Origin of the sequence: Kamptonema sp. PCC 6506, assembly GCF_000180455.1 — a bacterium.
Classification (GTDB): domain Bacteria; phylum Cyanobacteriota; class Cyanobacteriia; order Cyanobacteriales; family Microcoleaceae; genus Kamptonema; species Kamptonema formosum.
In genome coordinates this window covers 1-47,148 of record NZ_CACA01000326.1, presented here as the reverse complement: position 1 = coordinate 47,148, position 47,148 = coordinate 1, and the positions used below count along the sequence as shown (strand labels likewise).

38 protein-coding genes and 1 tRNA gene are annotated in these 47,148 nt (G+C 43.0%); 23 read left to right on the top strand and 16 right to left on the bottom strand.

Annotated features, from left to right (window positions below):
* On the bottom strand, positions 1–2,334 hold a 2,334-nt coding region (locus OSCI_RS21720; protein ID WP_157135582.1), incomplete at its 3' end, for a DUF4347 domain-containing protein.
* 969 nt (positions 2,335–3,303) lie between these two features.
* Complete coding sequence (locus OSCI_RS21710; RefSeq protein WP_234708793.1) at positions 3,304–3,504, bottom strand: hypothetical protein; 201 nt, start codon at positions 3,502–3,504, stop codon at positions 3,304–3,306.
* Positions 3,505–3,613: 109 nt separating this feature from the next.
* Here OSCI_RS21710 and OSCI_RS32110 point away from each other — a divergent pair, with 109 nt between their 5' ends.
* Together OSCI_RS32110 and OSCI_RS21705 are read left to right on the top strand one after the other, a co-directional pair.
* Positions 3,614–3,742: a hypothetical protein gene (locus OSCI_RS32110; protein ID WP_019486956.1), complete on the top strand. Its 129-nt coding sequence runs from the start codon at positions 3,614–3,616 to the stop codon at positions 3,740–3,742.
* 217 nt (positions 3,743–3,959) lie between these two features.
* A complete protein-coding gene (locus tag OSCI_RS21705) occupies positions 3,960–5,513 on the top strand; it encodes a Ycf66 family protein (protein WP_007357298.1) in 1,554 nt (517 codons plus the stop codon).
* Between the two features lie 121 nt (positions 5,514–5,634).
* On the opposite strand, the gene OSCI_RS21700 is transcribed toward OSCI_RS21705, so the two are convergent.
* Both OSCI_RS21700 and OSCI_RS21695 read right to left on the bottom strand, forming a co-directional pair.
* Positions 5,635–6,897 carry an ABC transporter permease gene (locus tag OSCI_RS21700; protein ID WP_007357297.1) on the bottom strand — a complete coding sequence of 421 codons (1,263 nt, stop codon included), beginning with the start codon at positions 6,895–6,897 and terminating at the stop codon, positions 5,635–5,637.
* 243 nt (positions 6,898–7,140) lie between these two features.
* Positions 7,141–8,793, bottom strand: a complete 1,653-nt coding sequence (locus OSCI_RS21695) for an efflux RND transporter periplasmic adaptor subunit (protein ID WP_007357296.1) — start codon at positions 8,791–8,793, stop codon at positions 7,141–7,143.
* Positions 8,794–9,051: 258 nt separating this feature from the next.
* On the opposite strand from OSCI_RS21695, the gene OSCI_RS21690 reads away from it, so the two are divergent.
* Positions 9,052–9,798 carry an SDR family oxidoreductase gene (locus OSCI_RS21690; RefSeq protein WP_007357295.1) on the top strand — a complete coding sequence of 249 codons (747 nt, stop codon included), beginning with the start codon at positions 9,052–9,054 and terminating at the stop codon, positions 9,796–9,798.
* A 67-nt stretch (positions 9,799–9,865) separates the two neighbouring features.
* The gene (locus tag OSCI_RS21685) at positions 9,866–10,513 is read left to right on the top strand and encodes a TMEM175 family protein (protein ID WP_007357294.1); all 648 of its coding nucleotides are present in this window, start codon (positions 9,866–9,868) and stop codon (positions 10,511–10,513) included.
* Between the two features lie 157 nt (positions 10,514–10,670).
* Here the strand turns inward: OSCI_RS21685 and OSCI_RS21680 are convergent, their stop codons facing one another.
* On the bottom strand, positions 10,671–12,695 hold the full coding sequence (locus OSCI_RS21680) for an ankyrin repeat domain-containing protein (protein WP_267879524.1): 2,025 nt from the start codon (positions 12,693–12,695) through the stop codon (positions 10,671–10,673).
* A gap of 54 nt (positions 12,696–12,749) precedes the next feature.
* Positions 12,750–13,022 (bottom strand): hypothetical protein, encoded by a 273-nt coding sequence (locus OSCI_RS21675; protein ID WP_007357292.1) that lies wholly within the window; start codon positions 13,020–13,022, stop codon positions 12,750–12,752.
* Between the two features lie 239 nt (positions 13,023–13,261).
* Here OSCI_RS21675 and ileS point away from each other — a divergent pair, with 239 nt between their 5' ends.
* Positions 13,262–16,813 carry an isoleucine--tRNA ligase gene (gene ileS, locus OSCI_RS21670; RefSeq protein WP_007357291.1) on the top strand — a complete coding sequence of 1,184 codons (3,552 nt, stop codon included), beginning with the start codon at positions 13,262–13,264 and terminating at the stop codon, positions 16,811–16,813.
* 131 nt (positions 16,814–16,944) lie between these two features.
* On the opposite strand, the gene OSCI_RS21665 is transcribed toward ileS, so the two are convergent.
* Genes OSCI_RS21665 through OSCI_RS21660 form a run of 3 tightly spaced genes read right to left on the bottom strand, consistent with a single transcriptional unit; the run spans position 16,945 to position 17,610 of the window.
* Positions 16,945–17,205, bottom strand: coding sequence for a DUF5615 family PIN-like protein (locus OSCI_RS21665; RefSeq protein WP_234708792.1), 261 nt, complete (start codon positions 17,203–17,205; stop codon positions 16,945–16,947).
* Positions 17,189–17,314: a hypothetical protein gene (locus OSCI_RS32105; protein WP_007357289.1), complete on the bottom strand. Its 126-nt coding sequence runs from the start codon at positions 17,312–17,314 to the stop codon at positions 17,189–17,191. The genes OSCI_RS21665 and OSCI_RS32105 overlap by 17 nt, the downstream gene beginning before the upstream one ends.
* 8 nt (positions 17,315–17,322) lie before the next feature.
* Positions 17,323–17,610 carry a DUF433 domain-containing protein gene (locus OSCI_RS21660; RefSeq protein WP_007357288.1) on the bottom strand — a complete coding sequence of 96 codons (288 nt, stop codon included), beginning with the start codon at positions 17,608–17,610 and terminating at the stop codon, positions 17,323–17,325.
* Between the two features lie 99 nt (positions 17,611–17,709).
* Here OSCI_RS21660 and OSCI_RS21655 point away from each other — a divergent pair, with 99 nt between their 5' ends.
* The 6 genes from OSCI_RS21655 to OSCI_RS21635 all read left to right on the top strand — a co-directional run bounded on the left by OSCI_RS21655 (position 17,710) and on the right by OSCI_RS21635 (position 24,913).
* Entirely contained in the window at positions 17,710–18,462 is a 753-nt protein-coding gene (locus OSCI_RS21655) for a Uma2 family endonuclease (protein WP_007357287.1), read from the top strand.
* A 122-nt stretch (positions 18,463–18,584) separates the two neighbouring features.
* Positions 18,585–18,803: a hypothetical protein gene (locus OSCI_RS21650; RefSeq protein WP_007357286.1), complete on the top strand. Its 219-nt coding sequence runs from the start codon at positions 18,585–18,587 to the stop codon at positions 18,801–18,803.
* Positions 18,804–18,805: 2 nt separating this feature from the next.
* Positions 18,806–18,928, top strand: coding sequence for a hypothetical protein (locus OSCI_RS32100; RefSeq protein WP_267879525.1), 123 nt, complete (start codon positions 18,806–18,808; stop codon positions 18,926–18,928).
* 76 nt (positions 18,929–19,004) lie between these two features.
* Positions 19,005–22,955, top strand: a complete 3,951-nt coding sequence (locus OSCI_RS21645) for a hypothetical protein (RefSeq protein WP_007357285.1) — start codon at positions 19,005–19,007, stop codon at positions 22,953–22,955.
* Between the two features lie 28 nt (positions 22,956–22,983).
* Positions 22,984–23,922: a nuclease A inhibitor family protein gene (locus OSCI_RS21640; protein WP_007357284.1), complete on the top strand. Its 939-nt coding sequence runs from the start codon at positions 22,984–22,986 to the stop codon at positions 23,920–23,922.
* Between the two features lie 67 nt (positions 23,923–23,989).
* Complete coding sequence (locus OSCI_RS21635; protein ID WP_007357283.1) at positions 23,990–24,913, top strand: hypothetical protein; 924 nt, start codon at positions 23,990–23,992, stop codon at positions 24,911–24,913.
* Between the two features lie 209 nt (positions 24,914–25,122).
* Here the strand turns inward: OSCI_RS21635 and OSCI_RS21630 are convergent.
* A tRNA-Leu gene (locus tag OSCI_RS21630) sits at positions 25,123–25,207 on the bottom strand.
* Positions 25,208–25,413: 206 nt separating this feature from the next.
* Between OSCI_RS21630 and ndhL the strand changes: the two genes are divergently transcribed.
* From ndhL to OSCI_RS21615, 4 genes are all read left to right on the top strand, one after another.
* Positions 25,414–25,629, top strand: coding sequence for an NAD(P)H-quinone oxidoreductase subunit L (gene ndhL, locus OSCI_RS28725; protein ID WP_007357281.1), 216 nt, complete (start codon positions 25,414–25,416; stop codon positions 25,627–25,629).
* Entirely contained in the window at positions 25,630–25,935 is a 306-nt protein-coding gene (locus tag OSCI_RS21625) for a DUF3007 family protein (RefSeq protein WP_007357280.1), read from the top strand.
* A 277-nt stretch (positions 25,936–26,212) separates the two neighbouring features.
* Entirely contained in the window at positions 26,213–27,010 is a 798-nt protein-coding gene (trpA, locus tag OSCI_RS21620; protein ID WP_007357279.1) for a tryptophan synthase subunit alpha, read from the top strand.
* 319 nt (positions 27,011–27,329) lie between these two features.
* Positions 27,330–27,938, top strand: a complete 609-nt coding sequence (locus OSCI_RS21615; RefSeq protein ID WP_007357278.1) for a DUF6658 family protein — start codon at positions 27,330–27,332, stop codon at positions 27,936–27,938.
* 89 nt (positions 27,939–28,027) lie between these two features.
* Here the strand turns inward: OSCI_RS21615 and larC are convergent, their stop codons facing one another.
* Complete coding sequence (gene larC, locus OSCI_RS21610) at positions 28,028–29,461, bottom strand: nickel pincer cofactor biosynthesis protein LarC (protein WP_007357277.1); 1,434 nt, start codon at positions 29,459–29,461, stop codon at positions 28,028–28,030.
* A 511-nt stretch (positions 29,462–29,972) separates the two neighbouring features.
* Here larC and OSCI_RS21605 point away from each other — a divergent pair.
* Positions 29,973–30,641: an L-threonylcarbamoyladenylate synthase gene (locus OSCI_RS21605; RefSeq protein ID WP_007357276.1), complete on the top strand. Its 669-nt coding sequence runs from the start codon at positions 29,973–29,975 to the stop codon at positions 30,639–30,641.
* Positions 30,642–30,711: 70 nt separating this feature from the next.
* Here OSCI_RS21605 and OSCI_RS21600 read toward each other — a convergent pair whose 3' ends face one another.
* Complete coding sequence (locus OSCI_RS21600; RefSeq protein ID WP_007357275.1) at positions 30,712–30,996, bottom strand: DUF427 domain-containing protein; 285 nt, start codon at positions 30,994–30,996, stop codon at positions 30,712–30,714.
* A gap of 98 nt (positions 30,997–31,094) precedes the next feature.
* On the opposite strand from OSCI_RS21600, the gene recQ reads away from it, so the two are divergent.
* The 4 genes from recQ (at position 31,095) to purU (ending at position 36,035) form a co-directional block, all read left to right on the top strand.
* The gene (gene recQ, locus OSCI_RS21595; RefSeq protein WP_007357274.1) at positions 31,095–33,275 is read left to right on the top strand and encodes a DNA helicase RecQ; all 2,181 of its coding nucleotides are present in this window, start codon (positions 31,095–31,097) and stop codon (positions 33,273–33,275) included.
* Positions 33,276–33,345: 70 nt separating this feature from the next.
* Complete coding sequence (locus OSCI_RS21590; protein ID WP_007357273.1) at positions 33,346–34,470, top strand: AAA family ATPase; 1,125 nt, start codon at positions 33,346–33,348, stop codon at positions 34,468–34,470.
* Between the two features lie 17 nt (positions 34,471–34,487).
* Positions 34,488–35,162, top strand: a complete 675-nt coding sequence (locus OSCI_RS21585) for a hypothetical protein (RefSeq protein WP_234708791.1) — start codon at positions 34,488–34,490, stop codon at positions 35,160–35,162.
* An 18-nt stretch (positions 35,163–35,180) separates the two neighbouring features.
* The gene (gene purU, locus OSCI_RS21580) at positions 35,181–36,035 is read left to right on the top strand and encodes a formyltetrahydrofolate deformylase (RefSeq protein WP_007357271.1); all 855 of its coding nucleotides are present in this window, start codon (positions 35,181–35,183) and stop codon (positions 36,033–36,035) included.
* A gap of 37 nt (positions 36,036–36,072) precedes the next feature.
* Here purU and OSCI_RS21575 read toward each other — a convergent pair whose 3' ends face one another.
* The 4 genes from OSCI_RS21575 to OSCI_RS21560 form a co-directional block, all read right to left on the bottom strand.
* Positions 36,073–36,879, bottom strand: a complete 807-nt coding sequence (locus tag OSCI_RS21575; RefSeq protein WP_007357270.1) for a hypothetical protein — start codon at positions 36,877–36,879, stop codon at positions 36,073–36,075.
* A 34-nt stretch (positions 36,880–36,913) separates the two neighbouring features.
* On the bottom strand, positions 36,914–38,467 hold the full coding sequence (locus OSCI_RS21570) for a hypothetical protein (RefSeq protein WP_007357269.1): 1,554 nt from the start codon (positions 38,465–38,467) through the stop codon (positions 36,914–36,916).
* Between the two features lie 68 nt (positions 38,468–38,535).
* Positions 38,536–41,787, bottom strand: a complete 3,252-nt coding sequence (locus OSCI_RS21565) for a tubulin-like doman-containing protein (RefSeq protein ID WP_007357268.1) — start codon at positions 41,785–41,787, stop codon at positions 38,536–38,538.
* A 22-nt stretch (positions 41,788–41,809) separates the two neighbouring features.
* A complete protein-coding gene (locus OSCI_RS21560; protein ID WP_234708790.1) occupies positions 41,810–42,895 on the bottom strand; it encodes a VWA domain-containing protein in 1,086 nt (361 codons plus the stop codon).
* Positions 42,896–43,126: 231 nt separating this feature from the next.
* Here OSCI_RS21560 and OSCI_RS21555 point away from each other — a divergent pair, with 231 nt between their 5' ends.
* From OSCI_RS21555 to OSCI_RS21545, 3 genes are all read left to right on the top strand, one after another.
* On the top strand, positions 43,127–45,082 hold the full coding sequence (locus tag OSCI_RS21555; RefSeq protein ID WP_007357266.1) for a long-chain fatty acid--CoA ligase: 1,956 nt from the start codon (positions 43,127–43,129) through the stop codon (positions 45,080–45,082).
* Between the two features lie 91 nt (positions 45,083–45,173).
* Positions 45,174–45,623: a YlqD family protein gene (locus tag OSCI_RS21550; protein WP_007357265.1), complete on the top strand. Its 450-nt coding sequence runs from the start codon at positions 45,174–45,176 to the stop codon at positions 45,621–45,623.
* Between the two features lie 178 nt (positions 45,624–45,801).
* Positions 45,802–47,094: a dihydrolipoamide acetyltransferase family protein gene (locus OSCI_RS21545; protein WP_007357264.1), complete on the top strand. Its 1,293-nt coding sequence runs from the start codon at positions 45,802–45,804 to the stop codon at positions 47,092–47,094.
* Positions 47,095–47,148: the final 54 nt, after the last annotated feature.

Here is a 47,148-nt window from a genome sequence, read left to right as displayed (position 1 = left end):
GGTAACACCTGTTTTGGTTGTGACTACATCGGCACTAGGTGTAATTGTTGTCGCTACAGTTGCATCCGTAGCAGTACCGTCATTATTACTAGAAGTCGGATCGCTTGTGGTAGAAGTGCTCTTGGCGGTATTACTAAGAGTGCCTGATGCTGGCAATGGTAAAGTTACTGTTCGCGTCGTATTTGCAGCATTTGCTAAGCTAATACTCGGCCAAGTAATGATACCTGTTGCTGAATTATAACTACCACCATCTGAGGGTACTACTCCTGTTAAACCTGTGGGTAAAGTATCAGTAATTACCACACCATCAGCCGTTGATGGCCCATTATTTGTGGTGGTGATTGTGTAGGTGACATTGGCTCCGGCTGTGCCTGCAGTAGCTCCTGTTTTGGTTGTGACTACATCGGCAACAGCAGACGAGATTGTAGTAGTAACTTGGGCATTAGCAGCCGTGCCATTATTATTCGCAGAAGTGGGGTCAAAAGTTGTCGCGGTACTGAATACCTTATTAAGGAACGGGCCACCAGCAGCAGGTGCAGTAGCAATTAAGTCGTAAGTGACACTCTGACCACTAGCTAAAGAGGCAATGCTAGGCCAAGTAACAACTTTTGTCGTAGCGTTAAAAGTGCCACCATCTGTCGCGCTACTGAAGGTTAACTCAGCCGGTAGCGGATCTTGAATTACGACGTTAGTAGCCGTGTTTGGCCCATTATTTGTAGCAGTAATTTTGTATGTAATAGTGCCGTTAGGTAATACAAAGGCAGGGCCAGTTTTGACAGTTTCAATGTCTGCCTGTTCCGTAGGCTCAGTTAAAGTCTCAACCTTTAAGTTTTTGATTTCATGTATGTTTGTAGCACCTCCAGTTGAACTGGCGAAACCAAATTTGAAGGTAGATGGCGCTGCTCCGTTAGCTGCGGTAACGTCGTAGTTAACAATAGCTGCCTCGCCTGTATCAAGAAAATCTCCATCTCCGTTTAAATCAACATTAACGGAGAGTAAGTTACCTGTTGTTAAGGTAATTTCGGCAGTTCTTTTCGCATCTGCGCGAACAGTACCCGTAGCAGGAACAGCTAAGCCAGGAGAAAGACTACCTGTTCCAGTTAAGTAGTTATATCCTTCTAAGTATTTATCTGCTAGATCTTTCTCTCCCCTTCCTCTAACTGCTATTGAGTTTGGTATCGGGTCATTTGTCGCTCCAAAGCCGCCATTACGCTCTCCACTATTTGGATTGGAAAAGTTGCCAAATTCATCGAATCCAACCCCCAGATAGCCTCCAACTATACCTGGTGTAGGGAGGTTGGTGATGGGGTCGGGATTTTTATTTTGAGCATAGCCCAGAGAACCAGCATATGCACCAGCGGCTGTTGGATTTGCACTTCCATCAATTAAAAAGAAACTAATGCCATCTCCGCCGCCAGGATAGCCACCGACATTGGCACCGCCGTATGAGAAGAAGTCAAAGGTAACTCTAATGCCGGAATTGGAAGGGATAGGGTTGTTATAAATGACAAAAGCTGACTGGTTCCCAGCAACGGAAGTTAAGTTCAAAGCACCGCTGCCAGGAGCATCGACTGTGCCGCCAGTAGTACGGGGAATAACACCAGACGAACCGACTGGTGATGCAGTCAAGTAAGGGTTATTACCACTTCCACCATTACCATAGATCCAAGGCCCAGTAACAGTCGCATCTTGAAATTTTTCTTCAACTAAAATAGCCAGGACAAAAGTATAAGCTTCTAAAGCTTCTTTTTCAAATGCTAAGGAAGATTGAACCTCTCCTGTCGCAAAGTCGAAATCCCAATTACCCCCAAGTGCTACACTCCCAACTAAACTCTCGGAAGCTGCAACTTCTGCTCCTGTCAATTCGCTTAGTTTTCTCACAAAAGCAACGCCTAAGTTTCCGGTCGCTACATTACACGAGACTAAGAGAATATCTCCTCTATTTGCTAGAGCATTTCCCCATTGCTGTAACTGTTTGCTATAGATTTCTAAGTTGCTAATATTCAGTTCTACTGACCCTAGCTCAACTTTGGATTCGCTACCATGAGCAACAATTTGAAGGCTGTCAACTAGGCTATAATCAGCTAAAATTCTAGTGATTTGTTCTATCCCATCCCTCATTGCGTCGAGGATGAATACTTTTGTGCCGAGTTTTACTCCCGCAGCAAGAGTCTGATAATCATCAACTCTTGAATCTATAAAAACAATATCTTTTGTTAGTGCTTTTAATGAGGTGGAATCTGGTTTAGTCAACACTGATTTACTAGCGATATTGTTGCTAAAGCGCTGAGGATTTTGGATGGCAAAGTTGACTTGGGTGGAGATGCTTTTCATGATTTTAATTATCTGGTAGATCCGCTGATGTTGACGCAAAATAACTATCGTAGTAGTTAACAGTAGCTATAAATAGCTGCTATTAAACAAGATTGCCTACGACAAATGACTGAGCGCGTTGCAAAGCAAACCATCGCTCAGTTGTAATAAACAACTCTCAATCTGGTTGATGAAAGTTACATTTTTGCGTGTAAATTCTGATGCTTTTAGAGCATTTATGAGCCTTTGTTTTACTCGCTGGATTTTGTGAACAATAGATCCTTGGTAATTGATAACTACTGTTACCAATTCCACTAATTTTGATGCAAAGGCAAACGTTAGAAAAGGGTAAATTAAGACGCTGTGGACTATGACAGCAGGAAACATAAAAATGGAATCCCGCAACCTGATGGAGTATTTCATTAGATAAATGATCGGCAGTAGATGCCCCAGCTTTAAGCTGGAGGTTTTCTGTTTAGTTTTTTTATAGTAAATGCCCCGATCGAACCCCTGGAAAAAGTTGTAGTAGATATAGCGACCTAATCTTTGCAGATAGCGATTAGCCTGCGATTGACTAGCTGACAAATAATTCTCAAACACCCAAGTAGCGCATCCTCTAAGGTTATTTGAACAAATGTCATCTGGTTTTAGGCTTAGAAGTTAGTCACTATTTTACGTAATCACAGGAGATGCTGAAACTACCAATCTAAATTGGTGCGCTTATTAAGAATAGAATCTAACACAAGCCATAAAACTTGTGCGATCTAGTAAATTTAGCTCAAATTGAAAGTTGAGTGCGTAATTTTCAAAGAGCTTTTACAGACAAGCTTACCCAAACACCCAACAAGTGCAAGCACACCTTAACAAATTTTTTCTCTAAGATTTCACTTCAAACCTGCACCCCACCTAAAATTATAACTTTATGGGATGATCGTCAATAGGTAACTGTTCGTAGGGGAAAGCCTTCAACACCTTGATTATGTACTTTTGTTATTCAAAGGCAGGATGGAAAGCGCTAGACGAGTTAGGAAGGGGAATTAGAGCATAGCGCGGCAAAGTCTTTGTGGGTGGAGCTGCACCTTCTGGCGATCGCAGTACATAGTTTTTAGAGGTTTTCCCCGAAGTACTTACTCCCACAAACAAATACAGTGAGATTGTAAGTGTAGCAGCTAATATTAATTTTTCACGCATTGCAGACTCCTCCTCCAACACCAGATGCTTTTGAGCACCACTCCTCATTTCAACTCCATCATAAGGAAGATGTGGGAATGCTTGACGCGATCGCAGTCAGTTAGGCATTGTGACAGTTATCACGGGCGGATGGGGAGCGGGGGAGATGGGGAGCAGGGGAGCGGGGGAGCAGGGGAGCGGGGGAGCAGGGGAGATGGTGGAGATGGTGGAGATGGTGGAGATGGAACAGGAAAGATAAAGATTTCCCCTCTGCTCCTCTGCCCCTCTGCTCCCCATCTCCTCTGCCCCTCTGCTCCTCTGCCCCTCTGCTCCCCATCTCCTCTGCCCCTCTGCTCCTCTGCCCCTCTGCTCCCCATCTCCCCAGGGAATTGTCCCAAGGAAAGAACAATTAAGCCTCGCAGAAAGGTAGAATTAGCCCGTAGTAGCTTATCTGACACAGTGAGGGTAGCGACAATATGCTTGCATACATTCTGGCCTTGGCGGTCGGTCTTGGCAGTTGCGCCGTTTACATGGCAGCGTTCTTTTTTCCTGAAGTCCATCGTAAGAGCGACTTCATCTGGAGTGGTGTAGGACTATTCTATGCCTTAATTTTATGGGTTTGTGCGGGACGTATTACTGGTGCTGTCCTGCTGGGTCAAATGGCCAGCGTGGCTCTATTGGGTTGGTTTGGCTGGCAAACTTTGACTTTGCGCCGGGAACTCACCCCGGTGGTTCAGCAAACGCCCATTCCCAATCCAGAAATTGCTGGAAAACCGACAGATTTGAAAGCTGTGGGAGGAATCTCCCAAGTGCCGGCACGACTTACCGGCTTATTTGGCAAAAAGAAAGACAAAATTCCGAAAAAACCGACTATTGTTCGGCCACCAAGCTCAGTTAAATCTGAAAGTTCTCCGTCTACAGTAGCTAAGGCTCCTGAGTCTGTAAATGTTACCAGTCGGGAGCAGGAGCAAGTTGGAGCGCGAGAGAATGCGATCGCATCCTTCCAAGAGACAGAAACTCAACCTTCAGCAGTCCCAACTGCGGATGCAATTTCAGAAGCTACCTCTCTTGTAGAAGATGTCGCCAGTCAATTAATAGAAACTGGCTTTGCTACCACTCCCTCAGAAGTAAAGGTAGAAATTAATATTGAAGCAACTGTATACCCAGATGCGATTCCGCCGAATAGCGACGCATTTGATGCAGAAGACGACTTCGCTGAATCAACCCAAAAACCATTACCCTCTGCTTCATCGACAGCTACCACAAAAGCGGTTAAAACATCTGGTGGATTTGGGGGTTTGTTGGCTAATATCAAAAACAGTTTGGGAGGTTTAGGCAGTTTTGGCAAGGGCAAAAGCAAGCCGGCTGATACGGAAAAGAAAGCTAAATCTCCTAAACCTGAACCTCCAATAGCAACATCTCCGACTGTTGACAAACTCGATGACATTTTAGATGCAAATTTAGTTGAGATCGTCCAAGAAGTAGCAGTAGAAGCGCCAAAGGCACAACCTGCTGATACTAAGGCTGAGGAAATCGCAGAAACTCCTTTAGTGCAAACTAGCCCGAAACTGGAAGATTTAATCTCCCCAAGAGAAACTAATGAAAATCCAGGTTTAGATTCCGCCGTTGAACAAACACAGGAAACGGAGCGATCGGGTGAAATTCCTGTTGTTACAAATCCCGAAGCTCTCACAGAAGCCGTAGACGCACTGGAAGCAGACACCCCAGCCCCACCTGTAGAAATAGCACTTTCTCAGTCGCCTCCCCCTGCTGAGCCTTTAGAGTCAGAAGATTCAGCAGAAAAGCCGGAAGAAGGCCCATCTGTTGAGGTTTTGTCGGCAGTAGCACCGGAAAGTGCTTCAGTGGAATCGGTAGCACCGGAAATCGCTGCGGTAGAGGTATCGGAGGCTGAGGCTGGCGATGAGCTTCCCTTAGTTCGACCCAATCCACCCGATCCCAAGCTTGTGGAAGCTGCGAAAAAAGCTGATGAATCTAAGTCTAAAAATAGTGATGATGGACTTACGAATTAACATCTGATACCAAATCCAGCTTAAATATTCCCTTTATTCTTTAGTCCGCGTAGGCGGACTTTGTTTGTTTAGTAGCGGTTTCAACCGCCAAGTAATAAAAATGATAGAAATACGTTTTTAGTTAGTCATTCCGCAAAGCAGAAATCGGGTCTAATAAAGCTGCATTCCGAGCGGGAATTACCCCAGCTAATAACCCAACTGTAAAGGACATTCCGAAACCAGAAGCTACCGACAACAAGGAAATTACAAAGGGAAACTTAAAAATAGTTGCTGCTCCAAAAGCGATCGCAATCCCTAATGTAATACCAATCCCGCCGCCAATGGTAGAAACTACGACTGCTTCTGCTAAAAATTGGCTCAAAATTGCTGAATTAGTAGCGCCTACGGCTTTCCGAATCCCAATTTCTTTAGTTCGCTCCACAACTGAAACCAGCATAATATTAGCAATACCAATGCCGCCAACTACTAAAGAAATTCCTGCGATCGCAACCACCATCACTGTAAATAAACCTACCACATTACTCATAGTATTGACAATTTCCACTTGATTTATAATTCTAAAATCATCAGGTAGAGGCGGGTAAATATTGTGGCGCAAGCGCAAGAGATTAGTTACTTGAAATTGAGCATCATCTAAACTATCTCCCTCATTAGTTTGTAGCCAAAACCCACTAATAGCAACGCCGGCTAAGGCATTTTTACCGACAATCCGAGCCGACATATTAGTAAGGGGAATATAAACTCTGTCATCCTGATCCGTACCACCTACAGATCCTTTTGCTTCCATTACTCCAATTACCTTGTAACGTCCTCCCTGAATGCGGACATCTGAAGAAAGTGCATTAGCACCAACTCCAAATAATTGATCTCGAACATTAGAACCAAGGACAACTACAGGTTTAGCAGCATTCAATTCTTCTTCATTAAAAAACCGGCCTTCTTGCGGGTGAATGTTTTTAACATCGGGATAATATAAATCTGTTCCTAAAATTGCAGTAAATGTATTTTGACCGCTATAAACTACTTGCACTTGACGTTGTAAATAAGCAGTAATTCCCTTAATTGCTGGAGCTTGTCTAGCTGCTTTAGCATCATCCCAAGTAAGAGTAGTAGCAGAACCGCTACCTAGATTAATTCCCCCAGTCCGAGAAGCACCGGAAAGGACTAATAACACATCTGTACCTAAAGCTTTTAACTGTTCCTCAGTAGACTTTTGTACTCCTTGGCCTACGGAAGAAATGGCAATTACAGAAGAAATGCCAATAATTACGCCTAGCATTGTTAAACCAGTACGTAATTTATTATTCCACAGCGCCTCGGTCGCCATGAATAATATTTGAGATGTTGATATTGAACGGGTGCGATCGCGAGTATGCAAACTCATTTTTAATATTCCTATAAACTAATGGCTAATGGCTAATTGCTAATTGCTAATGGCTAATTGCTTAATTAGGACTTACGCAGGGAGCCCTAGAAACCGGGTTTTTTAGAGAATCTTTGGGTCACAACGAAGTATTGTCGTAAAAAAACCCGGTTTCTTTGGTTGGGTGCGTAATTCCTATTAATCTTTCTTCCCCATCCTCCCCATCTTCCCCATCTCCCCCATCTCCCAATCTCCCTCTCCCTGCTAACGCAAGCGCGGCCCAGGCTGCAAACCAGGAATACCTGATGATGGACTGGGGGAGCGACGAGCTCTGGAACTGGGCGGAGAGCTAATAAAAATTTTTTCATTTCCCTTTAATCCAGAGCGAATTTCTGTTTTATCATTAACTGTAATTCCAGTCACTATCGGAGTGAATTTAGGTTTCATATTTTCGTCGGCAACAAAGACTCCTGTGCCATTTTCTTGGCGGACGATCGCAACTGTCGGTACGACCACAGCATCTTTTAGTTCCCCGACTTTAAACTCTACATTGGCATTCATTCCAGAGCGGAGTAACCCTTGGGGGTCATCAATAATTCCCACTTTGACTTCAAAACTGGTGACGTTTTGCTGGACAATTGACTGGGGTGAGATTTGATTGACTTGACCTGTAAATGTTTTGCCGGGATAGGCATCAGCTTGAATTGTCACCTCTTGCTTAAGCCGGATTTGGGAAATATTAGTTTCGGCTACATTTGCGACTACTTGATTTGTGGAAGCTAAGGACAAAATAGAAGAAGAAGTCGCTGAGGAAACAGCACTACCTGCGGTTGTGGGAGTCACAAAAGCACCGGGATCGGCATATTTACGGGTGACAATGCCGCTGAAAGCAGCGCGAATTACAGTATCGTTAATCAGCGCTTCGATGGTTTGGACGCTACCTTTAGCAGAGGCAAGTTGAGCGCGAGCTTGGGCGATGTCTTCTGGGCGGGAACCTGCTTCTAGCAAGGCTAACGCTTCCTGTCTCTGCTGTACTACTGCCCGTGCTTGGGCGATGTCTTCTGGGCGGGAACCTGCTTCTAGCAAGGCTAACGCTTCTTGTCTTTGTTGTACTGCGGCCCGCGCTTGGGCAATTTCTTCGGGGCGGGCACCTGCTTGTAGCAGTGCTAAAGCTTCCTCTGCTTGCTTGACTTGAGTTTGGGCGCGATCGCGCGTAGTACGGGAAGTATTCAAGCTTTGGAGTGCGATCGCGCCTGCTGTATATAGTTCTTGATTTCTTTGTAAGTCATCTCCTGCTTGGCGTAGGGCATATTGAGCATCTGCGAGGCGGGATCTGGCTTGGGCTATGTCTTGCGATCGATTACCATTGATGACTTTTTGCAGGTTAGCTTGTTGTTCGGCTAGTTGCCCTCTAGCTGCGGCAATGTCCTCTGGTCGATTACCATTGAGCAATTTTTGCAGGTTAGCTTGTTGTTCTGCTAGTTGCGCCCTAGCTACGGCGATGTCCTCCGATCGATTGCCATTGAGCAATTTTTGCAGGTTAGCTTCAGCGGAGGCGACTTGTCCTTGAGCTTGGGTAAGTTGGCCTCGGAGGTTGGAGTCATCCATGTATGCCAGCAATTGCCCTTGTTGAACGCGATCGCCCTCTTTGACCAGTAAACTTTTAAGCATCCCCGATGTTTTCGGGCTGACATTGACTGAACGTTCTGGTTGAATTGTGCCATTAGCGGAAACTGCGATCGGTAGGCTCAGCCTTTCTACGGTGACAGTCTTTTGCCCGCGCCGAGTTTCGCTGCTCGGTTTAGCGATCGCCATGCTATAAACGGCATAGCTTCCTACTGTCAGCAATGACAGGATAAGTAGCCCAAGCAGCCCTGAAACAATAGGTTGTTTATGAAAGCGTTTTGCTAAGTCCATATAAAATTAGACTGAGCTGGCACAAAAAACGTTCAATTCATTTCTTAATTTTTCTCAATAAGCTCTGGCGAATATTTCTGGCGAATAGAAATCGCGCCTACACAAACGAAGTCCGCCTGCGCGGACTGTAGAGATTGCAACCCGCGTAGGCGGGTTTTGTATGTGTAGTAGCGGTTTTAACCGCCCCTTTGACAAATAGTGGTCAATTCTCTACCATTGCCTTGTTAGGAAGGTGAAGCATTAACCGACAAAAATTTTATGACAACAGGGAAATTAACCGACAAGGTGGCGTTAGTGACTGGTTCAGCTAGAGGAATTGGTCGGGCGATCGCACTCAAACTAGCTCAAGAAGGTGCATCACTTGTCATTAATTATGCTGGGAGTACGGGTCAAGCTCAAGAAGTTGTAGAGGCGATTGAAGCAGAAGGCGGGAGTGCGATCGCCCTTCAGGGAGACGTGAGTTCTGTTGCCGATATTCAACGGCTATTCGATCGCACAATTGAACATTTTGGTAAAATTGACATTCTGGTTAATAATGCCGGAATCCTGACTAATAAAAAAATTGCTGACTTTACGGAAGCTGAATTTGACAAGATTTTTGCAGTTAACGTTAAAGGGACTTTTTTCGCTTGCCAACAAGCGGCTCAACGCCTAGCAGATGGGGGACGCATCATTAATTTTTCCTCTTCAACTACTTTGATGATGCTGCCAACTTATGGAGCTTATGTTGCGACTAAGGGAGCAGTTGAACAATTGACGCGGGTACTGGCAAAAGAAGTAGGTCAACGGGGAATTACTGTTAATGTTATTTCTCCCGGGCCAATAGATACTACCCTATTTCGAGAAGGAAAAACCGAAGCCCAAATTCAATATTTTGTGCAAGCGTCAGCACTGGGACGATTGGGAGAAGTGCAAGATATTGCCGATATTGTAGCATTTCTAGCAAGCGATGATTCCCGCTGGATTACCGGACAAAATATTCGGGCTAATGGCGGTATCATCTAAACCTGATTTCAGGATAGTTAAACACTGTTTCCCTGCCAATCGGCACACAAAATAAATTATACGACTTATGCAGGAACAAAATCAACATCAAGAGGAATTGAATACCCAACGCATTGAAGCTTCCAGCGACGGTGTTTTTGCCATTGCCATTACCTTACTGATCTTAGAAATCCGCCTCCCACACACGGATGCTACACATCAGAGTGTGGCTACCGCATTAGTTTCTCTTTGGCCATCTTATTTTGCCTACATTTTTAGCTTTGTAATGATTGGGATCTATTGGGTTAATCATCATTACATTTTTAGAATTTACCAGAAGACAGATCATGTGTTTAATCTGCTTAATATATTCTTCCTAATGTGCATCTCGTTTTTACCTTTTCCAACGGCGGTACTAGGCGAACATTTACTAGATGTGAAGGAGCAAAAAACGGTAATAATATTTTATGTATTTGGGTTATTATTACCAGCCGCATCTTGGTTTTTAGTATGGCTCTACGCTTCCTCTCACTATCGGCTGATTGATGGTCGTCTTAGCCCGCATTTTGTTAATTATCTTACCAAGCAATATGGATTCTCGGTAATTTTTTACTTGTTTGCACTCGTTGTCTCAGTGTTTCAGCCAGTAGTTGGTATTGCGATCGCAGTTGGGTTAACATTTTTGTATTTACTGCCGTCAAAACAACCAGTATATCGAGAGCCACCTACTCTTTAATCAGTCTTTGCGCCTGCGGTATTTTGGATAACATTTTTATCGTTATGCTTAGACGATTCAGAAGGTTAGTTATACCATTGCATCGTTGACATATCCTGCTAAATTCCTCTAATTATGTGCATTGCCACAACTGCAAAAAAAGAGCGCACTATGTATTTTAATACTCTACAGACTTGCTAGCACCATAATGCTTTAAAAGGGCTATTACTTCATCAAATTGTTGACCTTTTTTATGCCCTTCTAATTTTCCCAACTCTGCGTACTCAAGAGGATTTAAATAATCTGTAACTCTCACATGAATATCTGCATTTGCTTCTAGCAAGACCCGAACAATTTCTAAATTCCCGTCATAAGCGGCATAAAGGAGTGGATTGAAATATCCTTCACTTGCCCTTTGATTCACATTTGCTCCGGCTGCAATTAACAATCTAGCAATCTCAAGATGTCCTTGAGATGCAGCTTGACATAAAGCTGTAGTTTCGCATACACTAAAATTGACATTAACATTTTCTTGAAGCAAAGATTTGACCTTTTTAATGTCACCCTTTGTCACACATTTAATCAATTCAACTTCTTTAAGCCCTTCTTGAGATGCACCCGCTTGCTTAAAGATATTAGCAGGTTTAGATAGTTCTCTAAACTCTGCTATCATCAATGCTGTATTACCATCGCAATCGCGTATATTCAAGTCTGCACCAGCTTCGATCAAGGCTTCGATCGCACCAATATCCGAATATCCCAAGGCGTGCATTAAAGCTGTCTGCCCTTGACTATCCTGCTGATTCACATTCGCTCCTCGTTGAATAAGCAGACGCACCATCTCAGGTCGATTGGTAGCAAAAAACGTACTAACTGCCTCCATTAACGGAGAGTTGTCAGCCAGTCCCTCATCGGTTTCATCAGGCAAATTGGGATTTGCCCCAGCATCTAACAAAGCCTGAATGATGGGAATTTGACCCATTTGAATTGCTAACGACATCGCGGTGCGATTGCAAGAGCCGATACTATTAACATCTGCACCACTGGCAATTAAATTTTGAACCTTTTTAAGATTGCCATCCATAGTTGCATCAATTAGCTTTTCAACGGCTTTATTTTGCTCTCTAGTTTGTCTTCTGATCGTTTTTGCCATTTTTTGTTCGGCATCGCGATCGCCTATGGCACGAATCCGATCGGAAACCAGAGGATAGAGAAACTCGTATATATCACGGTAAACGCCCTTAGCTGCCAACATCAAAGGTGTTTCTCCCTGGCTCCAGGCATTTACATCAGCCCCTCTTTCAACTAACAGTTGAACAACTTGTAAATGCCCTGCAAAAGACGCAGCCATTAGTGCAGTCCAATTGTCTTCTTCATATCCTTCAATCTCAGCACCCGCATCAAGTAATAGGCGAACAATCTCCAGATGTCCCTCTTCAGCCGCAGTATGCAATGGCAATTTGTCAAACCCACGATTAACATTTGCCCCTACTGCAATCAACTCTTGCACAATCTCTACATGACCTTTGTGGGCAGCAATCACAAGCACGGGAGTTTGATACCAGGCGGATGGATTTGGATTTGCGCTAGCCTGAAGTAGGATTCTAACCGTATCAATATCACCCTTTAGAACTGCTGCTTCAAGTGGTGTACTTGCTAACTCATCATCTTGACAATCTTCTCGATCGCTATCATCTTCATCGTAATCGTTGTCTTTGTCTTCAGACACCGCTTCTTGTGAAATTTTTATCTGACCATCTATTCCATTCTCTGAAGATCGATCCGATTTATCTGATATATTATCCACAATAGAAATAAAACCATCGTAAAAATTTTTTACTTCTTCAGGAGCCTCCGTTAAAGCTTGGGTAATTAAAGTGCCAAGATTCTGTCCACCAGGTAGTTGTGGGACTGAGATGCTTGGGTTTAAGACTAATGGCTCTGGTTCTGGGTTAATTTTTGCTCCTGCGGAGATTAGTAGCTCTATGATTTTTGAGTTGCCAATACTGGCAGCTAAAGTTAAAGCAGTCTGTCCTTTAACGTCCTTTTGATCGAGATCGAGACCTGATACAAGGAGTTGTTTAATTTGTTCAAGATCAGATATTTTAATGGCGGAAAATAATGCTTGTATTCCCTTGCTTGCTTCTCTCACGCTATTCTCCAGTTTAAATTGAAGTATCGGATTAGACTTGTACTCAACCAATATATCTAAATAACTATGCAGGCTACAAACTGAGTTTAATCAAGTATATTCTCATTACTTTCTGTTAGAATAAACACCCCGCCCATAAATTGCAAATCCACCGTATACAAATGCTGGCAAGATCAATACAATCCACCATTTGCCTAATAGCGGCCATTTATTAGCATCTGTTTCTGGATCGAGAGTGTAGGCAATCCAGACCCCAAGTGCAGTTCCGATAACTCCAATGACATGAATGTAAAAAGGGCATTTGAAGCCAGCTTTCCACCATGTCACTAGACCAGATACCAATATTATGAGTACAAGGCCGACTCTAATTACTTCCATATCGCACGATCTCTGTAGATAATAATTATCCTCCTTGATTATATCCAGGCCATTACGGGGGTGACTCCTTCTAACTTCTACCGTCTGCCTTCGGCCTTGTGCGATCGCACCCCTACACAAAGCTATTGACACCCATCAGCATACCCCTGAGCTTGACCCCTGAAATTAATCTGCTCAATATCCCCAAAAGCGCTAAGATAAAAGCAAAACCAGCTTTGTAACATCTTGAGCATCCGGCTGTGACAGAACTAAAATCCTATAAAGATACCGTAAACCTGCCCAAGACTAAGTTTGATATGCGTGCCAACGCTGTCAAACGGGAACCTGAACTGCAACAATTTTGGGCAGATCAACATATATACGATCGCCTGTCACAGAACAATCCGGGTGAGTTGTTCATTCTCCACGACGGGCCACCCTACGCTAACGGGCAACTCCACATCGGCCACGCCCTGAATAAGATTCTTAAGGATACGATTAACCGCTACCAAATGCTGCAAGGTAGGAAAGTCCGTTATGTCCCTGGATGGGATTGTCACGGTCTACCAATTGAGCTGAAAGTCTTACAGGATATGAAGCCTGCCCTTCGGCAAAAGCTGACTACGATCGAACTTCGTCGCCAAGCGCGGGATTTTGCGATCGCTACGATGGAACAGCAACGGGAAGGGTTTAAGCGTTATGGCATTTGGGGAAACTGGGAACACCCTTATTTGACGTTAAAACCAGAATACGAAGCAGCACAAATCGGCGTTTTTGCCCAAATGGTGCTTAAAGGTTACATCTATCGCGGGATGAAACCGGTACACTGGAGTCCTAGTTCTAAGACGGCTTTGGCTGAGGCAGAATTGGAGTATCCCGAAGGTCACACTTCTCGCAGTATTTATGTTGCTTTAGCGATCGCGAAGTTGGCAAAGTCGGCAAAGGCGCTGACTCCTTATCTGCCGAATCTCCACTTAGCAGTCTGGACAACTACGCCTTGGACAATTCCCGCCAACCTAGCTGTAGCAGTCAATCCCGACTTGACTTATGCAGTAGTAAAATTCTCAGGGGAAGGATTGAGCACCAATGGCGCTCAAAATTCGCCAGAGAGTGAAGAATTGAGTGCAATTGAACTCAAAAAAACGCCAGAGAATAAAGAGTTAAGTACCAAGGTAGAAAAAACTCTGATCGTGGCCGCTGACTTGGTAGAAAAATTGTCAGCTACCTTAAATACCAAACTAGAGGTACTGGCTACCATCCAAGGCAAAGATTTAGAAAAATCTACCTACAAACATCCCCTATTTGACCGCATAAGTCCCGTTGTAATCGGCGGCGACTACATCACGGCGGATTCTGGTACGGGTTTGGTACATACCGCGCCGGGACACGGCCAAGAAGATTATCAAGTAGGTCAACGCTACGGTTTACCTTTACTCTCACCAGTTGACGATAATGGTAATTTCACCGCAGAAGCGGGACAATTTGAGGGTTTGAACGTCCTTGGCGATGGCAATGGCGCGGTAATTGATGCTCTGGCCGGGGCCGGTGCTTTAATTAAAGAAGAAGTTTACGCTCACTCTTACCCCTACGACTGGCGGACGAAAAAGCCGACAATATTTAGGGCGACGGAACAGTGGTTCGCGTCGGTGGAAGGATTTAGAGAAGCAGCGCTAAAAGCGATCGCGGATGTGAAGTGGATACCCGCCCAAGGCGAAAATAGAATTACCGCAATGGTAAGCGATCGCAGTGATTGGTGCATCTCCCGTCAACGCAGTTGGGGCGTACCTATCCCTGCATTCTACGACGAAGAAACCGGGGAACCCTTGCTGAATGAAGAAACGATCGCTCACGTACAGGCGATCTTTGCACAAAAAGGTTCCGATGCTTGGTGGGAATTGCCAATAGAAGAATTATTGCCAGAATCCTATCGGAATAACGGCAAAACCTATCGCAAAGGTACAGACACAATGGATGTCTGGTTTGACTCCGGTTCCTCTTGGGCCGCCGTTGCCAAAGGCCGAGAAGAATTGCACTATCCTGCTGAAATGTATTTAGAAGGATCGGATCAACATCGCGGCTGGTTTCAATCCAGTTTACTTACTAGCGTTGCTAATAATGGCATTGCTCCTTATAAAACTGTTTTAACACACGGTTTTGTATTGGACGAACAAGGCCGCAAAATGAGCAAATCTCTGGGTAATGTCGTCGATCCTGCCGTTGTTATCAATGAATATGGTGCTGATGTCTTGCGGTTGTGGGTATCTTCCGTAGACTATTCCGCAGACGTGCCCTTGGGTAAAAACATCCTCAAACAGCAAGCGGATGTTTACCGGAAAATTCGCAATACAGCGCGGTTTTTATTGGGAAATTTGCACGATTTCGACCCCGCAAAAAATGCAGTTAGTTATGAAGAACTGCCCGAATTAGACCGTTATATGCTGCACCGAATGACGGAAGTATTTACAGAAGTAAAAGATGCTTTTGACAGCTTCCAGTTTTTCCGATTTTTCCAAACAGTGCAGAATTTCTGCGTCGTTGACTTATCGAATTTCTATCTGGATATTGCCAAAGATCGGCTTTATATCAGTGCAGAAGATTCCTTACGCCGCCGCAGTTGCCAGACAGTACTCGCGATCGCGGTGGAGAGTTTAGCAAGGGCGATCGCGCCTGTTTTATGCCACTTAGCAGAAGATATTTGGCAATACATCCCCTATCCCACAGCTTACAAATCAGTATTTGAGGCGGGTTGGGTGCAAATAGATCACCGCTGGCATAACCCAGAATTAGGTAAATCCTGGGAATATTTGCGGCAAGTTCGCGGCGAAGTCAATAAGGTTCTAGAATTAGCCCGCAGTGAAAAGGCGATCGGTGCTCCTTTGGAAGCTAAGGTTTTGCTTTACGTCCCCGATGCGGAAAAACGGGAAAAACTGCAAGCTTTAAATCCGAGCACGGAAGGGTTAGCAGCAAAATATATGCACCCGCATATTGAGGATGAAAAATCAATAGAACTGGAGAAAGAAGTATCAGTAGAACACGGTGAAATAGCAGCAGATAATGCTGCCGATATTGCTAATAGTGAATCCCAACAATCCTTCATCGAACCGAGGGAAATTGTCGAAAAGGTAACAGAATTTATCAGCGATTTACCGAGGTTTTCGGGTCAATTTTTAGCAGAAAATCAGCAAGCTGCCGTTACAGTTATCCTCCTATTTGCAGTGTTTGCAGTTGCAAAAGCAATCGGGGCGGTACTGGATACGATTAATCAAATTCCACTGCTGGGAGAGACATTTGAACTCATTGGTTTTGGATATGCAATCTGGTTTGTTTGGCAACATTTGCTATTTGCAGCTAATCGGCAAGAATTGTCAGAAAAGGTTGAAACTCTGAAAGTAGAGGTATTGGGGAAACAAGCAGGAGAAACTGTTGTTGAGGCGAAAGCGATCGCATCTCAACCAGAGGAGATTAAGGTAGAAGTACCAGCAATCAGCAATACTGCGGAAATTGTATCTCAACTCTCTGCTGTTAAAAAGCCTGCCTCGGCAATCAAAAAACTGCACAATTCTGCGACTGGTAACGGTGTAGACGAGTTGCGCTATCTGTTAATTGCTTCTCAGGTGGAACTTTTAGAAAGTTCTGAAGGTTTAGAGGGAATACCCTACAGCTTTAATTCAGAAGACTTGGGGGTGGGTGTAGTCAAAGCAGACGGGCAAAAGTGCGATCGCTGTTGGAATTATTCTACTCATGTTGGGGAGTCAGAGGAACATCCTTTACTTTGTGAAAGGTGCGTACCAGCATTAGCAGGGCAATTTTAAGTTAATTAGGCATCTCCAAAAATTAGGTTTTTTCAGACAGACTAAGAGTTTGAGATTCTTTTTTGGAGATGTCTATTGATTGCCTAGTTTTTTAACCAGTAGCATATTCGGTTTCTTCTGTCGCAATATGCTTACTCTTCATTCCAAGCACTAAGAAACTCTATTTGATTTTGCATTTCTTCGGCTGACTTGGCAGAAATTAGACTCAAAAGGCGACGCATTTGTTCTCCCACAGAATAATTTTGCTGTCCTAAAATAATTCCTGCATGAGAGTTACCTCTTTCTAGCCAATTGGTATGGATTCTATAAAAATCCCTAGTGTTGAAACTATAAATTACCCTTTGATTCGCAAAAGCCCAAATCAGTTGCTCTTCATCACTGCGAGATAACATCCCTGTTTCCGCCACTGTAATGATAGATATCTACACCACGACTTTCTAAAGCTTGTAATAGTTTTTTGCTGCGGGAATCTTCATCTAAGTAAAGACGAATTTGGCTCATGCTATTGCCTACATTTTTAGCTTATTTAATCCTGTTAAACGCTCATATTCTGCTTTTTCAGCCGCTAAATCGGCTTCTATTTCCGCTCGATTTGCGTGATAATAAGTTAGTGCAGCATAAACTTGTGCTAAGGTGAGATGATCCAAATCGGCTGCTATTTCTTCAGCATTATTGCCTTGTTTGTATAAGGCGGCAATTCGCTGTACTGATGTGGCAGTTCCTGCTATGATAGGGATGCCATTGCGAAGGTGCGGATCGCGGATAATTAAAGTGCCAATATCAGTTAAAGTTGGCATTATGGGAATCTGGGGTTAAAGATTAGGATTTAATTATACCATAAATTTATTAAATTTTTGAGCTATACTAAACTCAGCATCCTCAATCCGTTAACAGTTATGGTACAACAATTACCCGCTGAAACTGTAGCAGAAATCATCTATCCAGACTGCGACGGTGAACCAATGGCAGACAATACTAAACAATTTCGCTGGATTGTTACCATTAAAGAAAATTTAGAAATTTTGTTTGCTAATAATCCAGATGTTTTTGTTGCAGGTGATTTACTCTGGTATCCCGTTGAGGGAAATAATAAGATTCGCCTAGCTCCCGATGCAATGGTAGTTTTTGGTAGACCAAAAGGTGACAGAGGTTCCTATAGACAATGGGAAGAAGATAACATAGTACCCCAAGTTGTTTTTGAAATTCTCTCACCGGGAAATCGAGCCGGGAAAATGATGGATAAACTTTTGTTTTATCAACGGTATGGAGTTAGAGAATATTACATTTATGACCCGGATGATATAGAATTAGTTGGATCGATCCGTTCTGGAGATTGGTTAGAGAGTATTCCAGAGATGAATGGTTGGGTGAGTCCGCTGTTAGGAATCCGTTTTCAACTGACAGAAAATAACTTGGAAATTTATCGACCAGATGGCCAAAAGTTCCTCACTTCTGTAGAATTGGATGGACTTCGAGAACAGGAAAGGCAAGAGAAAGAATTTGCTCAAGCTCAAACTGAATTAGAACGGCAACGAGCAGAGGAAGCTATTGCTCAACACGAACAAGAACGACAGCGTTATCAAGCTTTACTCGAACAATTACGCCAGGGAGGGATAGACCCTGAAAGCCTCCCTAAACCGAAAAGTTAATAAATAACTGCACGTTTGGTTATAACGAAGTATTTAGTAAAAAATCCGGTTTTTGAACCCCCATTAACAGTAATCAATCTTCCCTAAGTGTTCTACAAGATTAAGAAGCAGGAGGATTTGCTATGTCAATCACTGTCCAAGAAGTTTACGATCGCGTTCTTTCTACCCTTTCGCCAACCGAGAGATTACGCTTGGCAACTCTTATTCTCAACGATTTGGTGCAGCAAAATCTATCTATCGTCGATGAAAGTGAGACTTGGAATGAAGAAGATAAACTTGATGTCACCACATTTTCTTTGCAGTACGCTAGCGCCCTTTTTCCTGAAAACGAGGAGATGTAATAGTGTCTTTTAATCCTGGTGATGTGGTGACAGTAGATTTTCCTGGTGTCACTGGCATTAAACGTCGTCCGGCGGTAATTCTATCATCAGTTATATATAAATCAGTTAAAGTTGGCATGGATTAATTTGGGGTTAAATGTTATAATTTAATTTTAGCATAAATTACTTTGCAGTTAGCTAACGGCTAGGAGGTTTTATTTTATGCAATCGCTCAATTTTGCAGATATCCAACCTTTTGTAGATAATCCCGAACAGTTAATCACTCAACCTATAAGTTTTCAAATATCAGTTGCTAATTATCTCTTAACGCCGCGCAACTTGTTAGAAGTGCTGGTAAATAGTTCAAATTGCCAAGTAGCGGAAGCTGCAAGACTCCATGTAAATTGGGGAGGAGAAATAGTAGAAAATTGGGAAGATGTGGCAGATGCAGTGTTGCGAAATGCTCAACTAGAACAAAATGATAGACTCGCAGTAGAATTGCTTAAATTTGCTCCGGTTCCCGACTATTTTCTAAGCGAATGGGTTCCGGCAAATCCCCTCTTGGAAGGACTTCGCAACCCCTATTTACCTACTCGGTTTCGCATCAAAATATTGGAGCGTTTGGCGAGAGAACCTTCACTAGAACCGCGTCTTCAGATGGCAGAATTGGCGGATGCACCTTTAGCAATTTTAGAGCAATTAGCGGGCGATTTGGAGTTACCAATTCGCCGAGCAGTTCAGTATAATCCCAATTGTCCGACAGAGTTAATTCTGCGTGTGGAAAGTCAGCACAATGCTGCTCAAGATTGGAATACAGAGCCGCAACAGTTGGCGATTTTAGGAGAGAGTAGTTGGTCTTGGGTGCGTTTAACAGTTGCTCAAAATCCTCATACGCCGCCAGAAGTATTGGTGAAGTTGGCGGGTGATACTGATGAGAAAATTCAATTAGCAGTAGCTCGTAACCCTGCATCGCCAGAAGGCGCGATCGTTATGCTGGCTAATCATTCCGAAAACTCGGTTCGGGATGCTGTGGCGAAACATCCTAACGCTTCCGAAGCAACTTTGCTGCAATTACTTCCTAACTACCGCAATGTTATTATCAACAGAAATAACCTACCTATCAGCGTTTTAGAACAATTAGCTGGCGATCGCAACCTGCACTACTCGCTGCTTAAACAGCCAAACCTACCAGGAACGATCTTGGCACAAATGCTTGATAGCTCATCTGAATCTAATCGTGCGAAAATTGCCGAACATCCGCAAGTTTTAGCGAGTACCTTAGAGCAATTGGCACGAGATGCCGATCCTAAAGTGCGGTTGGCGGTAGCACAAAATCTCAATACACCTGATGCTTTGCGATCGCAGCTTTTACAGCAGTTGGCAACTGAGTCTGACGAGAAGATTCGCGTCGCGATCGCCGCACACCCAAGTACCCCTATTCCCATTTTAGAATTTGTGACTTCTACCATCTACGGCGGCGATATATGGGAAAGACTCCATCAATACATTTCCTACGAACCCCAAATGCGAGGAATCCGCCCCCTGCTTAACATTGGATCGCCATCTCAGTTATTGTTTTGGCTAAATCAAAAAGATCCCAGCTTATGCGAACCAATTTTGCAACAGTGGGAAAAAATCCTTCCCATTCTAAGCCAACGGAAACTTCAGGAGTTGCATAGAGTGTCAGCAGCTATGATTGGGATGTCCGGCGACGTAGAAATAGCGACAGAGGTAAATTCAATCCTCCGACAGCGGCTCGATCTACTCCCTCTTTACGGTTTGCTGATGACGCTATCTTGGCGCAATAATCGGAGAGACCGTTCTCTTTTAGTCGCTCTTGCAGGTAATCCCAATACTCCGCCAAGCGCACTAGCAAAATTGCAGCAAATAGATCCTCAAGCGGAGTCCGGGAATTGGAGGGTGCGCGTAGCTTTAGGGTATAACCCCGCGATTTCAGAAGCACAGCGAATCGAATATTTGCAACAGGCGATCGCTTCTGGTTGGCGCGATATCAGGGAAGCGATCGCCAAAAATCCCAATACCCCCGTATTTATTCTCGAACAACTTGCCCAGCAGGGTACAGGTATGGTACAGGCGATCGCAGCTAATCCCAATGCTCCCGTCAGTATATTGAGACAAGCAGCCCAACAGGACAACCCTTACACTCTGGAACTGTTGGCAAAAAATCCCAGTACGCCGATAGATATCTTAGAAGAACTTGGTCTTAAAAAGGGAAAAAACGGCGTTCAAGAGGAAGCTTTCAAAAATCCAAATCTAGATCCGCTAATCGTCGATCGGATTGAGTTAGAGTCGCAAGCAGCAGAAGAAATAGCCAAAGCTAATGAATTATTCGCCAGTCGGCTACACAGTCCCTACGCGATCGCACAGGTACTCAGGAACGGCGATCTAGCTTCCCGCATGAAAATTGCCCGCGATTATAGAACGCCCGTTAATATCCTAGAGCAGCTAACCAGAGATGCTGATGAAAGCGTCCGGGAATGTTTGGCAGCAAATCCCAACTTACCCTTGACAAGTCGCCTAGAATTAACCCGCGATCCGAGTTTTAAAGTCCGCAGTGCCCTGGCAAGGAAGCAATTCAACAGACCAACCCCTGTTGAAGTTTTAGAACAGCTAGCCAATGATGAGTCAGAAGGTGTTAGAGCATTGGTTGCTGAAAACCCAGAAACTCCCGCAGAAATTTTAGTGCAATTGGCGAATAATTCCAACCGCGAAATCAAGAATAAAGTAGTCGCTAACCGTAATACGCCTGTGGAGATTTTGGAGCGATTGGGGTTGCAAGAAGGGATTTTTAATGCCTCTAACCCCAATACTCCCGGCAGCGTTCTAGCAGAGGCCGCGAGTCGCGGCCAATCTAATCCCAAAGTGCTAGCCGATTTGCTGAAACATCCGGTTGAAGGTTCCCAAATGCCTGCCAGCACCTTAGCACGATTAGCCAATCACAGCCCTAATTCCATTCGCTATCTAGTGGCACAGCATCGCAATACCCCGCCAATAGTTCTAGAACAATTAGCTAGCAATTCTGACTTGGCTACTATCCGTATAGTAGCGAGCAAGGCAAATACTCCTGCAAGCGTTTTAGAGCGACTAGCTGAGCATCAAGACTATACCGTTCGCTACAACGTTGCCCTCAATCCCAATACCCCTGATACTGCCTTAGAATTGCTGGCTAGATTTAACCACAGTGAAGCCAATGCTCCCTCAGATACAAAGAATGCCTTAAAAACAATGATGGCGGGTGCTGACAAAAATCAAATTCGGATATTTATCGCCAGCAATCCCCGCACTCCTTTAGCGGCTTTAGAAATGCTTGCTAACAGGGAATTTCTCAGAGAGGAGAGTGCAACTCCCTCGACTGACCATTCAATGTTTTTTCCCAGAAGAACTGATGAGGAGGTACTGGAAGCTTTGACCAGGAATCCTAATCTAACTCCTGAGCTTTTGGAACGCCTAGCTAGAGATCCGAGTCCCAATGTCCGCAGTAAACTGATTCATAATCCCAACATTACTCTGGAACTTTGGGCGCTGTTAGCTAGGGATGAAGATGTTGCTGTGCGGCTGGAACTAGCAGAGCGATCGCACTGCCCCATTACAATTTTGGAAGCATTAGCCAGCGATGAAAATAAGGACGTTCGCCAGAAAGTAGCCGCCAATCGCAACACGCCAGCGCCAGCATTAGAAATCTTGGCAACTGACGCAGATGCTGCGGTTCGTACCGCTGTCGCCGCCAATCGCAACACACCTGTGCCAGCTTTGGAACAATTGGCCCAAGATCGAAGAGTCGAAGTTCGCCTCGCCGTATCTCGAAATCCCAATAAGCCTGCATCTGTGGGAGAATCGCTCAGGGAATTGCAGCCACCGACTCGCCAGGTTAGCCCCACCCTGCGCGGACTCAGCCGCATATACAATCCCAATACTGACGATCTCCCGTCACTGCTTTCTGAATACGTCCAATCTTCCAGGCCCTTTGTCAGGTTTGTAGCATTAATGCACCCCCTGACTCCTGCTGAGGCGCTGCGTCAGGGTTCCGAGTCGGCATCTTGGCTAGAGCGGTATGCTGTTGCTAACAATCCAGCTACTCCGCCAGAGATTCGTCAGCTACTCGCTGAAGATAGCAACCGCATTGTCCGAGCTACGGGTAAAGCTTATCTCTGAATATTAATTAGTTTGGAATTTTGTCAACATGAAATTGGAAACTGAACAACTACTAGGCACTTTAGAGGTTTTATGCAAATATATCAACAGCGAATTGTTTTGCGAAATTGAAGAAAATACCGATGAATATCCCACCCGCGCTTTCTTTTGGGAAAATGAGGAACAAGCCGAATTTAATGTGTTTAATCTGACAATTGCTAATGGCTTATCCCGACTTACTGATGTAGAATTAGCAATAGAAAGTTGGCAAGCTACAGAGCGCAGAGGAAAAGCATTTAAGAACAGCATTTACTCGCCAGATTGGGAAGAAAGCGATAATATATTGGATGCTGAGACAGAAGCGGAGAGAGCAGAAAAGTATCAATCTCTCTGGCAATTACTCAATTCAAATTTAAGAGATATTCAAGCTTTTAATCTCAGCGCTCACCACCGATATTTAAACTTTTGCGTTATTATTGGCAAAACAGAGGACGGTGACTGGATCTGTTTAACTCCCACTATGGCTAACCAATTTAACTTTCGCGATGTCCGCGCTCCTAATTACAATGAGGCGCAAACGCTATGCGATCGCTCTCTAGGAGAAACTACTTTAGCATTAGCTACTCAAGTTCAAAGAATTCTTGCTCAATTAACTCCAATCAGTATTCATGGATACGACGGCGGTGGCTACAAATATACTTATGAACATAAAATTGTCTGTGCGGCTGGCACTACAAAAGCTCTAGCTTTTGAAAAAGCTTTACAGGTAGCAAAAATGCTAATAGTTACAACTTCCAATCTTGATTATTATATACCAAATACATCAGAAAAACAGAGGCTAATCGACTTTATAAATTTAAAATTACGCCATCTCAAATTTTATACACTTTGTTTTTGGGATATGGGTTACATTTACAAAATTGGTCAAGCTGCAACAGGAGAGTGGCTGGGTATCAATGCGATCTCTGATTTTGAATACAGGGGATAGAGACATTGTGTTAACTATGGGTAAAACCGATCGCTGAATATTAATTAGCTTAGAATTTTTTGTCAATATGAAATTGGAAACAGAACAGCTACTCGCCACTTTAGAAGTTCTCAGCTACTATCCCGATAGCGCTTTCTTTTGGGACACTGAGGAACAAGGCAAATTTAATGTGTTAAATTTGATGAGTGTTAATGGCTTCGCCCGACTCACTGATGTAGAATTAGCAATAGAAAGTTGGCAAGTTACAGAGCGCCGAGGAACGGCTAGCAAGGAAGATTTTTATGCACCAGAAAGAGAAAAACGCGATAATATTTTAGATGCCGATACAGAAGCAGAGAGAGCAGAAAAGTATCAATCTCTCTGGCAATTGCTCAAGTCAAATTTAAGGGATATTCAGGCTATTAATATTAGCACTCACCACCAATTACCTGAGTGTTTAAGATTGAGTCATCCCTACTTTAATTTTTGCGTTGTTATTGGTCAAACAGATGACGATGAATGGATTTGTTTATCTCCAACTATTCCCGACCAAGTTGGCTTTCCTAATGCCAGTAGTGATTTTATTTCCGGTGACGCGCAAATTCTGTGCGATCGCTCTTTAGGAAAAAATACTTTAGCACTAGCCTCTCAAATTCAAACAGTTCTTGCTGAATTGACTCCGATCGGCATTTATGGATACTATCACGGCGGCTATAACTATACTTATGAATATAAAATTGTCGGTGCAGCTTCGGCTACAAAAGCTAAAGCTTTTGAGCAAGCTTTACAGGCGGCGGAAATGCTGAGAGTTACAACTTTAAATTCTGTTGATACCATAAATCTGACGAGTAAAAATGAGAAGCTGTTTGAGTTTCTAAATTCAAAATTACGCGGTATCAAAGCTTATCATCTTTCCTTTTGGGATATCGGTTACATTTACAAAATTGGTGAAGCTACAACAGGAGACTGGTTGGGGATCAATGCGATCGCAGAGTTTGAATACAATCCCTAGAGACAGGCTAGATGAAAATGAGACTTCGACTGAACACAATCAACTTGATGTAACGACATTTTCTTTGCAGTCCGCCGTCATTTTTCCTGCAAACGATGAGATATAATAGCGTCTTTCTCGCCTTTCGATCGCTCCCATTAAAAAGAGAACATATCACTACAATAGCGATATGCCCAAAAGCGCGATCGCGCTCTAAATCTTAATTTTGATGGGGGTGGAGGGACTTGAACCCACACGACCGTTTCGGGTCAACGGATTTTAAGTCCGTAGCGTCTACCATTCCGCCACACCCCCTTTTGTGAAGCTGCTATGGGATTAATCCATTTGCAACCACAGTCTTTCATTCTACAGCCAAACACTAAAATTACGCAAGGCCTAATCTAAAATTTCCTAAAAGTGACACTGCATCCCCCCAAGCAGTACAATAATCATTCAGCATCAAGGATTAGCGATCGCGCCTATCCCGTTACCGGGTGTCAATATCCCCTAAAATCAACATCATGTATATTACCCTACTGCTGTACGCCGCCCTCGCGGGAGCCTATCTCCTAGTAGTACCCGCCCTCACCTACGCCTACCTCAATAATCGCTGGTACGTCGCTAGTTCCCTAGAGCGCGGCTTCATGTACTTTATGCTATCCTTCTTCTTCCCAGGAATGTTACTCCTGGCCCCATTCTTGAACTTTCGCCCCAAACGGCGGCAAATTGAAGCTTAAATGCGACGTATAGACGTAATTGCAATCAGTCTCGGCATTTTCGCAGCAGGGGGAGTAGCCTACCTGCTGCTACAATTCGCCGGCCTCGACAGCCTCAACGCAGGTATCTGGAGTCAAGTCTTTTTAGTTGGCGGCTTAATTGGTTGGCTACTCACCTATTTATTCCGAGCACTAACTCAAAATATGACTTACAGCCAACAACTAAAAGACTACGAAGAAGCAGTCTTACAGAAGCGGTTAGAAGAACTTACGCCCGAAGAATTAGCCAAAATTCAAGCAGAAATTGAGCAAGAACGTAATAGTTAGTGGTTAGTTGTTAGTGGTTAGTTGCCCTTCTAGTTAATTTCTGATTTTTAGAAGATTATCCTTAATGTGTCATTTTCAGTGTACTACTATATCATTTTCAGCATACTACTATGCCATTGCCAAGGTATTACAATGTCATTGCGAGCGAAGCGAAGCAATCACAAAGTCTTGGGATTGCTTCGCTTCGCTCGCAATGACAATTAACAACTAACAACCAACAACCAACAACCAACAACTAACAACTAACAACTAACAACTAACAACTAACAACTAACAAATGACAATTTCCCAATGTTTTAAAGACCTTCGCAGTCAAGGCAAATGTGCTTTAATTCCATTCATCACCGCCGGCGACCCAGACTTAGAAACTACTGCTAAAGCACTGCAAATCTTAGATGAAAACGGTGCAGATATAATTGAACTCGGAGTTCCCTACTCAGATCCCCTAGCTGATGGTCCCGTAATTCAAGCGGCCGCTACTCGCGCTTTAGAACGGGGAACTAAGCTAGACTCCGTATTAGCGATGGTCGAAAAAGTTTCGCCGAAACTGCGATCGCCAATTATTCTCTTCACGTACTATAACCCGATTTTATACCGAGGGATAGATACATTTTTGCAGCAAGTTAAAAAGGCTGGAGTTCAGGGGTTAGTTGTCCCTGACTTACCATTGGAAGAAGCCGAAAGTTTGTTAACACCTGCTAGTAAAATGGGCATTGAAGTGGTTTTATTAGTTGCCCCAACCAGTCCCAAAGACCGAATCAAAGCGATCGCGCAGCAATCTCAAGGATTCATTTACCTAGTTAGCGTTACAGGCGTTACCGGCGTGCGTTCCGGGTTAGAGGGACGAGTACAAGACTTACTGCAAGAGCTCCGTAGCGTCACTGATAAACCCATTGGCATTGGTTTTGGCATTTCCGCACCGGAACACGCGCAGCAAGTGCAACAATGGGGAGCAGATGCGGCAATTGTGGGTAGTGCCTTTGTCAAGCGTTTAGCTGATGGTACACCGGAACAGGGATTAGATGCGATCGCGCATTTCTGCCAGAGTCTCAAAGCAGCAATTACAAATAATTAGACCCAGTGTAAAATTTGTCTGCCATTAGATAGATGTCTTCGATCGCGATCGCCCATCAAGATCGCGATCGAAGACATTGTTTTACTTGCAAGGATTAATCCTTCATCCTTCTTCCTTCTTCCTTCATCCTTCTACTTAATAACTACGTAATCAGTAGGTAAGACCTAAGAATGTAACTTGAGACAGATGAAGAATTTATCATTTTATTTGTAGGCTGTAAAAGTGCTCAAATCTCTGGTTTAGCAATGCTAAGTATCCAGAAATTCCCCTAGAAATTCAAAGGGAAATTGAGCGTTTTACAAAAAAATGGAGAATTGTTATGAACAGATTAATAGCGACCATCAAAAAGATTCGAGTCGTACAAATTTTTACCGCTTTTATGGCTGGAATTCTAATGTTAGTCAGCACTGCCTGTAATAGTCCTGACGTATTAGCAAAAACTGCCGATCAAGTGAGAGAAGAAGTTCCTTCTGAGGCGGTAACATCTAAAGTCAAAGAGGGAATGAACGGCTATAAAGATACTGACCCCAGAGATAAAGGAAATGTTTCCGCCGCAGAAGCCAAAGCTCAGATGCTCAAAGATGCTGCTGAACGTCGTATCAGTACCAAATCTAGTAACAATGTACCTGAAAATATTCGGCGTGTAGGCGATGAAGGCCAAGATAAGCTGGATGAAATTGGTCAAAAGCTGGATGAAAATAAGGACGCTTTCGGACGCAAAGCTAAGGAGTTTGCGGACAATACTAAGCAAGGAATGGAGAATATTAAGGACAATACTCGCCGGGGTATAGAGGGAGCAAAAGATATCGCTAATGAAGCGACTAGCGGCTCAAAAGATAAGGTTGATGAAGGCGCTAACACCCTTAAATCTAAAGTCAGTCAAGGCGTAGACAATGTTAAACGCGCAGCCGATAGAGCTACTAACTAAGTAGTGGGAGAAGTGGGTGCTGCTTCCCAAGAATATTGACGGCAAAGAGAAAATAGTTGCAGCGCCCACTTGAGTGGGCTTTTTGATGGTTAATCGTGTTGAAAGTGCCAGTGCGAAACTGCTAGGCGATGAACTTCTCGCCAACTAATATGATGAAGTTTTGCTAGTTTGGCACAATCTTCATATTCTGGCTGCACGTTAGTAATACGATCGCCATCTTTGGCAACTTTTACCCGCACTTCCCCCCACTCTGTCTGTACTTTTTGAATTTCTCGCTGTAAAATTGTTCTCAGTTGAGTTGAGCGGCGAATGCCTAAAGTTGTAGTTTCGCGAAAAATAACGGTTTCGCAATTTTGCTGAGATTCAGGGTGGCAAATCGCAGTCAGCAGTACGCCCAAACGAGATTTTTTCATCACAATTGGCTGAGTAAAGACATCGACAGCGCCAACGGCAAATAAAGCATCAAAGATATATGCGATCGCTTGCGGGCTAAGATCGTCAATTTGGGTTTCCAGCACACAAATAACTTCTTGGGAATTAGCTAAATTTCCTCTTCCTTCTACCTTCTTCCTTCTTCCCTCTTCCTTCTTCCTTCTTCCCTCTTCCTTCTTCCTTTTTCCTTCTGTCTTCTCTCCTATCCACAACCGCAAAATATTAGGAATCGGCAATTGGCGGGAACCCGCACCTAAACCAATTTGGTGCAGATTCATTGACGGCGGCGGGCCAAAACTTTTACAGAGAGTAACTGCGATCGCGCTTCCCGTCGGCGTGCATAACTCGCGATCGATTTCATTACTGTAAACTGGTACTTGCCGCATTTCCCACAACTTCAAAACCGCAGGTGTAGGTACTGCTAAGCGCCCGTGTGCGGCCCAGACTGTACCCCCACCAGTAGGCAAAGCGGAACAGTATAATTCGTCAATATCTAACCAGTCTAACCCCAAACAAGTACCCACAATATCAACGATCGCATCAGTTGCTCCCACTTCGTGAAAATGCACCTCTTCTGGGGCGATACCATGTACAGCACCTTCCGCCTCTGCAAGTTTCCGAAATACTGCTAAACTCCAAATTTCCGCACGTTTTGGCAACCCTGCACCTGCGATCGTTTGCTCAATTTCGGGCAAATGGCGGTGTTGAGTGTGGGGGGTGGGTGACTCGGATTCGGTATGATGGTGGGAATGAGCCTCGTGACGATCGCGATCGTGGTGATGGTGGTGGTGCTCGTGACGTGAAAAAGTTGGCGCTTCTGTTTCGGAAGGATCTAATGCTGAGTCAGAATTAGGGTTTTCCCCTGCAACTTTGGAAGTTTCCGAAGATAAGCTTAAATCAACATAAACTTTAGTTGCCTGTTGGGTATTGCGGTGAACTCTTTCTACTCTTAAGTTATATTCCTGGGAGATCCCTAGTAAATTGAGTTTGGCAATCAGGTATTCTATAGGAACACCTGCATGGACAAGAGCACCCAGGCACATATCACCCGCGATGCCAGTTGGACATTCAAAATATGCTATTTTGTTCATGGTTAGTTGTTAATTGTTGGTGGTTAGTGGTTAGTGGTTAGTAGTTGGTTGTTAGTTGTTAGTTGTTAGTTGTTAGTTAGTCTTTGTGGTTTGGATCGGATAATAACTAATAATTAACCATTGATGCTAATTCTGCTGAATAAATCTGCATAGAACTGACTTACACCTCTGATAGTAACCGCCAAGGCAATTAGATAAATATCCGTAACGCCGCCTTCTTAGGTGGTATGTTACCACCTAAGAAGGCGGCGTTACCTGAGTCTCAAAGTATAGCAACCTTCTTGGCAGTTAGGACAGGAGCGATTGCTGGAAACCTTGATTCTATTCATTCTTCCTGAGCATCGTAGTCCTGAGCATCCTAGTTCCTAGCTATAATAGAGATTGCTCTATCCGTCTTGGCCAGTGCTATATCCTGCTAAATTTGATGTGGACTAAAACCCATAAAAATGTTATCACAACAACCAACAAATAACAACTAACAAATAACAACTAACAAACAACAAATCAAATAATGGCTGAGATTTATCAAGTACATCCAGAAACACCGCAAAAAGAGAAGATCGAGAAGATTAAAAAATCCTTGCAAGCCGGGGCGATCATGCTTTATCCTACTGATACAGTCTACGCGATCGGCTGCGATCTTAATGTTAAGTCCGCAGTGGAACGGGTAAGGCAGATCAAGCATTTATCTAATGATAAACCTTTGACATTCCTATGTCCTTCTCTGTCGAATATCGCTCAATATGCTGTCGTTAGCGATTCTGGATACCGCATGATTAAGCGGTTAATTCCAGGGCCCTATACCTTCCTATTGCCAGCAACTAAGTTAGTGCCTCGATTGGTGATGGAGCCTAAGCGCAAAACTACAGGTATTCGCGTCCCCGATCAAAAATTTTGCTTAGCACTGTTAGAGGCTTTAGGAAATCCGATTATTTCTACTTCTGCTCATATTACTAATGATGATGAGGGAAAAGCACCCGCAGCAGCATTAGCAACTGAAGAAAACTTTGGCAAGGCGGAATTATTTGATTCTCTGGAAAAGTTGGTGGATATAATTGTTGATGATACCTCGGAAACAGGATATCAGGTTTCTACGATTCTAGATCTAACACAAGATAAACCTAGTATTGTCAGGCGCGGACTGGGATGGGAGGCGGTAGCTAATTGGGCGGAGGAATAGGTAGCGATCTGGTCTAGTATTGAAAACAAGTTAGAGTGGGAAATTCTATCAGAATTTCCCACTTGAATTGTTAACGCTCTACTTTCACACCTTTCCAAAAGGCGATATAGCCGGTAATATTTTTAGCTGCTTCTTTTGGGGTGGGATAGTACCAAGCAGCGTCTTTGTTGACTTCGCCATTGACTTCGATGCTGTAGTAACTCGCTACTCCTTTCCAACCGCAGGTAGTGTGGGTGCTACTTTCTTTGAAATATTCGCGGTTTATGGTATCGGGGGGGAAGTAATAGTTATTTTCTACAACTTCGCAAGCGTCGCTTTCGGCTAAGACTGCTCCGTTCCAAGTAGCTTTTGGCATGGGTTACTCCAGTTAATTATCTTAGATTTTAGATTATTAGGGCTGTTTGTGCTCTTTTAAGCATAAAATAATGAGGAAGTCAACGACAACTATTGTAAATGTCAGCGCTACTACCGCCAACTTTTACCCAACCGCGATCGCTGGAACAGGCACTTAAACATTTTTTTGGGTACGACTCTTTTCGTCCTGGACAGCGGGAAATTGTCGAAGCAGCTCTCTCTAAGCGGGATATGCTGATTGTGATGCCGACTGGCGGCGGTAAGTCGCTGTGCTTTCAATTACCGGCACTGTTAAAACCAGGCTTGACTGTGGTGGTGTCGCCTTTAATTGCCCTGATGCAAGACCAGGTAGAATCGCTGAGGGATAATGGGATTGGGGCAACTTTTCTCAATAGCACTCTTTCTTTGATGGAGACGCGATCGCGAGAAACTGCGATTCTAGATGGTAAAATTAAACTGCTTTATGTTGCCCCCGAACGTTTGCTCAGCGAGCGTTTTTTGCCATTTCTAGACCAGGTAGCCGCGAGTTTGGGGATTTCGGCGTTTGCGATCGATGAGGCTCACTGCGTCTCGGAATGGGGTCACGACTTCCGGCCAGATTATCGGCAAATATTGCAGGTGCGCGATCGCTATCCCCATATTCCGATTATGGCACTAACTGCTACTGCGACCGATCGCGTCCGCCTTGATATTATGCAGCAGTTAGCTCTTAGAGAACCTTATATCCACGTTGCCAGTTTCAACCGCCCCAATTTATATTACGAAGTTCGAGCCAAAACTAAGCACAGTTTTGCTGAATTATTACAGATAATTGACAAAAATGGCGGCTCAGGGATTATCTACTGCCTCAGCCGCAAAAATGTTGATGAACTTGCCTATAAACTTCAGCAAGTTGGGATTTCTGCTCTACCTTACCATGCAGGCTTAAACGATAGCGATCGCACCAGTAATCAAACCCGCTTCATCCGCGATGACGTGCAAATTATGGTAGCGACAGTTGCCTTTGGCATGGGTATTAATAAACCTGACGTGCGTTTTGTTGTTCATTACAATTTGCCGCGCAATTTAGAAGGATATTATCAAGAATCAGGACGCGCTGGCAGAGATGGAGAACCGGCCCAATGTATTTTATTTCTCGGTTATGGCGATCGCAAAACTATAGAATATTTAATCGAACAAAAACCAGATCCTCAAGAACAAAGAATTGCCACGCAACAGTTCCGAAGAGTTATAGATTACGCTGAAGCTTCCGACTGTCGCCGCACCATTCAATTAAGTTATTTTGGAGAAGCATTTCCGGGAAATTGCAGCCAATGCGATAACTGCCGCAATCAAAAACCCTTAGAAGACTGGACTATTGAGGCGATGAAATTCCTTTCTGGCGTAGCCAGATGCAAAGAAAGATTTGGCATGAATCATATTATTGAGGTGCTGCGAGGTTCTAAAAGTCAAAAGGTTTTACAATACGGACATGACAAACTTTCTACCTATGGAATCGGGAAAGAAAAAAGCGCTGAAGATTGGAAAATGTTAGCGCGATCTCTGCTGCATCAAGGTTTACTAGATGAAACAACAGACGGCTATCCTGTATTAAAATTAAATGCTAGAAGTTGGGAAGTAATGAAACGTCAGCGGACTGTGGAAATCGCCGTTGTTCGCAAACAAGAAGTGCAGGGAGTTCAACGCTATTCAGCAGCAGAAGGAGAGATATTATTTGGAGTATTGCGTAAACTTAGAAAACAAATCGCCGACGAGCAATTTGTACCGCCTTATGTGGTATTTCCTGATTCTAGTTTACGCGCAATGGCAGAACAACGCCCCCAAACTTTAAATGAATTTGCAAAAATTTCTGGGGTAGGAACACGCAAGCGAGATAAGTATGGCAAACAGTTTATTGAGGCAATTCGAGAGTATTGTGAAGAACAAGGAATACCAACGGTATCAACACCTTTAACTGGTTCAAATATTCCCAATCAACCCTCTCATACTCAGATGCTAACCTTACAATTACATCAGCAAGGTTTAACTGTGGACGTAATCGCTGAGGTTCGCGATATTCGTGCTACCAGAGTTGTGACTCATTTAGCTGAATTAATCGAAATGAATCAAGAAGTTGATATAAATCAGTTGGTAGATTTGGAGAGTCAGCAAGCTATTATTACAGCAATTGAGTTAGTAGGCGATCGTTCTTTAACACCTATTTATCAACTTTTAGGTGAGAAGTATACTTATGATGAAATTAAGTTAGTGCGGGCCTGGTTGCGGCGAAATAATCCATAAATGTAAGGTCGTCGTCGCAACAGCATTACAAAGAGTATTTGAATAGTATTATCTTTAATAGGAGAGGAATATGAGAATTAAAAAAGTATCATTTTGTAACCATGAATTAGATTGGCAATTTGAACCCATTTATTTTTCTAATCTTGCTTTGCTAGTTGGTGTCTCAGGAGTTGGTAAAACTCAAATACTTAAAGGGATTTCCAGTTTAAAGGAGATAGCTAATGGTAAGTCTTTAAATGGATTAGCCTGGGATATTACATTTTTAACAAAAAATGAGGTTGAGTACCAATGGATAGGAGAATTTGAAACTCAAAAACAACCTGGTCTAATTTCTGAAGATGAAGATGACAACGCTAGATTCAAAATTTTACATGAAAAATTATGGAGAAATGGTAATCTCATTATAGAAAGAAGCCCTAATGAGATTCAATTCCAAGGAAAAATCACACCAAAGCTATCACCATTTCAAAGCATAGTTTATATATTAAACCAAGAAGACGACATTGCCCCAGTTCAAGAGGGTTTTAAGAAAATCGTAAACAGTGAACATTCTAGGTCAATCAATGCTGTTTATGGCATACCTCATAGGGTACTAGCGGAACTAACTAGAGAAAATTTATCGTTAGATACTATTAAAGAATTTAATATGCCAATCGCCCTAAAATTGGCTTTAGTTTCTCAGCAATATGCAGATATTTTTAATAACATCAAAACTAGCTTTATAGAAATATTTACTCAAGTAGAAGATATTAAAATAGAGGCAATAGAAGATAAAAATAGTCCACTTTTCCCAGACTTTCCTGTTCAAATTAAAGAAAAAGGAGTTAATAAGTGGATATTGCAAAATAACATTTCTTCAGGGATGTTAAAAACACTCATTCATATTAGTGAACTTTACTTAGCGCCTGAAGGAACTGTAATTCTTATCGATGAGTTTGAAAATAGTTTAGGTGTTAACTGTATTCATGTTGTCACTACTTCATTACTAAAAAACGAAAGTCTGCAATTCATTCTCACGAGTCATCACCCATATATTATCAATAACATTGCAATGGAATACTGGAAAATAGTAACTCGCCGAGGTGGCGTAGTAACGGTAAGAGATGCCAAAGATTTTAATTTGGGAAAATCTAGACATCAGGCATTTCTGCAATTGATTAATCTAGAAGAATATAGCGAAGGAATAAAAGTTTAATGAATTTGTATTTTCTTGTGGAAGGAGCAACAACTGAGAAAAAAGTTTATCCAGCTTGGCTGGCTCATCTTTTACCAGAACTACAACGAGTCCAAAGTTACGATCTGGTGAACGAAAAAAATTATTACCTGATTAGCGGAGAAGGGTATCCTTCAATATATAATTTTATTGGAAATTCAATTGAAGACATCAACGCTAGTGGAAAGTATAATTATTTTGTAGTTTGTCTAGATGCAGAGGAAAATACTGTCACAGAGCTTAAAACTGAAATTTATGATTTTTTAAGTACGCAACAATTAATATTAAACAATACAAAATTTGTTCTGATTATTCAAAATCGCTGTTTGGAAACGTGGCTACTAGGTAATCGAAAGATTTACTCAAAACAGCCTCAAAGCCAACCATTATTAGATTATACTAAATATTATAATGTTTCAGCGCACGATCCAGAAATGATGGGAAAATATAAGGATTTTAATACCCATGCTCAGTTTCACGAGTCTTATTTAAAAGCATTATTTGAAGCTAAAAATGAAAAAAAATCATATACAAAACAAAGACCGGGGGATGTATTAAAGCCATTTTATTTAGATCAATTAGTGGCCAGAATTCAACAGGAGCCTCAACATTTGACTAGCTTCAGGTATTTTATCGATTTTTGTAATACAATTAGATCGCAATTACAAAACTAATTAAACTTTTAATTACCTATGACTAACCCCACAGCAACTTTACTAATTTCTTGTCCAGATAGACGCGGACTTGTTGCTAAATTTGCCAACTTCATCTATGGACATAATGGGAATATTATCCACGCCGATCAGCACACTGACTTTGCGGCTGGACTGTTCCTTACTAGGATAGAATGGCAATTAGAAGGATTTGATTTATCCAGAGAAGAAATAGCACCCGCTTTCAGTGCGATCGCGCAACCCCTCGAAGCTAACTGGCAACTACACTTTTCCGATACAATACGGCGAATGGCTATTTGGGTAAGCCGCCAAGACCATTGTTTGTTAGATTTGATTTGGCGACAACAATCTCAAGAACTTTTAGCCGAAATTCCTTTAATTATCAGTAACCATCCCAACTTAAAGCCAATTGCCGATCGGTGTGGTGCAGATTTCTACCATATTCCGATTAGCAAAGATAGCAAATCAGAGCAGGAAGCCCAACATTTAAAACTATTAAATCAGTATAACATAGATTTAGTTGTACTAGCTAAATATATGCAGATTTTGAGTGCTGAATTTATTGCGAATTTCCCCCAAATTATCAACATTCATCACTCATTTTTGCCCGCTTTCGTGGGTGCAAAACCTTACGAACGCGCCTATGAACGAGGAGTAAAGATTATCGGCGCAACTGCACATTATGTGACATCAGACTTAGATGCAGGGCCGATTATAGAGCAAGATGTCGAACGAGTTAGTCACCGAGATGAAGTCTCAGACTTAATTCGCAAAGGCAAAGATTTAGAGCGAATAGTGTTGGCAAGAGCAGTGCGATCGCACTTGCGAAACCGTGTCTTAGTTTATGGGAATAAGACAGTTGTATTTGAGTGAGCGGAGCCAATAAAATATTATAATAATAAAACTAAAGCTATTTTTCAACAGCCGGGGGTGTAAAGCGAATTTCGATACGTCTCCTAGTGGGATCGGGAGCGCGATCGCTTGGGGCGTATTCTCCAGTCGGTAAAAATAGTTGTGCTGCTGAATAAGCGCGGAATTTTAAACCTTGTAGTTGACCTGTTTTTTGTTGAACTGCTTGCAAATTTTTGACTACTGCTAAAGCCCGCATTAATCCCAAATCTGCATTAGAACCTGCTTTTAAATTACTGACAGATTCATTGCCAATGGCTACATTTTCTAAAGTTTGATCGAGATTGCTAATCGGTGCTACTGTTTCTTGACCGTCAGTATGACCAATTATTTCTACAACATAGCCGGGATATTGCTTGGCAAAACTTTCAAGTTGATTGACTACATTGTTATCGATAAATAAACGCAGACCCTCTGGTAAATCCGCTCGTCCGGCTTCAAATTTAAGAGGGCGTTTTTCAGAATCTATATCGGAGTCTTTAATGATAATTAAAGGTGGAGACTGTAAACTTTCTATTTTTTGTTGAAGTCCTTTAATTTCATTTTCTTTTTCATTAAGATAATTATTTTTTAGCTGCAATTCTGATTTTGAATCATTAAGTATTTGCGTAATCTCTGCGATTTCTCTTTGAGCTTTAGCCAGTTGGTCACTTGTATTTTCTGCTGTTGATTTTAAGAAGGCAGATTTGACTAAAGCTAACAAAAGAAATAAATTGATAATCATAAAGGCGTTAGACATCAAATCTGTGAAGGCGGGCCAGATATTGAGGTCTTCATCGGAATCTGTGGAACGATCGCGGCGACGCATAATTTAAAGTTCTCAGTTGTGGTTAAGTTTTTACTTATTCATTCGGCGTATTTTCTCGTTTTTCTAACTCTTCCAATAAATTTTTATCGCTTATATGCCTATCTACGACAGGACTTTCTAAGTTCTCTTTTAATATTTCTACCAACTCAGCAAACTCATATTTTATGTCACTAAGATGGTTGACATATTCCTCAATACTTGTGGCTATCGTTTGCGATTGTAGCTTGTTATTGTCAGCTTGATTATTCATAGTTTCTGCAACCCTAACAGTCAAAGTCTCCATACTGTGATTAACCTGGTTTGTATAGTTATTAATAGTTTGTACTAAGTTTGTTAACTCAACTTGCACTTTGTCTAAACTATCTACTCTAACCACGACTCGTTTCTGTAGCTTGTCAAGCGTTGTGACAGCAGACTCAAAACTTTGAGATCCTTGCTGAAATTTGGGAATAATCTGACTAAGTGATTGCTGATTAATTTGATGTAATTCTAACACTTGTACTGAACTTTGATTAAGTCTACTAATTTCTGCTGTCATGTTTACCAACTCTTGACTAAAATCCTCAATTTGACTCAAGATATTGCCAAGAGATTGAACGCTATCAGCTAGACTTGATGAGGAATTAGAAAAATTATTTTGAACATTAGCTAAATTAGTTGTAGCTAGTGACAATTTTTGGGGAAACTCATTTTTCTCAAAGGCTTTAGATACTTCGATAAATTTCCCAGCAGCTTCTTTCAATTCATTAGCACCTCTTGAGATTGAACCAGAAGCTTCAGCTAACCCCCCGTAAACTTGTTCGGCTAAATTAGCAGCCTTAAGGTTAGCTTCAATAATTTCTTGAATCTTATCTTTGAGAGCAGATTCTACACCCTCGCGGACAGTTTGACCAAATCTAGTTAAAAAGTTGTCAAAGGTATCTGCCATCCCTTTAACTACTTTATCAAGCCGAGTTTTCCCCTGTACCGTTGGCTGATAAACATTATCTAAATAATCTTCTAAAGAGCTAATTAACTGTGACTTAGCTAAACCTGTATTCCAAATTAGATTAACCACAGTCAAAGTGGAACTAAAAAATACTGCAATTAAACTGCTAATAAAGGCAATTCCCATCCCTTTCAGGGGTACTTGCAATTCATTAAGTAATAAATTAGTATCTTTACTTTCTTGAAGGGTTTGACTCAGACTAGATAAGTTAAGGGTGATTCCTAGAAAAGTTCCTAACAAACCAAAAGATAGCAAAAGATTAGGCAAAATCCGACAAAAATAATCAACGCGATCGTAATTAAAGGATATTCCCAAAAACCTCAATTTTTGTTGACTATAAATCCCATCAATTAAAGCCGCTGAATTAACTTCTTCTAGATACTCGCTAGCAGCTTTAAATCTACTTTCCAAGTCTTCTACAATTCTCGGTTTCGAGCCTGCTTGGTTATCCTTCAGCAGCAATCTCACTTCTTTTGTCTTTTTCACTAAATTGCCATAAAGACTAATTCGTTGAATTGCAGCAAATAAAGCAGGTAAAATTACTAGCACTATGGTGGGAATAAGTAAGTATACGGGAAATAAATTTAACCATTCAAACATCAGTAAATACACTCCTATATTAATTTTTTTATAGAGCTGTGGCGGGGAAATCCCCGCCATAATCAGAATTAAATCGGATATTTTTTCAAAATATCTTCCCGTAACTTTTCATACTCCTTATCTGTAACAATCCCATCATTGACATCCTGTTTCAACCGCTCCAATTCTTGCCGTCTCTTAGTACGATTATCAACAACATCAGTAGGTTCAACAACTATTTCTGGCTGCGTAAATTGCTGATAAGCACCGATTCCGGGAGGGGAAGTATTAGGATTTAGCGAACTTTTAAATCGTTCCTCCATCTGTTTGCGAAAACGATTAATAATTCCCTCCTTAGCTGGCATTTCAGTAGTGGCTGGAACTCCAACCACTGTAGCTCTGTAAGGATAATTAGGACTATCTTCTGTCAAATTATCTACCAGATTTACAAATTGCCGCAATTTGGGTAAATAGTCTTTCTCCCAAAGAGCGGGATGTTTTTCAATCTGAGCAATTGCTCTCTCTAAAAACCCCTTTAAAGCATCAGTCATATCCCGCCGATTAGCCAACTCTTCGAGTGCTTGATTCCATACCGGGCTAATCCCAGCAGTATAATAACAGTCACGCAATTCGTCATAATACTGAAATTCTAACTGCTGAGTATCTGCATTTTTACCAATTAGATCGAAAGCCAAACAAGGATAAAAAACATCCTCTAATTCCTCGATTTTCAGAGCATCAGGTGGCATAATATCAGTGAAGGTAATTCGGTAGTCATTGTGCAGAAAAGAACTCTCCGAATTTCCTTCGCGAATGTAAGGATTTCGCATCTGTTCCAAACCACTAATTAGTCTCAGTGGAAACCCCGCATACTCAGTCACAATTAAAATTTCATCCTCAGCTTGAGTAGGTTTCAAAACACTTTCAGCAATTCCCAAATCTCGTCCAAGAGTGATTTTAAACTGCTGCACTTCCGACTCGTCAGTATCTTTAAAACCCACCAAATCGCTTCTTTTAGCAGGACTATTCCGAAAGTAAGGATCGCTCAAATTCAAACGGAGTAGGGGTTCAGCTTGCTGTTTAATTTGTCCCAAACGAGTCGAACGATCCTGAATTGAATAATTTTGGATAAAACGCTTAATCACGGATTGCACAATCTGAGTGCTGCGAGAACCAAATAACCTATCAACGGTCAAATCAATTTCTTTTTGTAGTTGTATTTGAGTTGTCTTATCCATTAAATAAGCAATCGAATCTCCTACTCCCGAAACTTGTGTAATCTCCTTACTTACTAATACCAACTGAGAGCGAAAATCTTGCTCTGGTAGCAAAGTTTTATAACACCCCTCAATATCCTCATTGTCAAAAATTGCCTCGCCACTCATCTCATCAAAATTCAATTGCCTTAAATCGCTTTCCTCTTTCTCATAGTCACTCTTTAAATTATCCGCTACGCGGTTAAAACCCGCCACTTGAGTTGCACGTTCTAAAACGTGCTTCTGCAAACTACCCACAATTTGCAAAGCTTCCTGAGTCACAGCTAAATCAAAATTGTGCTTAATTAAATCGCAAACTTCCCGCACAACTCTTTTCGCCTCAGCTTGCACTTGCCGATTTTTACTACCCACAATTGGCAGCTCAAATCTCTGCTCAATATCCTCAATTATTTCCTCTGCATCGCGCCATTTCTTCTCCACATCTTCTAATTTACGATTTCCTCCAAAATTAGTAATCTCCTCCTCTAACTGACGCTGATAACTATTCAAATCAGTCTCCAAAGCATCCAACCAATCACGACCGCTTTTAATCGAAAACTTTACATTTCCCGGAGTCAATAAACTCGCCAAAAACTGATCGATGTCCTGCTTAAGCTGCTCTGTAATCGTGGGACGAATTTGTAACAATCTTGTCAGCCAAATTCCTCTCGTACTCTCAGTTTCCCCAGGCTGAGTTTTGCGAAACTGCTCTCGAAACTCTCGCGGTAATGTTTGCCTAACTCCAATGCGGTCATCCTTACTTTTACAATCATTAATTACCCGCTCTAACTTAGCATTTCTCCAAGTATTGAGGGTACTAACAAAAGTCTTGTTCGATTCTTGTACAGCTTCCGCTAATCTAGTAGTAAAACCATCCCGATTAGCTAAATCGCTATGCCAACGATACTGAATTAAAAACTGTTCAAGTAACAATTGTGGATCTGGGCTTTGTCCTTCTCCATTTAACCAGAATGTTACTAATTTTAAACTAATTCGAGTCAAAGCAATTTGTACAATAATATCGCGGGGAAAATAAATCGCTGCGAGTCCGAAAGTTAAATACCGCTGAATATTCGGTCGCGGGTGGCCGTCCCACTGAATTAAATGCTGCAAGAAGTTATCTCGCATTCCCTTAACTACAGGCGCTAATTCTCCTGAAAAATCCAGCGCTATTTTATGAGCAATCACATTACATAATTTGCGCTGTTCCAGAATCGAATACTCCCCCGCAGTTTGATTAGAAACTAAATAAGCATAGTCAAAAGGCGGTCGCGATTCCTGCACTAAAATCAAGTCTTGCATATCATAACAAGCCTCAAATTTAGTGCCGGGAGTGGTGTAATAATTCAATTCCTTAAGTGCAGCATAAGTATTGGCACTCATATTAGAAGTATTGCCGTATAATTGCGGACTAATTACCAAATAGCCGACAATTTGGGCCCCTTGTTCGCCATAAGCTTGTCTGAGGCTATAAGCAATATCTAAAAACATTCCGCTACCAGTCCCACCGCACAGAGAACCTACGACAAAAATATTCAATCCTGGTTCAATTCTTAAGCCAGATTTTAGTAAAGTTGCTTCGTGTCCCCGCGTCCGTCTTTCTGCGGTTTCAACGGCAGTTTTAATCTTTTGATAATTGTGAAAAAAAGCTAATCTGCCTACAGGTCTAATTCCTTTTGCTCCCTCTTCTACTGCTTTAATATTGCGTAGTAATTGGGGTGGAAACCAGCGAGCAATATGGTCGTAAGGCCCTTGCCGATCGTAGTTAGAACGTCGTTCTAAGCCTTGTACAAAGTTAGTTACTTCTGCTGATGTCATGGTCGCGCCTACTTTTTCAGAGTCGCGAAAACTGAGGTCAACACCATGATAGGTACTACCAGTTCGCAAACCCGATACTTGGGTTGCTGCTTTATCAGTATCAATATGAACAAAACTCACAATTGGCAACTGGCTTAAATCGCCATAGCGATCTACAATTAAGCGGCGAATTCGCATTAAAACATCTCTGCCCGTACCCCCTAAACCAATGCAAACAGTCCTGTTTATACCCCGCACTTGCCGATCGCTGCTTGTAGATTGAGTCATATTTATATCCCCGATTGTTTATTTATTTTTTAACTTGAATTACAATCTCGTATTCTCGTTTTTTTGCATCGGGACAATTGAGCCTAATCCTGGTAGTATTAGTTATCAAAGTCCGCTCTGTCACTTCTTTCCCATTCAAAAAAATAGCCGCCTCTCCAGTTGGTTCTAAATAAAGTTTCTCCCCCTTTCGTAATAAATAAGCTCTGACTTCTGGCCCTGGAGTATCAATCGAATCAGCACAGCTAGATTCGTACTCGCCAATTGCAATTCTTTGATTATTTCCCAGATAGCATACTTGGTCATCCTCCTTCGCTGTTGCCCTCAAATCTACAGCCAGAGTCCATTTCCTTTGCAGCCGCCAGAACTTGCTGCCCGTAACTACAACAGCAGCCAAGGCAATTCCCGAAATTAATACAGGCAACCATAACTGATTCAATAAATAAGCAGAAACTAAACAAGTTTCTCGGCCTCCCGGTGCTGGTGTACAAAACTCTTGTACGTTGGGGGAAATATCAACTACACTTAATTTATATTGCTTATTATCTTTAGTTTTAATGGCTAGCGATCGCTCCCGCAAAGGCAATACCTGAAGCCAATTTTGACGCTGTTGACTCGCTTCAGAATTCCCAATCCGAAACTGACTATCAGCAGGCGTTTCTACCCACTCCCCGGAACTAGCAGGCGACTGAGTAAATAAGGGTGCATCGCTAATCCAAACTACAGACTGAGGTTTAATTGGTTGATTCTGTGACAAACGACACTGATTAATATTTGCCAGACCTTGATAAATAGTAAGTTCTGCCTGTTGAATATCTGTATTTTGAAAATTTAGATTAGGCTGAAAAGGAATAGCTTGTAAAATTAGGTCGAGATCCTTCTTGCCATTAAACTTAATAGAATTTTCTGGCAGCAAAGGATTGACATTAGCCGCCAGAGGATTTACTGTAGTTGCAAAAGGCACAACATAGACCGTATCTCCAGGCCGCAAACTATCCTCAACTATCTGACGCAAACGGATGCGACCCTCATCATTAAGGCCAACACTCTCCGTTAAATCAATTGCCAAAACTACATCGCGTCCGCCGTGAAGACGAGCAACCAATTCCATGCCCGTTTTTTGTAAAGGGGCAAGCGGTTGCCCTGGAGTAACTGCCTGACAAGACTCAGCCAAGAAAGTAGAACCCTAAAGTTATTTGGAGTATTATACTACAAGAACTGTAAGAATAGAGCTAAGGACAGGTTTGCAAACTGTCCCTCAAATACCACATAACCATTAAAATATCAGAGATATTAAAGTTGTAGTCAATAATTTTCTCTCTAAAAACTCAGGAAATACCCTATGAACCGCCCCACAGATTCCATTTCTGCTCACCAGCTTAGCGAAATCGAACGTACCAACCTCAACACCGTAGAAGATTATACTTCACTACAATCTCTTCCTGAAATTTGGCCAATTGCCAAACAGAGATTCTCTCAAGTAATTGCCCTTAATGACCCCCACTCTCAGCCAGAAGTCAAGCTTACCTACGCAGAGTTATATCAGCAAATTCAACAATTTGCTGCGGGCTTACAAGCATTAGGAATTGAGTCAACGGAAGAAGGAGATGTTCCCGATCGCATCGCCCTTTTTGCTGACAACAGTCCTCGCTGGATGATCGCCGATCAAGGGATAATGACCGCAGGAGCCGCCGATGTCGTGCGGGGTGCAGGCGCAGACCCCGAAGAACTACTGTATATCCTCCAAGATAGCGGCAGCACAGCCCTGATAGTGGAAAACTCAGCACTATTGCGAAAACTGCGCGATCGCCTCCCCGACTTACCCATCCAATTCATCATCCTCCTCTCCGACGAAGAACCAGAAAAAAGCGAAACCCTCACAGTCATCAAATTTTCCGAAGTCATCGCCACAGGAGCCAACCGCCCCCTCAAACCCACCAATCACAAACGTCAGACCCTAGCCACCCTACTCTACACCTCCGGCACCACAGGCAAACCCAAAGGCGTTATCCTCACGCACGGCAACCTCCTACACCAAATCACCACCTTCGGCGTTATCCTTCAACCCCAACCAGGAGAATCCGCCCTCAGCATTCTTCCCAGTTGGCACGCCTACGAACGCACCGTTGAATACTACCTACTCTCCCAAGGATGCACTCAAATTTACACCAGCATCCGCTATTTTAAACAAGACTTTAAAACCTGTAAACCCCAATATATGGTCAGCGTCCCCCGCATTTGGGACTCAATTTATGAAGCCGCACAAAAGCAATTTCGCGAACAACCAGCCAACAAACAAAAGCTAGTAAACTTTCTCTTAGGAACCAGCCTTAAATACATACAATCTCGCCGCATTGCCCAAGATTTAACCCTCAATTTAGAACCCCCAACTCCCGCCAAAAAATTAACAGCTCAAATTAAAACTATTCTACTTTTGCCCCTCCACGCCATCGGCGAAAAACTAATTTATCAAAAAGTTCGCCAAGCCACAGGCGGACAATTCAAATGTGCGATCAGCGGCGGTGGTTCCTTAGCCATGCACCTCGATAACTTCTTTGAAATCACGGGTATCAACTTATTAGTAGGATACGGCTTAACCGAAACTTCCCCAGTGCTTACAGTCCGCCGTCCTTGGCATAATCTCAGGGGTTCGGCAGGACAACCACTGCCAGAAACAGAAATCAAAATAGTTGACCCCGAAACTCGCAAACCACTTCCCATCGGACAAATCGGCCTAGTTTTAGGGCGGGGGCCGCAAATCATGGGAGGCTACTATTTAAACCCCCAAGCCACAGCGAAAGCAATAGATAAAGAAGGCTGGTTTGATACAGGAGATTTAGGTTGGATGACATCGGGGAACGATTTAATATTAACCGGTCGGGCAAAAGATACAATCGTACTTACAAACGGCGAAAACATCGAACCCCAGCCGATAGAAGATGCCAGCCTCCGCAGCGCCTACATCGATCAAATTATGCTAGTAGGTCAAGATCAAAAATTCCTGGGTGCATTAATCGTACCGAATCACGAAGCCGTCCAGAAGTGGATAGCCAGTCTGAATCCCTCCCTACAGGAAATAGACTGGAATAGCAAGGCAGTTCAGGATTTATTCCGCCAAGAATTGAACCGAGAAGTGCAAAACCGCCCTGGATACCGCCCAGACGACCGCATCGGCTCCTTCCGTCTGATTCTGGAGCCGTTTTCAGTGGAAAATGGGATGCTGACCCAAACCCTGAAAATTAAGCGCCCTGTTGTAATGGAACACTACCGCGATATGATTAACGAGATGTTTAAGTAACAGCGGTCAGGGGAGTAGTCAAAACGATCTTCCCTTCCCCTTCTAAACAATTTCTAACTGGCAACTCACAACAAACACAATCAAAATCTTTATGGATGTCTCCAACAATCAATTACTCCTGAAACGAGCGATTAACGTTAAAGTCATCGTTACTCCCCGCTGGAAAGAAGAGGCTCAACAGCAACTTCAAGCCCAAATTAACCAAATAGATTCGCAACTTCAACAACTAGAAATGCAAGGGCAGCGGATGATTAGTGATATTCAACGGCAAAGTCTGCAACCACCTGGCCCGCAGGTAGTGCAGCAAATTGAGAACATTCAAGTGCAGGTAAATCAAAAGAAAAGCGAACTGCTAGATCAGAAAAATCAAAGCCTTCAACAACTCAACCAAGTGCAGATATTAGATCTAGAACAAGAAGTTGCCCAAGGTCAAATAGAAAGCATATTCAGCGTCAAGACGGGAGATAACTTAATTCAAAAAATGCAGGTAGAAGTGCTCCTGCGGGACGGTTTAGTTGAAGAAATTCGCGGGGATATTTAGAGGGCAATTCTGAGTAATTTGGTAATTGAGAATTTGGGAATTGGAAATTGACCGTCAGTCATTTGTGCATCGAAAATTTAAAATCGGCTGGCTGTTACCAATTCTCCCTTTTCACTTGCCTCGGCCCTCCCCCCATTACCTATTACCGATTTAGCCGTTGAGAAAGGAAGTTTGAGAAATGATTCGCGAAGTGTTCATGCCCGCCCTGAGCTCTACTATGACCGAGGGCAAAATTGTTTCTTGGGTTAAATCGCCGGGAGACAAGGTAGAAAAAGGTGAAACGGTGGTTGTGGTTGAGTCTGACAAAGCAGACATGGATGTGGAGTCTTTCTACGAAGGCTTTTTGGCGACGATTATTGTGGCTGCTGGGGATGTTGCACCTGTTGGGGCGGCGATCGCTTTAGTCGCAGAAACCGAAGCGGAAATCGAAAAAGCTCAGCAGCAAGCTACTTCTGCACCCGCGAAAGCCGCCGCCCCCGCCCAAAGTCCCGCCACTCCTGCGGCTGCTGTTGCTTCCGCACCCGCCGCGCTGCAAGAGAGCCCAAACCGCCGCAATGGGCGCAGCGTCGCCTCCCCCCGCGCTCGCAAGTTAGCCAAGGAACTTAAAGTTGATTTAAGTTCCCTGCAAGGTAGCGGGCCTCACGGTCGGATTGTGGCAGAGGATGTCGAAGCGGCCGCTGGTAAGGCGAAAGCGCCTGCTGTTCAGCAACCAGTAGCGATCGCTGCACCCGCCGCAGCGCCAGTACCAGCGAAACCGACAGCAGCAGCGGCCCCTCCTGTGGGTGCGATCGCGCCTTTGGGTCAAGTAATGCCCATGAACGCCCTGCAAAATGCTGTAGTGCGGAATATGACCGCCAGCCTCTCCGTGCCTGTTTTCCACGTCGGTTATACAATTACTACTGACAATCTAGACAAACTCTACAAACAGGTGAAGTCAAAGGGCGTAACGATGACGGGGCTGTTAGCAAAAGCCGTAGCCGTAACGCTGCAAAAACATCCTTTACTCAACGCTTGCTATGTGGAATCGGGGATTCAATACCGCGCTGAGATTAATATTGCTGTCGCAGTAGCAATGGATGGCGGCGGATTGATTACTCCCGTCCTTCAAAAGGCGGATCAAATGGATATTTATTCGCTTTCTCGCAGTTGGAAAGATTTAGTCGATCGCGCTAGAAGTAAGCAATTGCAACCTGCGGAATATAGCACGGGCAGTTTTACCCTATCGAATCTAGGAATGTTTGGGGTAGATAAGTTTGATGCGATTTTACCACCAGGTCAGGGTTCGATTTTAGCGATCGGCTCTTCGCGGCCGCAAGTTGTTGCAAATGAAGAGGGATTGATCGGGGTGAAACGGCAAATGCAGGTGAATATTACTTGCGATCATCGCATTATTTACGGTGCTGATGCTGCCGCATTTTTGCAGGATTTGGCGAAGTTAATTGAGACAAATCCTCAATCTTTGACGCTGTAAGCTAGTGGGAATTGGTAATGGGGAATTGGGAATTGGGAATTGGTAATGGCTAAT

Excerpts from the sequence above, each read along its gene's own strand:
- larC (WP_007357277.1), bottom strand. The coding sequence starts at position 29,461 with ATGAACAAAATAGCATATTTTGAATGTCCAACTGGCATCGCGGGTGAT.
- ndhL (WP_007357281.1), top strand. The coding sequence starts at position 25,414 with ATGTATATTACCCTACTGCTGTACGCCGCCCTCGCGGGAGCCTATCTC.
- OSCI_RS21640 (WP_007357284.1), top strand. The coding sequence starts at position 22,984 with ATGAAATTGGAAACTGAACAACTACTAGGCACTTTAGAGGTTTTATGC.
- OSCI_RS21555 (WP_007357266.1), top strand. The coding sequence starts at position 43,127 with ATGAACCGCCCCACAGATTCCATTTCTGCTCACCAGCTTAGCGAAATC.
- OSCI_RS21615 (WP_007357278.1), top strand. The coding sequence starts at position 27,330 with ATGAACAGATTAATAGCGACCATCAAAAAGATTCGAGTCGTACAAATT.
- recQ (WP_007357274.1), top strand. The coding sequence starts at position 31,095 with ATGTCAGCGCTACTACCGCCAACTTTTACCCAACCGCGATCGCTGGAA.
- OSCI_RS21660 (WP_007357288.1), bottom strand. The coding sequence starts at position 17,610 with ATGCCAACTTTAACTGATATTGGCACTTTAATTATCCGCGATCCGCAC.
- OSCI_RS21685 (WP_007357294.1), top strand. The coding sequence starts at position 9,866 with ATGCAGGAACAAAATCAACATCAAGAGGAATTGAATACCCAACGCATT.
- OSCI_RS21605 (WP_007357276.1), top strand. The coding sequence starts at position 29,973 with ATGGCTGAGATTTATCAAGTACATCCAGAAACACCGCAAAAAGAGAAG.
- OSCI_RS21645 (WP_007357285.1), top strand. The coding sequence starts at position 19,005 with ATGCAATCGCTCAATTTTGCAGATATCCAACCTTTTGTAGATAATCCC.
- OSCI_RS21690 (WP_007357295.1), top strand. The coding sequence starts at position 9,052 with ATGACAACAGGGAAATTAACCGACAAGGTGGCGTTAGTGACTGGTTCA.
- OSCI_RS21625 (WP_007357280.1), top strand. The coding sequence starts at position 25,630 with ATGCGACGTATAGACGTAATTGCAATCAGTCTCGGCATTTTCGCAGCA.
- OSCI_RS21700 (WP_007357297.1), bottom strand. The coding sequence starts at position 6,897 with ATGAGTTTGCATACTCGCGATCGCACCCGTTCAATATCAACATCTCAA.
- OSCI_RS21565 (WP_007357268.1), bottom strand. The coding sequence starts at position 41,787 with ATGACTCAATCTACAAGCAGCGATCGGCAAGTGCGGGGTATAAACAGG.
- OSCI_RS21600 (WP_007357275.1), bottom strand. The coding sequence starts at position 30,996 with ATGCCAAAAGCTACTTGGAACGGAGCAGTCTTAGCCGAAAGCGACGCT.
- purU (WP_007357271.1), top strand. The coding sequence starts at position 35,181 with ATGACTAACCCCACAGCAACTTTACTAATTTCTTGTCCAGATAGACGC.
- OSCI_RS21705 (WP_007357298.1), top strand. The coding sequence starts at position 3,960 with ATGCTTGCATACATTCTGGCCTTGGCGGTCGGTCTTGGCAGTTGCGCC.
- OSCI_RS21545 (WP_007357264.1), top strand. The coding sequence starts at position 45,802 with ATGATTCGCGAAGTGTTCATGCCCGCCCTGAGCTCTACTATGACCGAG.
- OSCI_RS21635 (WP_007357283.1), top strand. The coding sequence starts at position 23,990 with ATGAAATTGGAAACAGAACAGCTACTCGCCACTTTAGAAGTTCTCAGC.
- OSCI_RS21695 (WP_007357296.1), bottom strand. The coding sequence starts at position 8,793 with ATGGACTTAGCAAAACGCTTTCATAAACAACCTATTGTTTCAGGGCTG.
- OSCI_RS21550 (WP_007357265.1), top strand. The coding sequence starts at position 45,174 with ATGGATGTCTCCAACAATCAATTACTCCTGAAACGAGCGATTAACGTT.
- OSCI_RS21655 (WP_007357287.1), top strand. The coding sequence starts at position 17,710 with ATGGTACAACAATTACCCGCTGAAACTGTAGCAGAAATCATCTATCCA.
- OSCI_RS21560 (WP_234708790.1), bottom strand. The coding sequence starts at position 42,895 with ATGGAATTGGTTGCTCGTCTTCACGGCGGACGCGATGTAGTTTTGGCA.
- OSCI_RS21710 (WP_234708793.1), bottom strand. The coding sequence starts at position 3,504 with ATGCGTGAAAAATTAATATTAGCTGCTACACTTACAATCTCACTGTAT.
- OSCI_RS21665 (WP_234708792.1), bottom strand. The coding sequence starts at position 17,205 with ATGTTATCTCGCAGTGATGAAGAGCAACTGATTTGGGCTTTTGCGAAT.
- trpA (WP_007357279.1), top strand. The coding sequence starts at position 26,213 with ATGACAATTTCCCAATGTTTTAAAGACCTTCGCAGTCAAGGCAAATGT.
- OSCI_RS21575 (WP_007357270.1), bottom strand. The coding sequence starts at position 36,879 with ATGCGTCGCCGCGATCGTTCCACAGATTCCGATGAAGACCTCAATATC.
- OSCI_RS21570 (WP_007357269.1), bottom strand. The coding sequence starts at position 38,467 with ATGTTTGAATGGTTAAATTTATTTCCCGTATACTTACTTATTCCCACC.
- OSCI_RS32105 (WP_007357289.1), bottom strand. The coding sequence starts at position 17,314 with ATGAGCCAAATTCGTCTTTACTTAGATGAAGATTCCCGCAGCAAAAAA.
- OSCI_RS21650 (WP_007357286.1), top strand. The coding sequence starts at position 18,585 with ATGTCAATCACTGTCCAAGAAGTTTACGATCGCGTTCTTTCTACCCTT.
- OSCI_RS21590 (WP_007357273.1), top strand. The coding sequence starts at position 33,346 with ATGAGAATTAAAAAAGTATCATTTTGTAACCATGAATTAGATTGGCAA.
- OSCI_RS21675 (WP_007357292.1), bottom strand. The coding sequence starts at position 13,022 with ATGGAAGTAATTAGAGTCGGCCTTGTACTCATAATATTGGTATCTGGT.